Source organism: Streptomyces bicolor (assembly GCF_000719285.1).
Classification (GTDB): Bacteria; Actinomycetota; Actinomycetes; order Streptomycetales; family Streptomycetaceae; genus Streptomyces; species Streptomyces bicolor.
The window spans coordinates 114,387-170,794 of record NZ_JOFS01000012.1 but is presented as its reverse complement, the minus strand read 5'-3'; the positions used below and the strand labels follow the sequence as shown (position 1 = coordinate 170,794).

Annotated in this window: 56 protein-coding genes and 2 riboswitches (2 of these 58 cut by a window edge); of the genes, 31 read left to right on the top strand and 25 right to left on the bottom strand. The window is 71.2% G+C overall.

The genetic code is table 11. From position 1 onward, the window contains the following. From qcrB to IF78_RS0118725, 3 genes are all read left to right on the top strand, one after another. Positions 1-859: the 3' portion of a cytochrome bc1 complex cytochrome b subunit gene (gene qcrB / locus IF78_RS0118740; RefSeq protein WP_031483283.1), read on the top strand. The gene continues 779 nt to the left of window position 1, outside the view; 859 of the gene's 1,638 nt are visible here — the last part of the coding sequence; the start codon falls outside the window, past its left edge; it ends in the stop codon at positions 857-859. A 157-nt stretch (positions 860-1,016) separates the two neighbouring features. Continuing rightward, complete coding sequence (trpD, locus tag IF78_RS0118735) at positions 1,017-2,081, top strand: anthranilate phosphoribosyltransferase (RefSeq protein ID WP_031483284.1); 1,065 nt, start codon at positions 1,017-1,019, stop codon at positions 2,079-2,081. A gap of 100 nt (positions 2,082-2,181) precedes the next feature. Then, a riboswitch (SAM riboswitch) is annotated at positions 2,182-2,298 on the top strand. Between the two features lie 173 nt (positions 2,299-2,471). Beyond that, a complete protein-coding gene (locus tag IF78_RS0118725) occupies positions 2,472-3,839 on the top strand; it encodes an aminotransferase class V-fold PLP-dependent enzyme (protein ID WP_031483285.1) in 1,368 nt (455 codons plus the stop codon). Here the strand turns inward: IF78_RS0118725 and IF78_RS0118720 are convergent. From IF78_RS0118720 to IF78_RS0118690, 7 genes are all read right to left on the bottom strand, one after another. Beyond that, positions 3,794-4,987, bottom strand: coding sequence for a glycerate kinase (locus IF78_RS0118720; RefSeq protein ID WP_031483286.1), 1,194 nt, complete (start codon positions 4,985-4,987; stop codon positions 3,794-3,796). The genes IF78_RS0118725 and IF78_RS0118720 overlap by 46 nt on opposite strands. Positions 4,988-4,995: 8 nt before the next feature. Beyond that, positions 4,996-6,411 carry an SLC13 family permease gene (locus tag IF78_RS0118715; protein WP_031483287.1) on the bottom strand — a complete coding sequence of 472 codons (1,416 nt, stop codon included), beginning with the start codon at positions 6,409-6,411 and terminating at the stop codon, positions 4,996-4,998. 77 nt (positions 6,412-6,488) lie between these two features. After that, on the bottom strand, positions 6,489-7,151 hold the full coding sequence (locus tag IF78_RS0118710; RefSeq protein ID WP_031483288.1) for a response regulator transcription factor: 663 nt from the start codon (positions 7,149-7,151) through the stop codon (positions 6,489-6,491). After that, a complete protein-coding gene (locus tag IF78_RS0118705; RefSeq protein WP_031483289.1) occupies positions 7,148-8,512 on the bottom strand; it encodes a sensor histidine kinase in 1,365 nt (454 codons plus the stop codon). Before IF78_RS0118705 ends, IF78_RS0118710 begins: the two co-directional genes overlap by 4 nt. A 231-nt stretch (positions 8,513-8,743) precedes the next feature. Then, on the bottom strand, positions 8,744-9,037 hold the full coding sequence (locus tag IF78_RS0118700; RefSeq protein ID WP_031483290.1) for a hypothetical protein: 294 nt from the start codon (positions 9,035-9,037) through the stop codon (positions 8,744-8,746). A 74-nt stretch (positions 9,038-9,111) separates the two neighbouring features. Further along, on the bottom strand, positions 9,112-9,393 hold the full coding sequence (locus IF78_RS0118695; protein ID WP_031483291.1) for an Lrp/AsnC family transcriptional regulator: 282 nt from the start codon (positions 9,391-9,393) through the stop codon (positions 9,112-9,114). Then, positions 9,390-10,148, bottom strand: a complete 759-nt coding sequence (locus tag IF78_RS0118690; protein ID WP_031483292.1) for a rhomboid family intramembrane serine protease — start codon at positions 10,146-10,148, stop codon at positions 9,390-9,392. Before IF78_RS0118690 ends, IF78_RS0118695 begins: the two co-directional genes overlap by 4 nt. 166 nt (positions 10,149-10,314) lie before the next feature. Between IF78_RS0118690 and IF78_RS0118685 the strand changes: the two genes are divergently transcribed. The 6 genes from IF78_RS0118685 to IF78_RS49145 all read left to right on the top strand — a co-directional run bounded on the left by IF78_RS0118685 (position 10,315) and on the right by IF78_RS49145 (position 16,139). After that, complete coding sequence (locus IF78_RS0118685) at positions 10,315-10,554, top strand: hypothetical protein (RefSeq protein WP_031483293.1); 240 nt, start codon at positions 10,315-10,317, stop codon at positions 10,552-10,554. A gap of 39 nt (positions 10,555-10,593) precedes the next feature. Continuing rightward, complete coding sequence (locus tag IF78_RS0118680; RefSeq protein WP_031483294.1) at positions 10,594-11,937, top strand: NYN domain-containing protein; 1,344 nt, start codon at positions 10,594-10,596, stop codon at positions 11,935-11,937. A 211-nt stretch (positions 11,938-12,148) separates the two neighbouring features. Continuing rightward, positions 12,149-13,183, top strand: a complete 1,035-nt coding sequence (locus IF78_RS0118675; protein ID WP_031483295.1) for a C40 family peptidase — start codon at positions 12,149-12,151, stop codon at positions 13,181-13,183. Between the two features lie 240 nt (positions 13,184-13,423). Then, the gene (locus IF78_RS0118670; protein ID WP_031483296.1) at positions 13,424-14,437 is read left to right on the top strand and encodes a C40 family peptidase; all 1,014 of its coding nucleotides are present in this window, start codon (positions 13,424-13,426) and stop codon (positions 14,435-14,437) included. A gap of 241 nt (positions 14,438-14,678) precedes the next feature. After that, positions 14,679-15,875, top strand: coding sequence for a hypothetical protein (locus IF78_RS0118665; protein ID WP_031483297.1), 1,197 nt, complete (start codon positions 14,679-14,681; stop codon positions 15,873-15,875). A 12-nt stretch (positions 15,876-15,887) separates the two neighbouring features. Continuing rightward, positions 15,888-16,139, top strand: coding sequence for a hypothetical protein (locus IF78_RS49145; protein ID WP_031483298.1), 252 nt, complete (start codon positions 15,888-15,890; stop codon positions 16,137-16,139). Here the strand turns inward: IF78_RS49145 and IF78_RS0118655 are convergent. Beyond that, entirely contained in the window at positions 16,100-17,335 is a 1,236-nt protein-coding gene (locus IF78_RS0118655) for a glycosyltransferase family 87 protein (RefSeq protein ID WP_031483299.1), read from the bottom strand. The genes IF78_RS49145 and IF78_RS0118655 overlap by 40 nt on opposite strands. 120 nt (positions 17,336-17,455) lie before the next feature. Between IF78_RS0118655 and IF78_RS0118650 the strand changes: the two genes are divergently transcribed. After that, positions 17,456-18,598 carry a glycosyltransferase family 4 protein gene (locus tag IF78_RS0118650; RefSeq protein ID WP_031483300.1) on the top strand — a complete coding sequence of 381 codons (1,143 nt, stop codon included), beginning with the start codon at positions 17,456-17,458 and terminating at the stop codon, positions 18,596-18,598. Positions 18,599-18,764: 166 nt separating this feature from the next. Next, on the top strand, positions 18,765-20,387 hold the full coding sequence (locus IF78_RS0118645) for a GMC oxidoreductase (protein ID WP_167348320.1): 1,623 nt from the start codon (positions 18,765-18,767) through the stop codon (positions 20,385-20,387). A gap of 22 nt (positions 20,388-20,409) precedes the next feature. Here IF78_RS0118645 and IF78_RS0118640 read toward each other — a convergent pair whose 3' ends face one another. Further along, positions 20,410-22,206 (bottom strand): AMP-dependent synthetase/ligase, encoded by a 1,797-nt coding sequence (locus tag IF78_RS0118640; RefSeq protein ID WP_031483302.1) that lies wholly within the window; start codon positions 22,204-22,206, stop codon positions 20,410-20,412. Between the two features lie 307 nt (positions 22,207-22,513). Between IF78_RS0118640 and IF78_RS0118635 the strand changes: the two genes are divergently transcribed. The 6 genes from IF78_RS0118635 to IF78_RS0118610 all read left to right on the top strand — a co-directional run bounded on the left by IF78_RS0118635 (position 22,514) and on the right by IF78_RS0118610 (position 27,845). Next, positions 22,514-23,311: a metallophosphoesterase family protein gene (locus IF78_RS0118635; protein WP_078662495.1), complete on the top strand. Its 798-nt coding sequence runs from the start codon at positions 22,514-22,516 to the stop codon at positions 23,309-23,311. Between the two features lie 167 nt (positions 23,312-23,478). Then, the gene (locus IF78_RS0118630) at positions 23,479-23,919 is read left to right on the top strand and encodes an SRPBCC family protein (RefSeq protein WP_031483304.1); all 441 of its coding nucleotides are present in this window, start codon (positions 23,479-23,481) and stop codon (positions 23,917-23,919) included. A gap of 184 nt (positions 23,920-24,103) precedes the next feature. After that, complete coding sequence (locus IF78_RS0118625; RefSeq protein WP_031483305.1) at positions 24,104-25,279, top strand: ArsA family ATPase; 1,176 nt, start codon at positions 24,104-24,106, stop codon at positions 25,277-25,279. 57 nt (positions 25,280-25,336) lie between these two features. Beyond that, complete coding sequence (locus IF78_RS0118620) at positions 25,337-25,846, top strand: DUF5304 domain-containing protein (protein WP_031483306.1); 510 nt, start codon at positions 25,337-25,339, stop codon at positions 25,844-25,846. A 128-nt stretch (positions 25,847-25,974) separates the two neighbouring features. Next, positions 25,975-26,928: an ROK family glucokinase gene (locus IF78_RS0118615; RefSeq protein WP_031483307.1), complete on the top strand. Its 954-nt coding sequence runs from the start codon at positions 25,975-25,977 to the stop codon at positions 26,926-26,928. 158 nt (positions 26,929-27,086) lie between these two features. Continuing rightward, entirely contained in the window at positions 27,087-27,845 is a 759-nt protein-coding gene (locus tag IF78_RS0118610) for an endonuclease/exonuclease/phosphatase family protein (RefSeq protein WP_031483308.1), read from the top strand. Here the strand turns inward: IF78_RS0118610 and IF78_RS0118605 are convergent. Then, on the bottom strand, positions 27,842-28,471 hold the full coding sequence (locus IF78_RS0118605) for a hypothetical protein (RefSeq protein ID WP_031483309.1): 630 nt from the start codon (positions 28,469-28,471) through the stop codon (positions 27,842-27,844). The two genes, IF78_RS0118610 and IF78_RS0118605, sit on opposite strands and share 4 nt — an antisense overlap. Beyond that, a complete protein-coding gene (locus IF78_RS0118600) occupies positions 28,464-29,243 on the bottom strand; it encodes an alpha/beta hydrolase (protein WP_031483310.1) in 780 nt (259 codons plus the stop codon). The genes IF78_RS0118605 and IF78_RS0118600 overlap by 8 nt, the downstream gene beginning before the upstream one ends. Positions 29,244-29,429: 186 nt before the next feature. On the opposite strand from IF78_RS0118600, the gene IF78_RS0118595 reads away from it, so the two are divergent. The 4 genes from IF78_RS0118595 to IF78_RS0118580 all read left to right on the top strand — a co-directional run bounded on the left by IF78_RS0118595 (position 29,430) and on the right by IF78_RS0118580 (position 33,299). Then, the gene (locus tag IF78_RS0118595) at positions 29,430-30,149 is read left to right on the top strand and encodes a lysophospholipid acyltransferase family protein (RefSeq protein WP_031483311.1); all 720 of its coding nucleotides are present in this window, start codon (positions 29,430-29,432) and stop codon (positions 30,147-30,149) included. A 44-nt stretch (positions 30,150-30,193) separates the two neighbouring features. After that, positions 30,194-31,423, top strand: a complete 1,230-nt coding sequence (macS, locus tag IF78_RS0118590) for a MacS family sensor histidine kinase (RefSeq protein WP_369122749.1) — start codon at positions 30,194-30,196, stop codon at positions 31,421-31,423. After that, on the top strand, positions 31,420-32,121 hold the full coding sequence (locus tag IF78_RS0118585; protein WP_031483313.1) for a response regulator: 702 nt from the start codon (positions 31,420-31,422) through the stop codon (positions 32,119-32,121). The genes macS and IF78_RS0118585 overlap by 4 nt, the downstream gene beginning before the upstream one ends. A 149-nt stretch (positions 32,122-32,270) precedes the next feature. Beyond that, complete coding sequence (locus tag IF78_RS0118580; protein WP_031483314.1) at positions 32,271-33,299, top strand: 6-phosphofructokinase; 1,029 nt, start codon at positions 32,271-32,273, stop codon at positions 33,297-33,299. A gap of 51 nt (positions 33,300-33,350) precedes the next feature. On the opposite strand, the gene IF78_RS0118575 is transcribed toward IF78_RS0118580, so the two are convergent. Beyond that, entirely contained in the window at positions 33,351-35,207 is a 1,857-nt protein-coding gene (locus tag IF78_RS0118575; protein ID WP_031483315.1) for an anthranilate synthase family protein, read from the bottom strand. 115 nt (positions 35,208-35,322) lie between these two features. Further along, positions 35,323-35,379: a trp operon leader peptide gene (locus IF78_RS50885; RefSeq protein ID WP_071528813.1), complete on the bottom strand. Its 57-nt coding sequence runs from the start codon at positions 35,377-35,379 to the stop codon at positions 35,323-35,325. A gap of 95 nt (positions 35,380-35,474) precedes the next feature. Between IF78_RS50885 and IF78_RS0118570 the strand changes: the two genes are divergently transcribed. Together IF78_RS0118570 and IF78_RS0118565 are read left to right on the top strand one after the other, a co-directional pair. Beyond that, positions 35,475-36,827, top strand: coding sequence for a class II 3-deoxy-7-phosphoheptulonate synthase (locus IF78_RS0118570; protein ID WP_031483316.1), 1,353 nt, complete (start codon positions 35,475-35,477; stop codon positions 36,825-36,827). Positions 36,828-36,946: 119 nt separating this feature from the next. Then, positions 36,947-37,216, top strand: coding sequence for a (2Fe-2S)-binding protein (locus tag IF78_RS0118565; protein ID WP_107049967.1), 270 nt, complete (start codon positions 36,947-36,949; stop codon positions 37,214-37,216). Positions 37,217-37,224: 8 nt separating this feature from the next. Here IF78_RS0118565 and bfr read toward each other — a convergent pair whose 3' ends face one another. Next, entirely contained in the window at positions 37,225-37,701 is a 477-nt protein-coding gene (gene bfr, locus IF78_RS0118560; RefSeq protein ID WP_031483318.1) for a bacterioferritin, read from the bottom strand. A 176-nt stretch (positions 37,702-37,877) separates the two neighbouring features. Between bfr and IF78_RS0118555 the strand changes: the two genes are divergently transcribed. Further along, a complete protein-coding gene (locus tag IF78_RS0118555) occupies positions 37,878-38,510 on the top strand; it encodes a sulfite oxidase-like oxidoreductase (protein ID WP_031483319.1) in 633 nt (210 codons plus the stop codon). 21 nt (positions 38,511-38,531) lie between these two features. Here IF78_RS0118555 and IF78_RS0118550 read toward each other — a convergent pair whose 3' ends face one another. The 6 genes from IF78_RS0118550 to thiO form a co-directional block, all read right to left on the bottom strand. After that, positions 38,532-39,017, bottom strand: a complete 486-nt coding sequence (locus IF78_RS0118550; protein ID WP_031483320.1) for a DUF4396 domain-containing protein — start codon at positions 39,015-39,017, stop codon at positions 38,532-38,534. A gap of 76 nt (positions 39,018-39,093) precedes the next feature. After that, the gene (locus IF78_RS0118545; protein ID WP_031483321.1) at positions 39,094-39,987 is read right to left on the bottom strand and encodes a deoxyribonuclease IV; all 894 of its coding nucleotides are present in this window, start codon (positions 39,985-39,987) and stop codon (positions 39,094-39,096) included. A 76-nt stretch (positions 39,988-40,063) separates the two neighbouring features. Further along, positions 40,064-42,007, bottom strand: coding sequence for a Stk1 family PASTA domain-containing Ser/Thr kinase (pknB, locus tag IF78_RS0118540; protein WP_031483322.1), 1,944 nt, complete (start codon positions 42,005-42,007; stop codon positions 40,064-40,066). 110 nt (positions 42,008-42,117) lie between these two features. Further along, a complete protein-coding gene (locus IF78_RS0118535) occupies positions 42,118-42,912 on the bottom strand; it encodes a thiazole synthase (RefSeq protein ID WP_031483323.1) in 795 nt (264 codons plus the stop codon). Between the two features lie 3 nt (positions 42,913-42,915). Beyond that, positions 42,916-43,128, bottom strand: a complete 213-nt coding sequence (gene thiS / locus IF78_RS0118530) for a sulfur carrier protein ThiS (RefSeq protein WP_031483324.1) — start codon at positions 43,126-43,128, stop codon at positions 42,916-42,918. Next, entirely contained in the window at positions 43,125-44,291 is a 1,167-nt protein-coding gene (thiO, locus tag IF78_RS0118525) for a glycine oxidase ThiO (protein ID WP_031483325.1), read from the bottom strand. Before thiO ends, thiS begins: the two co-directional genes overlap by 4 nt. After that, a riboswitch (TPP riboswitch) is annotated at positions 44,289-44,400 on the bottom strand. (Overlaps the previous gene by 3 nt.) A 52-nt stretch (positions 44,401-44,452) precedes the next feature. On the opposite strand from thiO, the gene IF78_RS0118520 reads away from it, so the two are divergent. The 6 genes from IF78_RS0118520 (at position 44,453) to IF78_RS0118495 (ending at position 49,713) form a co-directional block, all read left to right on the top strand. Further along, on the top strand, positions 44,453-44,803 hold the full coding sequence (locus IF78_RS0118520) for an avidin-fold protein (protein ID WP_031483326.1): 351 nt from the start codon (positions 44,453-44,455) through the stop codon (positions 44,801-44,803). Between the two features lie 32 nt (positions 44,804-44,835). Beyond that, positions 44,836-46,065 carry an NAD(P)/FAD-dependent oxidoreductase gene (locus IF78_RS0118515; RefSeq protein ID WP_031483327.1) on the top strand — a complete coding sequence of 410 codons (1,230 nt, stop codon included), beginning with the start codon at positions 44,836-44,838 and terminating at the stop codon, positions 46,063-46,065. Between the two features lie 77 nt (positions 46,066-46,142). Beyond that, a complete protein-coding gene (locus tag IF78_RS0118510) occupies positions 46,143-46,508 on the top strand; it encodes an Rv2175c family DNA-binding protein (RefSeq protein WP_031483328.1) in 366 nt (121 codons plus the stop codon). A 353-nt stretch (positions 46,509-46,861) separates the two neighbouring features. Next, the gene (gene thiE / locus IF78_RS0118505) at positions 46,862-47,524 is read left to right on the top strand and encodes a thiamine phosphate synthase (protein ID WP_031483329.1); all 663 of its coding nucleotides are present in this window, start codon (positions 46,862-46,864) and stop codon (positions 47,522-47,524) included. A 224-nt stretch (positions 47,525-47,748) separates the two neighbouring features. Beyond that, positions 47,749-48,672 (top strand): methylenetetrahydrofolate reductase [NAD(P)H], encoded by a 924-nt coding sequence (gene metF / locus IF78_RS0118500; RefSeq protein WP_031483330.1) that lies wholly within the window; start codon positions 47,749-47,751, stop codon positions 48,670-48,672. Between the two features lie 57 nt (positions 48,673-48,729). Next, complete coding sequence (locus IF78_RS0118495) at positions 48,730-49,713, top strand: SCO2102 family sporulation regulator (RefSeq protein WP_031483331.1); 984 nt, start codon at positions 48,730-48,732, stop codon at positions 49,711-49,713. A gap of 41 nt (positions 49,714-49,754) precedes the next feature. On the opposite strand, the gene IF78_RS0118490 is transcribed toward IF78_RS0118495, so the two are convergent. The 5 genes from IF78_RS0118490 to IF78_RS0118470 form a co-directional block, all read right to left on the bottom strand. Then, a complete protein-coding gene (locus IF78_RS0118490) occupies positions 49,755-51,257 on the bottom strand; it encodes a phytoene desaturase family protein (RefSeq protein WP_031483332.1) in 1,503 nt (500 codons plus the stop codon). A gap of 55 nt (positions 51,258-51,312) precedes the next feature. Next, positions 51,313-51,927, bottom strand: a complete 615-nt coding sequence (locus IF78_RS0118485; RefSeq protein WP_031483333.1) for a DUF4126 domain-containing protein — start codon at positions 51,925-51,927, stop codon at positions 51,313-51,315. Positions 51,928-52,331: 404 nt separating this feature from the next. Then, the gene (locus IF78_RS0118480) at positions 52,332-52,961 is read right to left on the bottom strand and encodes a TetR/AcrR family transcriptional regulator (protein ID WP_031483334.1); all 630 of its coding nucleotides are present in this window, start codon (positions 52,959-52,961) and stop codon (positions 52,332-52,334) included. 23 nt (positions 52,962-52,984) lie between these two features. Beyond that, positions 52,985-55,069 (bottom strand): YhgE/Pip family protein, encoded by a 2,085-nt coding sequence (locus IF78_RS0118475; RefSeq protein WP_031483335.1) that lies wholly within the window; start codon positions 55,067-55,069, stop codon positions 52,985-52,987. Continuing rightward, positions 55,041-55,907, bottom strand: a complete 867-nt coding sequence (locus tag IF78_RS0118470) for an ATP-binding cassette domain-containing protein (RefSeq protein ID WP_031483336.1) — start codon at positions 55,905-55,907, stop codon at positions 55,041-55,043. Before IF78_RS0118470 ends, IF78_RS0118475 begins: the two co-directional genes overlap by 29 nt. 168 nt (positions 55,908-56,075) lie before the next feature. Here IF78_RS0118470 and IF78_RS0118465 point away from each other — a divergent pair, with 168 nt between their 5' ends. Further along, on the top strand, positions 56,076-56,408 hold the 5' portion of the coding sequence (locus IF78_RS0118465) for an SAV_6107 family HEPN domain-containing protein (RefSeq protein ID WP_031483337.1). The gene runs 240 nt beyond the window's last position; 333 of the gene's 573 nt are visible here — the first part of the coding sequence; the start codon lies at positions 56,076-56,078; its stop codon lies beyond the right edge, outside the window.

Here is a 56,408-nt window from a genome sequence, read left to right as displayed (position 1 = left end):
GCTGCTGCCGGTCTACATGGCCAAGGCCGGAGGCTTCTTCTTCCTGGTCTTCGGTGTCATCGCCGCGCTCGCCGGCATCGCGTCCGTCAACCCGATCTGGGCCATGGGCCCGTACCGGCCCGACCATGTGTCGACGGGTGCCCAGCCGGACTGGTACATGGGCTTCGCCGAGGGTCTGGTCCGTGCCATGCCCGGCTGGGAGATCAACTTCTGGGGCCACACGCTCGTTCTGGGCGTCTTCGTCCCGCTGGTGCTCTTCGGCCTCTTCCTCGGGGTGATCGCCCTCTACCCGTTCATCGAGTCCTGGGTCACGGGCGACAAGCGTGAGCACCACCTGCTCGACCGGCCGCGCAACGCCCCGACCCGTACGGCCTTCGGTGTCGCCTGGGTCACCGGCTACATGATCATGCTGATCGGTGGTGGCAACGACATCATCGCCACCCACTTCCACCTGTCGATCAACGCGGTCACCTGGTTCGTCCGGATCGGGTTCTTCGCCGGACCGGTCCTCGCGTTCGTCATCACCAAGCGCATCTGCCTCGGCCTGCAGCGCCGGGACAAGGACAAGGTGCTGCACGGCCGCGAGTCGGGCATCATCAAGCGCCTGCCGCACGGTGAGTTCATCGAGGTCCACGAGCCGCTCAGCCAGGACGCGCTGCACACGCTCACCGCGCACGAGCAGTACAAGCCGGCCGAGATCGGCCCGACGGTCGACGAGAACGGTGTCGAGCGCAAGGTGAAGGGCTCCGAGAAGCTGCGCGCCAAGCTCAGCAAGTCGTACTTCGGCGAGGAGGGCCAGATCCCCAAGCCGACGGTCGAGGAGTACAAGGAGATCACGAGCGGCCACGGCCACCACTGATCGCCGACCTCGCCAGGGCTGCTGAGCCACGCCACGGTTGAAGGGTCCCGTCCGGTGTTCGGACGGGGCCCTTCTTCGTGCCCGCGGGCTGGATAGGGTGGACCCGTTGAGACTCGCGTCCCGTAGTGCGGGACACCAGGTGACCCAGGAGCGGCTTATGAGCGCTGTGACCCCCGCTGGAGGCGACACCGCGGCGGGCCGTTCCTGGCCCGAGGTGCTGAGTGCCCTGCTCGCCGGACAGGACCTGAGCGCCGGTGACACGGCCTGGGCGATGGACCGCTTCATGAGCGGCGAGGCCTCGGACGCCCAGATCGCCGGCTTCATGGTGGCGCTGCGGGCCAAGGGCGAGACGGTCGAGGAGATCAACGGTCTCGTCGAGGCGATGTACGCCCACGCGCAGCCGCTGGACATTCCCGGACCGGCCGTCGACATCGTCGGCACGGGTGGTGACCGGGCCAAGACGGTCAACATCTCCACGATGTCCGCCATCGTGATCGCGGGCGCCGGTGCGAAGGTCGTCAAGCACGGCAACCGGGCCTCGTCCTCGGCGAGCGGCTCCTCGGACGTGCTGGAGAAGCTCGGCATCAACCTCGACCTGTCGCCACAGGGCGTGGCGCGGGTGGTGGACGAGGCCGGGATCACCTTCTGCTTCGCGGCCAAGTTCCACCCCTCGATGCGGTTCGTCGGTGGCGTCCGGCGGGACTTGGGGATTCCGACCTCGTTCAACCTGCTCGGCCCGCTGACCAACCCGGCTCGCGTCACCTCCTCGGCCGTCGGCTGCTTCGACACCCGGATGGCGGGGCTCATCGCCGGCGTACTGGCCGAGCGCGGCTCGTCCGCGCTGGTGTTCCGCGGCGACGACGGTCTCGACGAACTGACGACGACGGCCACTTCGCGGGTGTGGGTCGTCCGCGACGGCAAGGTGACCGAGGAGAGCTTCGACCCGCGCGACGTCGGCATCGACCTGGTGCCGGTGGAGGCGCTGCGGGGCGCGGACGCCTCGTACAACGCGGAGGTCGCGCGACGGCTGCTGGAGGGCGAGACGGGGCCCGTACGGGACGCCGTACTGCTCAACTCGGCGGCGGCGCTGGCGGCGTTGGAGCCGACGGACGCTCCGCTGACCGAGCAGATCCGGCTCGGCATGGCGAGGGCGGCCGAGTCGATCGACTCGGGGGCGGCGAAGCGGACGCTGGATCTGTGGGTGGCCGCCAGCAACGCCTAGGGCCTGATCCGCCGGAGGGGCCCTAGCCCACACCGATGTCGTCCCGCGATCCGGACACGGGTTGCGGGACGACGATCAGTTCACGTAGCTTTCCGTACCAGGTCATGAGTGACAGTCATGAGGCCCCGGCCGACTGTCCGGCAACCCTCCGTCCGTGGCGGGGTGCCCCGGGTGAAGACCAGGCCGTAGGCAGCGAGGTCTGCGGCAAGCGCGGGCCCCTCTCGAAACCAGGGGTCCTGGTCGTTCGAGGGAGTCTTCCGTGAGCAAGCGAATGCGATAGGGCCGCAGAGCCCCGCCTCCGCATCCCCTTTCACACTCACCACGCTCGAGCCGCCCTGTTTTCCCTGCGCTCGCGCGGTGAATTCCACCTGCCTTCACGGGAGTTCCGCCATGTCCGTCTCCACCGCTGCCGCCGACCAGTCCGTTTGCTCCCCCCTGCCCGTTCTGGGCCGGGATGTCACCGTCCCGCTCGTCACCGGCGGCGAGGTCACCTACGCCGCGCTCGACTACGCCGCCAGCGCACCGGCGTTGCAGCGCGTCTGGGACGACGTCGCCGCCTACGCCCCGTACTACGGCAGCGTCCACCGCGGTGCCGGCTACCTCTCGCAGCTCTCCACCGACCTGTTCGAGAACGCCCGCCGGACGGTCGCCGAGTTCCTCGACTGCCGCCCCGACGACCAGCTGGTCTTCACCCGCTCCACCACCGACTCGCTCAACCTCCTCGCCGCCGCCCTCCCGGCCGACTGCCAGGTCTTCGTCTTCGAGACCGAGCACCACGCCTCCCTGCTGCCCTGGCGCGACGCCCACGTCACCTACCTCAACGCACCCCGCACCCCCCGCCAGGCCGTCGAGACCCTGGAGCGCGCCCTCGCCGACCGCGACCCTTACGGCCCGGCACTGGTGTGCGTCACCGGCGCGTCGAACGTCACGGGCGAGCTGTGGCCCGTACGGGAACTCGCGGCCGCCGCCCATGCGCACGGCGCCCGCATCGTGCTCGACGCCGCCCAGCTCGTCCCGCACCACCCGGTCAGCGTTCGTGACCTCGACGTCGACTGGGTCGCCTTCTCCGGCCACAAGCTGTACGCCCCGTTCGGCTCCGGCGTCCTGGCCGGCCGCGCCGACTGGCTGCGCGAGGCGGCGCCGTACCTCGCGGGCGGCGGGGCCAGCCGTAAGGTGACGAGGCGTGAGGACGGCGGGGTCGATGTCGAGTGGCACGAGAGTGCCGCGCGGCACGAGGCCGGGTCGCCCAATGTCATCGGCGCCTACTCCATCGCCTCCGCCTGCAAGGCCCTCACCGAGGCCGGGTTCGACAACCTGGTCGCCCGCGAGCAGTACCTGATCGAGAAGGTGCGGGAGGGGCTCGCGGAGGTCCCGGCGGTCCGCGTCCTCTCCCTCTTCGGGGACGACGCCCCGCGCGTCGGTGTCATCTCCTTCGTGGTGGAGGGCTGGAACAGCTCCCACTTCGCCGCCGCCCTGTCCGCCGAGTACGGCATCGGTGTGCGGGACGGGCTGTTCTGCGCCCACCCGCTCGTGCGGACCCTGCTCGGCAGCGACCCGCAGGCGCAGGGCGAGTGCGGTGCCCCGGAAGCCGCGCCCGGCGAGAAGTCCCTCAACGCCATCCGCGTGAGCTTCGGGGCCGGTACCCCTGACGAGCATGTCGAGCGGTTCGTGGGCGCCGTACGGGAGCTGGTCCAGGACGGGGCGCGGTGGAACTACCGCACGGAGGACGGGCGTTGCGTTCCGGACACCTCCGCGTGAGCCGGTAGCCGGGCGCCCAGCAGGATCATCCGCAGGGCGCGTTCGGTGGCGTCCGTGAGGAGTTCGGAGGCCCGGACCAGGGCCTCCGCCAGGGCCATCGGCGCCGGCAGGATCCCGCTGAACGCGTCCACGCCCGGCACTTCGTGGGCGCCCTCGCCCAGCGTGCCCGCCAGCGCGAGCACCGGACGGCCGTACAGCTTGGCCCGGCGGGCCACCTCGGCCGGCACCTTGCCGCGGGGCGTCTGGTGGTCCAGGGCGCCCTCGGCGGTGACGACCAGGTCGGCGCGGGCGAGACGGGCGTCCAGGTCGAGGTGGTCGAGCAGCACGTCGAAGCGGGGGAGGAGACGGGCGCCCAGTGCGGCGAGGCCCGCGCCCAGGCCGCCGGACGCGCCGGTGCCGGGGCCGCCGTACAGGTCCGTGTCCACGACCCCCAGGTCACGGGTGAGGACTCGCGCCCAATTCTCCAGCCCCGCCGACAGGTCCTCCACCTGCGCGGGCGTCGCGCCCTTCTGCGGGCCGAAGACCCGGGCCACGCCGCGCTCGCCGCACAGCACGTTGTACGGGTTGCAGGCGACGAGCAGCTCGACGTCCCGCAGCCTCGGGTCAAGGCCGGTCGGGTCGATCCGGGCCAGGCGCGTCAACTCACGTCCGCCCGGCGGGAGTTCGAAGCCGTCCGCGTCCAGCAGGCGGGCACCGAGCGCCTGAAGCGCGCCGGCGCCCCCGTCGGACGTACCCGAATCGCCGCAGCCGATCAGGACGCGCCGTACCCCCGTGTCGAGCGCGGCGCGGACGAGTTCGCCGACGCCGTACGTCGTCGTGGCGCCCGGGTCGCGCAGGGCGCGGGGGACGAGGGACAGCCCGGCGACCGCGGCCATCTCCACGACCGCGGTGTGCTGGGAGCCGAGCAGCGCGAAGTGAGTGCCGAGCCGTTCGCCGACCGGGCCCGTGGCGGGAAGTGCGACGAGCCGTCCGCCGGTCGCGGCGGCCAGTGCGGCGGCCGTGCCCTCGCCGCCGTCGACGAGGGGGATCAGGTCGAGCACGGCGTCCGGCAGCACCCGCCGCACCCCGTCGGCAATGGCTTCGGCGGCGGCTTGGGCGGACAGCGACTCCTTGAAGCCACTGGGGGCTACGACGACTCGGGTCAGCATCAGATCTCCTAGCGCGTGACAGGTACGCCGAGCAGCGGCCACACCGCGACGGCGAACAGCAGGACGAGGGCGGCCGTCAGCGGGGCCAGGACGGCGGACAGGCGCAGCAGGTCGCGCGGGGTGTAGGTGGGGGTGCCGGGGAGGTCGGAGAAGAGTGTGACCGGCTTGGCGGAGGCGGGGAGGGTGTGGCAGAAGCCGGCCGCGGCAGTGGAGGCCAGCGCGGCGGCGACCGGGTTGACGCCGGCGCCGACGGCCGCCGCGACCACCAAGGGGACCAGGACCGACGAGCGGGCCGAGCGGGACTGCAGGACCAGGTGGGCCGCCGTGCTGACCGCGACGACCACGGTCAGGAACAGCAGTGGGCTGGTGCCCGCGGGGAGTCCGTCGACCAGCCATTTCGCGGCCCCGGAGTCGGCGAGCGCGACGCCCATCGCCATCGTCGCCGCCATGAACAGCAGCAGCGACCAGGGAACCGTCTTCAGGGCGTCCTTCAAATGCACGGTGCCGAGGGCCGGCGAGGCCGCCACCACCGCGCCGATCAGCGCCACGACCGCGGGCGGCACCCGGTGCAGCGGCTCGCTGCACCACAGCACGACGACCGTGCCGAGCAGCAGCGCGCACCGCTTCTCCGCCTGCGACCAGGGGCCGGTGACCGGGTGGTCGCAGTTCTCCTGGATCTGTTCAGGGGTGATGCGCACGGGGCCCTTGCGGTCCGCGCGCCGGGTGCTGGTCAGGAGTACGGTCTCGGCGGCGAGGTGGGAGGACGCCACGGCCAGCGGCAGGCCCAGCAGCAGCCATTCCGTGAAGCCGATCCGGTCACCGGTCGCCTGCCACAGCACCGACACGGTGATCAGATGCGCGCCCGCCCCGATCAGCGTCGCCACCGCCGACAGCAGGATCACGGCCGGGAACAGCAGCGCCAGCATCACGACCAGCCGCCGCCGGTCGGCCAGCGCCTTGGCCAGCGCGAGGAACACCGGCAGCGCGAGGGCGGCCCGCCCCGAGGTGGCCGGCACCGCGAACGCCGTGACGACCAGGGCGGCCGTGGTCAGGTGCACGAGCTGCCGAACCGTGCGTGCCCCGCCGACCAGGAACGCCGCCGCCCGCCCCGCGAGCCCGGTCCGGGTCACCGCGGCCGCCAGTACGAAGGCGCAGATCAGCAGCCACACCGTGGAGTCGCCGAGAGTGCCGAAGAGCGTGTCGCTGCTGATCACGCCGGTCACCGTGAGCGCGAGTCCGGCGCCCAGCGCGATGTAGGTGTCGTCGACCGGGGTGGCGACCCAGGCGCAGGTCGCCAGGGCGAAGACGGCGAGGGTGAGGCGGGCCTCGGCGCCGAGGCCCGGGAAGTTGCCGGGCACGGCGAGCAGCGCGCACAGGGAGAGCGCCGCGCACAGGGCCGCGCTCAGTCGGAGGTTCAGGGTCACGTCATCGAGGGTTCACCCGGGCGGTGAGCCTTCGATGAGCCGTACATGAAAGAGACTTCACGCGGCGAGAAGGGGCTTCAGGCGGACAGCCGGTACCCCACGCCGCGTACCGTCTCGACCCGTTCGGCGCCGAGCTTCTTGCGCAGCGCCCGCACGTACACGTCCACGATGTTCGAGCCGGGGTCGAAGTCGTAGCCCCACACGTGCGACAGGATCTGCTCGCGGGACAGTACCTGTCCCGGGTGCCTCAGGAACAGCTCCAGGAGCACGAATTCACGGGCTGTCAGATCCACGGTCCGCTCGTCGGCCCGGGCCCGCCGGGTGCGCAGGTCCAGGGTGAGCGAGCCGGACCGCAGCACCGTCACCTCGGGCACCCGGGCCGCCGTACGCAGCCTCAGGCGCACCCGGGCGAGCAGTTCCTCGAAGCGGAACGGCTTGGTCATCCAGTCGTCGGCGCCGCCCTCCAGACCGGCCACCGTGTCCCGTACGGAGTCCCGCGCGGTCAGCACGATCACCGGGACCGTCACCCGGGCCTCGCGCATCTCGCGCAGCACCGTGAAGCCGTCGCGGCCGGGCAGGCCGATGTCGAGGACGACCAGGTCGAAGCCGCCGGTGACCGCGTACTCGTACGCGGCGTCGCCGTCGCCCACCACAGTTGTGGTGAACCCGTTGGCCCGCAGGCCCTTCTCGACGAAGGAGGCGATGCGCTCCTCGTCCTCGACGATGAGGATCCGGTTCACGTGTGTCCCTCTCCCAGTGCCAGTACGAACGTGGCGCCGCCGCCCTCCGTGTCGCGCAGCCCCACCCGGCCGCCGTGTGCCTCCGCGATCGCCCGGACGATCGACAGGCCGAGCCCGGCGCCGGAGCCGCGGGCGCCGCGGCGGGACGTGCCGCGCCGGAACCGTTCGAAGATCACGTCGGCGTCCTGCGGCTGGACACCGCACCCGGAGTCGGCGACGTACAGCTCGATGCCCGGCCCGTCGGCACGGGAGCCGATCCGTACGGTCTGCCCGGGCCCGGTGTGCTGCACGGCGTTCTGGGCGAGCTGGACCATCGCCTGGGTGATCCGCTGCGGGTCCAGCTCGGCCTCGACGTCGGCCACCTCGGCGAGCTGCCAGTTGCGTTCGCCGAGGGTGCGGGCCTTGACGTAGACGTCGGCGGTGAGCTCGGCGAGCTGGACCGGCTCCGGGGTGAGGAAGTCGGGGCGCTCGGCCTTGGCGAGCAGCAGCAGGTCCTCGACGATGCGGCTCATCCGGTCCAGCTCGTCGGTGACCAGCCGTATCGTCTCCTCGCGCTCGGCCGGGTCGTCGCCCATCAGCTCCAGATGGCCGCGCACGATGGTGATCGGGGTGCGCAGCTCGTGGCCCGCGTCGTCGACGAACTCCCGCTGGGCGGCGAAGGCGCGCTCCAGCCGGTCGAGCATCGCGTTGAAGGTCTCCGCGAGCGCGGCGATGTCGTCGCGTCCGTGCACGGGGATACGACGGGTGAGGTCCTGCTCGGTCAGCTGCGCCGCCGCGGTGCGCACCAGCCGCACGGGCTTCAGGATCCGCCCCGCGACCGCCCAGCCGATGCCGGTCATCATCAGCAGGGCGACGCCGGAGATGGCGAGCAGGATGCGGAACTCCTCGTTCACGGCGGCCTGTTCGCGCCCGGGGTGGAAGGCGACGACGAACGCGGCCTCCGTTTGGCCGCCGGCCCGTGCCACGGTGACCTTGGCCCAGCGGATCTCGCCGGACGCGCGGTGCAGCGTGCCGGTGGAGTCCGGGGAGTCGAAGATGCGGCGGCGGGCGTCGGCGTCCTCGTGCAGGGGCAGGGCGACGTGGATGTCGCGCTGCTGGCGGAGCTGCGCCGGGGTCTGGCCCGGCCGGCCCACCAGACCGATCAGCTCCTCGTCCGGGTCGGCGTACTGCCGTTCCAGGAACTCGTGCAGCAGCCGGGACGGGTCCGTGAACGGGCGGCCGGTCTCGGGATCGACGCCCCGCTCCTCGAAGTTGGCGAACTCGCCGGCCTCCTGGGCGAGCAGCCCGTTCACCCGGTGGTCGACGTCCCGCAACAGGATCGAGCGCGTGGTCGCCGCCACCGACGCGAGCCCGACGGCCATCACGAGCAGCAGCCAGAGCAGGATGCGGACCCGGGCGGAGATCCGCCGGCCCCCGGGACCGCGTGGCGTCTCCCGGGTCATGCCGGCGCCGTGGGGTCTGGCACGTGCATCCGGCTCCGTCCTCCGCGTCGCGGCCGCACGGTCTCCCCCGCAGGGGTGCTCCCGTCGCCGCGGCTCGGCCCGTCCACGGGGCACGGTTCCCGGCAGCCGTCCTGATCTCGGTGGCACTCGCTAGCCGTCGTCCCCGAGCTCACCGCGGTCGTCGTCCGGGGTCTCCCGGTCGGGGGCGTCGTCATCGTCGTCACTCGCGGAGCTGTCGGTCACCGGGGGCCTGGAGACGACCTCGTCGCTCGGCGTCGGTGTGGGCCGGGTCGGCGTCGGCGTGGGGGAGCCGCTGTCCAGCTCCACCTTGGGCGGGACCTTCGGCGACTCCGGCTGGTCGGTGAGGGCGAAGCTGGTCGCGGCGATGCCGAGCGGAATCGCCACGACGGCGGCCAGGGCCGCGATCCGGTGCGAGAAGACCATACGGCCGATCCTGCCCGGGCTCCCGGCGGTGCGGATGAGCCCAGGATGAAGAACCCTTCATCCTGGAGCGCGGCTCAGCTGTCCAGGCCGATGGCGAAGGCGGCCTCGATGTCGTGCTGGGAGTAGGTACGGAACGCGACGTGCGTGTCCGTGGCCTCGACGCCGGGGATCTTGCTGATCCGGCCGGGGATGACCTCGGCGAGATCCTCGTGCTGCTTCACCCGCACCATGGCGATCAGGTCGTACGTCCCGGTGACCGAGAAGACCTCGGTCACGCTCTCCAGCGAAGCGATCCGCTCCGCGATCTCGGGGATCCGGTCCACGCTGGTCTTGATGAGGACGATCGCGGTGATCACGGTTGGTTCTCTCCCTCGGGGGCCGGAGCTGGGGTGGGCTTCACTCTAGTAGGCCGTCCGAAGCGGGCCCACGCGAAGCCGAAGCCCAGCCCGAAGCCCACCAGGTGCGCCAGATACGCCACCCCCGGCCCCTGATCCGCCCGCCCCGCCGCCACCCACTGCAGGGCCACCCAGAACGGCAGGACCACCCAGGCCGGGAAGCGCAGCGGCAGGAAGAGCAGGAACGGCAGCAGGCTTGTCACGCGTGCCCCGGGGAAGAGGAACAGGAACGCGCCGAGGACGGCCGAGATCGCCCCGGACGCGCCGACCAGGGACTGGGTGGAGTCGTCGTTGGCGGCGGCGTAGCCCAGCAGGGCCAGATAGCCGCAGCCCAGATAGAAGAGCGTGAACTGGACGCGGCCCATCCGTTCCTCGGTCATCACGCCGAAGACGTAGAGGAAGAGCATGTTGCCGAGCAGGTGCACCCAGCTGCCGTGCACGAAGAGGGCCGTGGCAGGCGTGAGGGCGGCCCGGGGCGCCCCCTCGAACAGCTCGGCGGGGACCACGCCCCAGCGGTGGAAATAGGCCCGCTGCGCGGCGAGCAGCCCCTCGCCGGAGCCGTACGCCGGATTGAGCCCAGCCGCCGGGCCGGTCAGGAAGAGCAGACAGCACAGCGCGATCAGCCCGTACGTCACCGGCGCCGGCGACCGCGGGACGGATCGGCCCGCCCTGCCGAGCCGAGTCCCGAAATGCACCACGCTCCAGTTGCCGATCATGAACACAGAGCATGACGTAACCGGACGCACGCGCACAGACCGCCTCGCCGCCCGAGACGGACAGGCGGCGGGTACCCGCCAGGCCGTAGGGTTACGAGCCACACGCACCGGGGAGCCCGGGGCGTCGCGGACAATAGAAGGCCTAGAAGGAAAGAGCACAGTCACGATGACGGTTCCCCTGCCCACCGCCACGACGCGCTGGCGCTGCACCCTCTGCGGCAACCTCACGCGTTTCGACGTGACGCGCTCGTCCAGGGTCGTGGAGTACGTCCACCTCGATCTGGCCGGTGAGCCCAAGGTCGAGGAGCGTGAGGTGCTCAGTGAGACGATCGAGTCCGTGCGCTGCCGCTGGTGCAACGCCGTGGACAAGGTGGAACTCGTGGACAGGCCGGGCGCCGGCTCCTGAGGGGAGCAGGCCCCGCACAGGCAATTGGGGTGTTGACGGATGGTGGAGACACAAGGCGGGGGGCCGGGCGACGGCGCCGCTGAGGTGCTCGACCGTCCGCTGCCCGACGGTGTGCGGCGCAAGGTCGTCCAGATCGTGTCCGACGGCTTCGGCGGGCTGACCGTCGGCGAACTGCCCGCGCAACTGCGGCAGTACGCCCGGTTCGCACCGAACCGCCGGGCCAAGTTCGCCGGCAACGCGATGGCTGCCGCGCTGGAGACCGATCCGCTGTTCCGGCAGCGCATCGGGGAGAAGTTCAGAGAGGCCCAGCCGGAGCTCTCCGGCGCTCTCGACTCCGGCTCGGCGCCTGCGGCCGCGGACCCGCTCGACGTGGCGGCCGCGGCCTATGTTCTGCGGCCCACCGGCTGGGTCAAGCTGGTCACCGCGGCCGGCGAGGAGGCCCAGCGGGCCGACGCCGAGCGCGCCGACGACGAGAACCGCGCCGAGCTGGAGCGGCTGCGCGAGGAGCTCGGCCATGCCCGGGAGCACACCCGGGCCGAGACCGAGCGGCTGCGCACCGAGTTGGACGCGGCGAAGAAGGAAGCCGAATCGCTGCACCGAAAGCTGCGCTCCGCCCTCAGTGACGTCAAGCGCGGCGAGGCCGCCCTGCGCAAGGCGCATGGCGAGATCGAGGCCGTGCGCGCCGAGGGGCAGGCCCAGATCTCCGCGGCCGAGAGTGAGACCCGGCGGCTCAAGGCGCGGCTCGGGGAGGCCGAGGCGGCCCTGGAGGCCACGCGCAGAGCGGCACGCGAGGGGCGCAGCGTCGAGGACATGCGCGTACGGCTGCTCCTCGACACCCTTTTGGACGCGGCCCAAGGGCTGCGCCGCGAGCTGGCGTTGCCGCCGGTCTCCGTGCGGCCCGCCGAGACCGTGGACGCGGTCGAACCGGGACGAATGACCCCGAAGGACATCGCCGCACGGGCGTTGTCCGAGAACGACCCCGCGATCCTCGACCAGCTCCTCGCCCTGCCCCAGGCGCACTTGGTCGTCGACGGCTACAACGTCACCAAGACCGGCTATCCCCAGATGCCGCTGGAGAAGCAGCGCCTGCGGCTGCTCGGCCAGCTCTCGCAGCTCGCCGCCCAGACCGGCGCCGAGGTGACCTGCGTCTTCGACGGGGCCGAACTGGCCGCGCCGGTGCTGCTGGCGCCGCCGCGCGGCGTGCGGGTGCTGTTCTCGAAACCCGGCGTGACCGCCGACGAACTGATCCGCCAACTGGTGCGCGCCGAGCCGCCGGGCCGTCCGGTCATCGTCGCCTCGACCGACCGCGAGGTGGCCGACGGGGTGGCCCGGGCCGGAGCGCGGCCGGTGGCTTCTGCGGTGCTTCTCAAGCGACTGTCCTGATAACGCCAACGTACAGGCGCAATGCCCGAATTGGCGTCAATCCCGCGCGACTCAGCGTCAAGCCTGCGTCACCTGATGTGAGTTGTGTGTAAAGAATGACCAGTGTGACGAGAATTTTCGTGTGAGGATTTGATCTGATCACAACTGGGTCACTAGGGTCTGGCCTCGAACCTCCGAGCGGGTGATCACTCACAAGAAGGGTTTCACCTCAGTGGCGTCCCACCGTCGACCCAAGCAGCCGAGCCGAGCACGGGTGACCGTGCTGACCACCGCAGCCGCTGCTGCCGTGGCCATCAGTTCTCAGGCGGCCAACGCTGCCCCCAGCGAGAAGCCGAGCAAAGACGAGGTCAAGGCCAAGGTCGACAAGCTCTACGAGCAGGCGGAGCACGCCACCGAGGAGTACAACGGGGCCAAGGAGAAGCAGGGGAAGCTCCAGAAGGAGATCTCCACCATCCAGGACAACGTCGCCCGCGGCCAGGAAGAGCTCAACGAGCTGCGCGACGCGATGGGCCTCGCGGCCGCCGCCCAGTACCGCACCGGCAGCATCGACTCCTCCCTCCAACTGTTCCTCTCCTCGGACCCGGACGACTACCTGGACAAGGCGTCCACCGCCGACCAGCTCAGCGCCCAGCAGGTCGACTCACTGAAGAAGATCCAGCAGAAGCAGCGCGAGCTGTCCCAGCAGCGCGCCGAGGCCGCCGACAAGCTCAAGGACCTCTCCGCCACTCGCACCGAGCTGGGCAAGAAGAAGAAGGAAGTCCAGGCCAAGCTCGCCGAGGCGCAGAAGCTGCTCAACACCCTGACGGCCGCGGAGAAGGCCGCCATGGCCGCCGAGGAGGAGCGCGCCAGCCGTTCCTCCGCCGAGCGCGTGGACCTCGGCAACGCCGCCACCGGCTCCGGCCGCGCGATGGCCGCCTTCCAGGCCGCCCAGAGCAAGATCGGCTCGCCCTACGTCTACGGCGCCTCCGGTCCGTCCTCCTTCGACTGCTCGGGCCTGACCTCCTGGGCCTTCGCCCAGGCCGGCGTCTCCATCCCGCGCACCTCGCAGGCCCAGGCCAGCTACGGCACGCGCATCTACAGCCAGTCCGAGCTCAAGGTCGGCGACCTGGTGATCTTCTACGGCGACCTGCACCACGTCGGCTTCTACGCGGGCAACGGCCAGATCCTGCACGCCCCGCGCACCGGCACGGTCGTCCGCTACGAGTCGATCAACAACATGCCGTTCCAGTTCGGCGTCCGGATCTGACCCGGCCGTACGTCTCCGTACGCCTCCAAGATCAACACCACGTGCCGCCCGAACGAGCGAATCACGACAGCACTCGCTGACCCCGCGCCCCGCCGATGACCTGCGTCAGAGGCGGGGCGTCACTTTGTGTGCCCACGGCGGTCGTTGGTCGCCGCCCCGACACGGAGCTACTGTCTGCCGCGTTTCCCCCGCTGCCGGGGGAACGGTCCTTGTCCGCGAGCGGAAGGAGAGCGGCTTCCCGTGGGGTCCCATCGCCGTCTTGCAACGTCCGGATTCGACCGGGGCGCCGGTGCGGCGCTCTGCGTCATGTCAGCCGCCGCCACGGCCCTCGGGGTCGTACCGGCGAAGGCCACGCCGCACGACGACACCCGGACCAAGGTGGACCGCCTCTACGAGGAGGCCGAGAAGGCCACCGAGGCCTACAACCAGGCCGACGAGCGCGCCGACAAGCTCCGCGACCAGGTGAGCCGGGCGCAGGACCGGATCGCCCGGCAGCAGGAGAGCATCAACTCCATGCGGGACGCCCTGGGTTCGCTGGCCGGCGCGCAGTACCGGTCCGGCGGTCTCGACCCCTCCCTCGCCCTGCTGCTCTCCGACGACCCGGCCGACTATCTCGACAGAGCCGCCCGGATCGCCCGGATCAGCGCCCACCAGGCCGGCGAGCTGGAGGCCCTCCAGGACGCGATGCGCGCCCTCGCCCAGGAGCGCGCCGAGGCGGCGAAGAAGCTCGTCGAACTGGAGAAGAGCCGCAAGGCCGTCGCCGCCCACAAGCGGACCGTCGAGCGCAAACTCGCCCAGGCCCGCAGGCTCCTCAACACGCTCACGGCGAGCGACCGCGCCGCCTACGGCCGCGCCTCCCGCTCCGGCCGCGACGTCATGCCCGGCCTCGGCGGCGCCGTCCCGCCCTCGGGCCGCGCGGCCGCCGCCCTCGCCGCCGCCCACTCCGCCCTGGGCAAGCCGTACGTCTGGGGCGCCAACGGCCCCTCCGGCTTCGACTGTTCGGGCCTGATCCAGTGGTCGTACGCCCAGGCCGGCGTCGCCATGCCGCGCACCTCGCAGGGCCAGCGGTACGCCGGCCGGCAGGTGCCGCTCTCCGAGGCCCAGCCCGGCGACGTCGTCACCTACCGCTCCGACGCCAGCCATGTCGGGATGTACGTCGGCAACGGCCAGGTGATCCACGCGCCCTACCCCGGCGCACCGGTGCGCTACGACCCGGTCGGCATGATGCCGGGCGCGACGGTCACCAGGGTCTGACGCGGGCCGACTCCCGCCGGGGTACGGCCGGGGCACCGCGGGTCGCCGAGCTGAACGGCCCGGCGCGCGGGCATCGGTGCGTGCCGTGCTGAATGGCTGGCGCGGCCTGAGAGCCTGTGACACAGGCTCTGAGGGAGCGCACCCGGGTCCGGAGGGCTTCACCGCCGGGCGGGACGCCGTCCTGCCGTAGGTCTGAACGCGGGTCTGACTTCGCGCGCCTTCCCCGCCGTACGATCGTGAAGTGGCTGGTCGAAGGCGGGCGTCGGGAACGTGGGTCGTCGCGGCGCTCTGTCTGCTGCTCGTCTCCCTCGTGGGGTGCGGCGGGCGGCCCGCCACCGACAGCGCGCGGGCCGAGGTGCAGAGCGTCCTGGACGCGCGGGCGGCGGCGATACTCGACCGCGACCAGGCGGCGTTCCTGCGCACGGGCGACGAGGGCTGGTTCCGCAACCTGCGGGCGCTGCCCCTCGCCGACTGGTCGTACCGCCTGACCAGCCTGCACCGCACCGGCGACACCGCGACCGCCGAGGCCGAGCTGCGCTATCGCGTCCGGGGCTACGACCGGTCCCCCGTCAGCGCCGGCCGCACGATCGACCTGAGCCTGGACGCCGGGGGCGGCTGGTACGTCGAGGCCGAGCGGCCCGCGAAGGGCTCCGCCGAGCAGCTGTGGGACCAGGGCCGGGTGAGCGTCGTACGGGGTGAGCACAGCCTGGTCATGGGCGTCGGGCAGTCCGAGGCCGCGCTGCGGCGGTACGCGGAGCTGGCGGACGACGCGGTGCCCGCCGTATCGCAGGCGTGGGGCACCGAATGGTCCCGGCAAGTCGTGGTCCTCGTACCGAAGTCGCTGACCGGCATGGCGGGCCTCCTCGGCTCGCCGGCCTCCTCCTACCGCGGGATCGCCGCGGTCACCACCGGCGAGACCGGCGCCCCGGCGGACGCGCCCGCGGACCGGATCATCGTCAACCCCGACGCGTACGGGGTGCTCGGCGCCACCGGCAAACAGGTCGTCCTCACCCACGAGGCCACGCACGTCGCCACCCGCGCCCACACCACCGCCGCCACCCCCCTGTGGCTCTCCGAGGGCTACGCCGACTGGGTCGGCTATCTCGGCAGCGGCCGCTCCCCGTCCCAGGCGGCGCCCGAGCTGTGGCATGCGGTGACCGAGGGCCGGGTGCCGGAGGCGCTCCCCGCCGACGCGGACTTCGGCTTCACCGGCGACTCGGGCAGGCTGGCGCGGGCCTATGAGGGCGGGTGGATGGCCTGCCGGATGATCGCGGAGCGCTGGGGCGAGGTCAGACTCGTCGAGTTCTACCGGGCCGTGAGCGCGCACGAGGGGCGGGCAGGGGCGGTCGAGGGTGCGCTGAAGGACGTACTCGGGACGTCGCTGGAGGAGTTCACGGAGGAGTGGCGGGACTATCTACGGGCTCGGCTCGGCGGCTGATCCAGCTTCGCGATGGCCTCCGTCAGCCATGCCCGCTCCGCCTCGCCGGTCGCCCGTGCCACCCGCAGCATCCCCTGCCGGAACAGGTCCTCGGCCTCCTCGGCCCGGCTGCCGCTCGCGTTCGGGCTGTCCGGCCTCGGCCTGCCCGGCGTGTGCCTGGCGCTGGCGCTCGCCATGGGGGTGCAGTGCGCGGCGGTGCTGGTGCCGCTGCGGCGGGGCCGGCGTCAGGAGGGCAGGGACGTTTCCTTGGCGCGGGTCGCCTGAGCCGGTACGGGGAGCGGGGCGGCCCGGGTGACCGTCGAGCGCCAGAGTTCGCGGGCCGCGAGGAGGGTGGCGAGGACCAGCAGGCCGTTGCGGAGGAACAGGAGGGTGACGCCGAGGGCGTCGCTGGCGACGACGTGCGAGAACCAGGCCGGGAACTCCAGGACCGTCACGAAGGACGCCGCGAGGACGAGGGCCACCGGAAGCCTCATCCGGCTGCCGCGGAAGCACAGGCACACGGCCGCGAGGCCGACCAGCCACACCAGGTACTGCGGGCTGATCACCCGGCTCGTCGTCACGAACATCAGCACCGCCACGAAGGCCGCGTCCGCGAGCGTGTGCGCATGGAACCGCCGTGCCCTCAGCCGCCACAGCAGCAGCCAGCCGAAGGCGAGCCCGCTCAGGACCAGGGCGGCCGTGCTGACGACGTCGACCCACGGGCCGAGGAACTCCACCGAGCCGTAGTTGAGCAGCACCTGGCCGTCCCAGCCGTACCGCCGGGCCACATGGAAGACCAGCGAGCCCAGTGACTCCACCTCGGTGCCCCGGTCGCGCTGGAAGGTCAGGAAGGCGAACGCACCGGGCATGGCGAGGGCGAACACCGCCGCGAGGGCGCCCGCGGTGAGCACGGCCCAGCCCCACGCGGCGCGCCTGCGGGCCGCGACCAGCAGCAGCACCGGCCACACCTTCAGCATCGCCCCGAAGGCCGTCAGCGCGCCCATCAGCCGCGGACGCCGGGCGCCGGCGAGCAGCGCGGCCACGGCGACGGCGGTGACCATGACGTCGTAGCGGGCGTACACGGTCGGCCCGAGCAGCGGTACGCCCGCCACCCACACCCAGGCCCCGCGCAGCGTGTGGCCCGGGCGCGGTCCCGTGTACAGCAGGAGCAGCAGCACCGCCAGGTCGGCGGTGAAGGCGAGCACGAAGAACGCCGACGGGTAGTCCAGCCAGAACAGCAGTGCGGGGGAGAGGATCGCGAGGGCCGCGGCGGGCGGGTACTGCCAGGTGACGTCGTCCAGCGGGAACGTTCCGGTGCGCAGCACCTCGTACCAGCCCTGGTAGATCACCGACACGTCGCTGGTGACGTCCGGGCCGGGGAAGACGTACACCTTGAACACGAACAGCAGCAGGATCACCCTGGTCAGGCCCCAGCACACCAGAAGCCACGCCGGCGACCGCCGCGTGCCCGTCGTCTCCACCGGATCCCCTGCCGTTCACTTCCCGCCTTGAGGAGAACATGATGGCGCCTCCGGCTGTGAGCAGGCCATAAGCATGGCCGGGCCCCGGCTGTGAGCAGCGGCTTCGGTAAGGTCGGCGGCGTGCACAAGACCCTGATCGTCACCAACGACTTCCCGCCCCGCCCCGGCGGCATCCAGGCCTTCCTGCACAACATGGCACTGCGCCTCGACCCGGAGCGGCTGGTCGTCTACGCCTCCACCTGGAAGCGGAGCCGAGAGGGCGTCGAGGCCACGGCCGCCTTCGACGCGGAGCAGCCCTTCACGGTCGTACGGGACCGTACGACGATGCTGCTGCCGACGCCCGGGGCGACCCGGCGGGCGGTGGGCCTGCTGCGCGAGCACGGGTGCACGTCGGTGTGGTTCGGCGCGGCGGCACCGCTCGGTCTCATGGCCCCTGCACTGCGCAAGGCGGGCGCCGAGCGTCTCGTGGCCACGACCCACGGCCACGAGGCGGGCTGGGCCCAGCTGCCCGCGGCCCGGCAGCTGCTGGGCCGGATCGGCGAGACGACGGACACGATCACGTACCTGGGCGAGTACACGCGCTCCCGGATCGCCACCGCCCTGACGCCGGACGCGGCCGCGCGGATGGTGCAGCTGCCGCCGGGGGTGGACGAGAAGACCTTCCATCCGGGATCGGGCGGCGACGAGGTGCGGGCACGGCTGGGGCTGACGGACCGGCCGGTGGTGGTGTGCGTGTCCCGCCTGGTGCGGCGCAAGGGGCAGGACACCCTGATCCAGGCGATGCCGCGCATCCTGGCCGCCGAGCCGGACGCCGTGCTGCTGATCGTCGGGGGTGGCCCGTACGAGAAGGAACTGCGGCGGATGGCGTACGAGACCGGTGTCGCCGACTCCGTCCACTTCACCGGGCCCGTGCCCTGGTCCGAGCTGCCCGCCCACTACGGCGCCGGGGACGTCTTCGCGATGCCCTGCCGGACGCGGCGGCGGGGGCTCGATGTGGAGGGCCTCGGCATCGTCTACCTGGAGGCCTCGGCGACGGGCCTGCCGGTCGTGGCCGGCGATTCGGGCGGCGCGCCGGACGCGGTGCTCGACGGTGAGACGGGTTGGGTGGTGCGGGGCGGCTCTCCGGACGAGGCCGCCGACCGGATCGTCACGCTCCTGGGAGACGCCGAGCTGCGCCGGAGGATGGGCGAGCGGGGCAGGGAGTGGGTCGAGGAGAAGTGGCGCTGGGACCTGCTGGCGGAGCACTTGAAAACGCTGCTGTAGTGCAACGCCCTTGTCTTTAGGGGCGCGGGGCTGTATCGATATGCGGCTCCGCCGCGTGGGCGCGATCAACCACAATCAACCCGCAGCCGCCGACAACGAATACTCGGCACCCCACTAGGCGGAACCGCAAAATCCGCAGATGCTGCGCAACATGACATCAAACCTGATGCAGCGTCAGCTGACAAGACGTCAAATCCTGGGCATGGCAGCCCTGCAAGCCGCAGCCGCAGCAGGCTTCACCCGCATAGGCCTCCAGTCGGCCAAGGCGGCGCAGCCAGACGCGGTCGAATCCGCCCCGGCGATAGTCATCGGCTCCGGCTACGGCGGCGCCGTCGCCGCCCTCCGCCTCGGCCAGGCCGGCATCCGCACCCTCGTCCTCGAAATGGGCCGCCTCTGGAACACCCCCGGCCCCGACGGCAAGGTCTTCTGCTCCACCAGCGCCCCCGACCACCGCTCCATGTGGTTCCGCACCCGCACCGAGGCCCCGCTGGCCACCTTCCTCTGGCTGGACGTCGTCAACAAGGGCATCAGCCCGTACCCCGGAGTCCTGGACCGCGTCCGCTACGACCACATCTCCGTGTATGTCGGCCGAGGCGTCGGCGGCGGCTCCCTGGTCAACGGTGGCATGGCGGTCACCCCGCTCCAGTCGTACTTCGCCGAGCAGTTCCCGAGTGTGGACACCGCGGAGATGTACAGCACGTACTTCCCGCGCGCACGCTCCATGCTGGGCGTCAACACCATCGACCCGGCGTGGTTCGAGTCCACGGAGTGGTACCGCTTCACCCGGATCTCCCGCAAGCACGCGGCCAACACCGGCCTGAAGACCACTTTCGTCCCGAACGTCTACGACTTCGGCCACATGCGGCGCGAGGCGGCCGGCACCGCCGCCAAGTCCGCGCTCGCGGGCGAGGTCATCTACGGCAACAACCACGGCAAGCGCACCCTGGACAAGACGTACCTGGCCTCCGCGCTCGGCACCGGGAACGTCACCATCCACACCCTGGAGCGGGTGAGGTCGATCAGCAGGGCCGCCGACGGGACGTACGTCCTGACCGCCGACCGGATCGACGACACCGGCACGGTCGTCGGGACCAAGGAGTACGGCTGTACCTACCTCTTCCTCGGCGGCGGCAGCATCGGCACCACCGAACTCCTCGTCCGCGCACGGGAGTCGGGCACGCTTCCCGCCCTCGACGCGAGCGTCGGCACCGGGTGGGGCACCAACGGCAACGTGATGCTCGGACGGGCCAACCACCTGTGGGACACGGTCGGGGAGAACCAGTCGACCATGCCGGTGATGGGCATCGACGACTGGGGCAACGCCGCCAACCCGGTCTTCGCCGAGATCGCGCCTTTACCGACCGGACTGGAGCACTGGGTCAGCCTCTACCTGGCGATCACCAAGAATCCGTCGCGGGCGTCGTTCTCGTACGACAGCGGTACGGGAGCCGTGAAACTCGGCTGGAGTGCCGCCCAGAGCGCGGTGTCGGTGGGCATGGCCAAGAAGCTGTTCGACCGGATCAACTCGGCGAACTCCACGATCTACCGGTACGACCTGTTCGGCTCGAACAGCAAGGTCTTCGCGGACGACTTCACGTACCACCCGCTGGGCGGCTGCGTGCTGGGCAAGGCCACCGACAACTACGGGAGGGTCAAGGGGTATTCGAAGCTCTACGTCACCGACGGCTCGCTCGTGCCCGGGTCGATCGGCGTGAACCCGTTCGTGACGATCACCGCGCTCGCCGAACGCACGATGGCGCGGGTCCTCGTGGAGGACACCGCGCCATGAGCCACATGAGCCGACCGGTCGGCTATTTGGCGTAGATCGCCTCGATCTCGTCCGCGAAGTCCTTCGCCACGACGTTGCGCTTGAGCTTCAGCGACGGCGTCAGATGGCCCGAGTCCTCCGTGAACTGGGAGGAGAGAATGCGGAACTTCCGCACCGATTCCGCCTTCGACACCGCGGCGTTGCCGTCGTCGATCGCGGCCTGGATCGCCGCGTTCAGGTCCGCGTCCCCGGCCAGCGACGCCGCGGTGGAGCCCGCCGGCTTGCCGTGCTCGGCGGCCCAGCGGCCCAGGAACTCCTCGTCGACGGTGACCAGCGCGCCCACGAACGGCCGCCCGTCACCGACCACCATGCACTCCGCGACCAGCGCGTGCGCCCGGATCCGGTCCTCGATCACGGCCGGGGCGACGTTCTTGCCGCCCGCGGTGACGATGATCTCCTTCTTGCGGCCGGTGATCCTGAGGTAGCCGTCCTCGTCGAGGGTGCCGATGTCACCGGTGTGGAACCAGCCGTCGGCCAGCGCCTCCTCGGTCGCGCCCGGGTTGTTCCAGTACTCCTTGAACAGGTGCTCGCCGTGCAGCAGCACCTCGCCGTCGTCCGCGATACGGACCACCGAGCCCGGCAGGGGCTGGCCGACCGTGCCGATCTTCTGGCGGTCCCAGGGGTTGAAGGCGGTGGCGGCACAGGACTCGGTCAGGCCGTAGCCCTCCAGGACCGTGAAGCCGATGCCGCGGAAGAAGTGCCCGAGGCGCTCGCCCAGCGGGGCACCACCGGAGATGGCGTACTCGCCCTTGCCGCCGAGCACCGCGCGCAGCTTGCTGTAGACCAGCTTGTCGAAGACCTTGTGCTTGATCTTCAGGCCGACGGACGGGCCCGACGCGGTGTCCAGGGCCTTGCTGTAGGCGATCGCGGTGTCCGCCGCCTTGTCGAAGATCTTGCCCTTGCCGTCGGCCTGGGCCTTGGCGCGCGCCGAGTTGTAGACCTTCTCGAAGACACGCGGTACGCCCAGGATCAGCGTCGGACGGAACGCGGCCAGCTCGTCGGTGAGGTTGCTGATGTCCGGGACGGTGCCCAGCTTGATCGGCGCCATCATGGGCGCGACCTGCACCAGGCGGCCGAAGACATGCGCGAGCGGCAGGAACAGCAGGACCGAGCACTCGCCGGTGCGGAAGAGGGGCCGCAGCCGCTCCACGACGTTCCCGCACTCCGCGAAGAAGCTGCGGTGGGTGAGGACGCACCCCTTGGGGCGCCCGGTGGTGCCCGAGGTGTACACGATGGTCGCCGGGTCGTCGGCCTTCGCCTGCGAGCTGCGCTCCTCGACGGTCGCGTCGCTGATGTCCTGGCCCAGCCGGCCCAGCTCCTCGACCCCGCCGGCCTCGATCTGCCAGACGTGCTTGAGCGCGGGCAGCTGGTCGCGCACCGACTCGACCGCGGCCGTGTGGTTGTCCAGCTCCGTGATCACGGCGGTCGCGCCCGAGTCACTGAGGATCCACTGGACCTGCTCCGGCGAGCTGGTCTCGTACACCGGCACGGTGACCGCGCCCGCCGACCAGATCGCGAAGTCGAGCAGGGTCCACTCGTAGCGCGTACGGGACATCAGGCCGACCCGGTCGCCCGGCTGCACCCCGGCGGCGATGAGTCCCTTCGCGGCCGCGCGCACCTCGGCGAGGAAGGCGGTGGCCGTCACGTCCTGCCAGGCACCGCCCACCTTGCGTGCGATGACGGCGACGTCCGGGTGCTGCGCGGCGTTTCTGCGGACGATGTCGGTCAGATTGCCGTCCGCAGGGACCTCGTACAAAGCCGGAAGGCTGAACTCGCGCAAGACTGCTGCTCCTCATAGGGCGCCGGCGCCACGACGTTGTGTGATGCGACGGTGCGGTCCAAGGCTCGGGCAGGTGCTCGGGAATTCACATGTTGAAATCCAGAGCACGACTGGACCGACCGGACGTTACCCGCCGGTATGGCTTCTTCGACAGGGGTCCCGGCGAGATGTTTGCTGCGTCACACGGATCGGTGTTTGTGCTTGTGTTCCTGCGCGCACAGTAGTCGAGCCATCTGACGACTGGCCAGTAACCATCGGTCCCCCCGCCACTGTTCACGTCTGCCGCACACGCCTACCCTTGATCGTCATGGCACCGACACCGACGGGAAACCGCAGGACGCGCGTCCACGTGGTCAGCGACGTACACGGCAACGCCCGAGACCTGGCCCGGGCCGGTGACGGCGCCGACGCCCTGATCTGCCTGGGCGACCTGGTGCTGTTCCTGGACTACGCCGACCACTCGCGCGGCATCTTCCCCGACCTGTTCGGCGTCGAGAACGCCGACCGCATCGTGGAGCTGCGCACCGCCCGGCGCTTCGAGGAGGCGCGCGCGTTCGGGGCGGCGCTGTGGGCCGGGATCGGCTCGGACCGGCGGGCGGTGATCGAGAAGGCGGTGCGCAAGCAGTACGCCGAGATGTTCGCGGCGTTCCCGACACCGACGTACGCCACCTACGGCAATGTCGACATGCCGCCCCTGTGGCCGGAGTACGCCGGGCCGGGCACCACGGTGCTGGACGGGGAGCGGGTGGAGATCGGCGGGTGGGTCTTCGGCTTCGTCGGCGGCGGCCTGCGCACTCCGATGCGCACCCCCTACGAGATCAGCGACGAGGAGTACGCCGCGAAGATCGAGGCCGTGGGCGAGGTGGACGTGCTGTGCACGCACATTCCGCCGGAGGTCCCGGAGTTGGTGTACGACACGGTGGCGCGGCGTTTCGAGCGGGGGAGCCGGGCGCTGCTGGACGCGATTCGCCGCACACGCCCGCGCTACTCACTCTTCGGACATGTCCACCAGCCGCTGGCGCGCAGGATGCGGATCGGGGCGACGGAGTGTGTGAACGTGGGGCATTTCGCCGGGTCGGGGAAGCCGTGGGCACTGGAGTGGTGAGCGAACGGGGGCCCGGAACGGTGCGTGAATTCGGGTCCGGTGGGCGTTTTCGCGACGATGGCGCAGGTGGGGGTGAAGTCGGCTGGTCGGGCGCGCGGTAGCCTTCACGCTGCACACGCGTGCGCACCACGACTTCATAGCGGCCCGCATCTGGAGGAGCCACGGCGATGGCGGAACACACCAGCTCGAGCATCACGATCGAGGCGGCACCGGCCGACGTCATGGGGGTGATCTCCGACTTCGCCCGCTACCCGGACTGGACCGGTGAGGTGAAGGAGGCGGAGGTCCTCAAGACCGACGACCAGGGCCGCGCCGAGCAGGTCCGCCTCGTCATGGACGCCGGCGCGATCAAGGACGACCAGGTGCTGGGGTACACCTGGACCGGTGAGTACGAGGTGTCCTGGACGCTGGTGAAGTCCCAGATGCTGCGGTCGCTCGACGGCTCGTACATCCTGAAGCCGGCGGGGGCGGGTTCGACCGAGGTCACGTACCAGCTGACGGTGGATGTGAAGATCCCGATGCTGGGGATGATCAAGCGGAAGGCCGAGAAGGTCATCATCGACCGTGCGTTGGCGGGTCTGAAGAAGCGGGTGGAATCGGGCAAGTAGGGGTCGCGCCGTAGGTGCCTGTGCTTTGCTGGCTCAGCTGCGGGCATTCGTGCCGCCTAGGGCGGCACGGGTGGGCGCAGGCGGCACCCCGTAGCGCCGGGCTGCGCGACCCACCCCCGCCCAGCCCCCACGCCGGGTACTGCGCAACACGGCCGAAGGGCAACGTCCGTTACGGTTCACCCCCATGCGCACCATCCTGATCACGGGCCCCGGCGGCAGCGGCCGTACCACCATCGCCGCTGCCACCGCGCTCTCGGCGGCAGCCAGCGGCACCAGAACCCTGGTCCTCAGCGCCGACCGCACCGACACCCTCGGCGCGGCCCTCGGCGCGAGCACAGGCCCGGCCCCCGCCCAGGTCGCCGAGAACCTCACCGCCTGGCGTCCCGACGCCGCCACCGGCTTCCGGGACGACCTCGCCGCCTTCCAGGACCGCGCCGCCTCCGCCCTCGACCTCCTCGGCGCCTCCCGCCTCGACCCGGAAGAGGTCACCCCCCTCCCCGGCGCCGAGGAACTCGCGCTGCTCCGTGCTCTCCGGGACGCCGCGCTCGCCGAGGCCCATGACCTCCTCGTCGTGGACCTTCCGGCCACCCCGCACGCCCTCGCCCTGCTCTCCCTCCCCGAGGAACTGCGCCGCTACCTGCGCCGGCTGCTCCCGTCCGAGCGGCAGGCGGCCCGTGCCCTGCGGCCCGTCCTGGGGCGGCTGGCCGGCGTGCCGATGCCCGCGGAGTGGCTGTACGAGACAGCGGCCCGCTGGGACGTCGAGCTCGCGGCGGCGCAGGCCGTCGTGGCCGACCGCGACACCGTCGTACGGCTGGTCGCCGAGCCGGGCCCGGGCGGCGCCGACGCCGTGCGCGCCGCCACCCTCGCCCTCGCCCTGCGCGGCCTGCGCCCCGACCTGCTGATCGCCAACCGCGTCCTGCCGGAGACGGCGGCGACGCCCGGCAGCTGGCTGGCCGGACCCGTCGCCCAGCAGCGCAAGGTCCTGGAGGAATGGCGGGAGGACTACGACGTCCATGGCGTCGCGCACCTCGGACGCGACCCTCGCGGCGCCGACGATCTCGACGCGCTCTCCGTCCCCATCGTCAACGACAGCTCGTCCACGGTCGAGTGGCCCGTCACCGACCGGCTCGCCGACGACGGCGTCCTGGTCTGGGCCATCCCGCTGCCGGGTGCCGTGCGCGACGAGCTCGACCTCATCCGTCGCGGCGACGAACTCGTCGTCACCGCCGGACAGTTCCGGCGTATCGTGCCCCTGCCGTCCGCCCTGCGCCGATGCGGGGTCGACGGGGCCGCGCTGCGGGACGGCGAGCTGCGGATCCGGTTCGCGCCGGACCCGGATCTCTGGCCGCGGACACGGTGAAGCAGGTACGGCCGTTCGGGTAACGTCGTAGAGACGAACCGTAGTCAGGAGTCCGTCATGAGCGAAGAGCTCCCCACGTCCGACGCCGGTAAGGATGAGGCCGTCGACGAGGTGCGGGCGAGCGACGCCGACGCCTGGGCGACGGCGTGCGCCGAGGACCTCGCCGCGGAGAAGGCCCGCCGCCGCGCCGAGCACGGCCCGCCGCCGGGCTCGGCCGCCGAGGAGCTGCGCAAGCTCGTCGACGCCGTCGCGGACAAGCTGTCCACCCTCCAGTCCCCGCTGCTCGGCGCGGTCGCCGGGCCGGCCGCCCAGCAGGTGGTCAAGCAGGTCGTGGAGCAGGCCAAGGCCGCCGTCGAGCCCGTCATAGAGCGCAACCCGGACGTCTTCGACCACCTGGCCGCCGCCGGCAACGAACTCCTCGCCGCCTACCGCTCCGCGGTCCAGGCCCAGGAACGGCGCTGGACGAGCGGTACGAACGACACCAACGCACTGGACGAGCTCGACGACGACCGCCGGGACCGGGGCGACGAGGACGGTCCCGGCAGCCAGCGCATCGACCTGGACTGACCTCGACCTGGTCCGACGGAGGACGCCTCCCTCCCGCAGCCCCGTCCGCCGGACGGACGACGGGACCCCGACGGCAGGGCCTCGGGTACGGTTGGCCGTAGCGGGGCTCGACCGAAACTGAGGGATTCATGGGACTCACCATCGGCGTCGACATCGGCGGTACCAAGATCGCGGCCGGTGTGGTCGACGAGGAAGGCAACATCCTCTCGACCCACAAGGTGCCGACCCCGGGCACGCCCGAGGGGATCGTGGACGCCATCGCCTCCGCCGTCGAGGGAGCGCGCGCCGGGCACGAGATCGTCGGCGTGGGTATCGGTGCGGCCGGTTACGTCAACCGCCAGCGCTCGGAGGTCTACTTCGCCCCCAACATCGACTGGCGCAACGAGCCGCTGAAGGAGAAGGTCGAGACCCGCGTCGGCCTCCCGGTCGTCGTCGAGAACGACGCCAACGCGGCCGCCTGGGGCGAGTACAAGTTCGGCGCGGGCAAGGGCCACCGCAACGTCATCTGCATCACCCTCGGCACCGGCCTCGGCGGCGGCATCATCATCGGCAACAAGCTGCGCCGCGGCCACTACGGCGTCGCCGCCGAGTTCGGCCACATCCGCATGGTGCCGGACGGCCTGCTGTGCGGCTGCGGCTCGCAGGGCTGCTGGGAGCAGTACGCCTCCGGGCGCGCCCTCGTCAGATACGCCAAGCAGCGCGCCAACGCCACCCCCGAGAACGCCGAGATCCTGCTCGGCATGGGTGACGGCACCCCCGACGGCATCGAGGGCAAGCACATCTCCATGGCCGCCCGCCAGGGCGACCCGGTCGCCGTCGACTCCTACCGCGAACTCGCCCGCTGGGCCGGCGCCGGCCTTGCCGACCTCGCCTCCCTGTTCGACCCGTCCGCCTTCATCGTCGGCGGCGGCCTCTCGGACGAGGGCGAACTGGTCCTCGACCCCATCCGCAAGTCCTACAAGCGCTGGCTCGTGGGCGGCAACTGGCGCCCGGTCGCCGACGTGATCGCGGCCCAGCTGGGCAACAAGGCGGGCCTGGTGGGTGCGGCGGACCTGGCCCGCGAGCCCGACCCGATCATGTAAGCCCCTCGCTTCTCGAGACACGGCCGCTGCCACGCCTTCAGGGGCGCGGGGAACTGCGCGATCAGCCACGATGAACCGGCAGTCGCACACGAACCTCGCGCCCCGAGCCATTGGGCGCTTGGCTGCCCCCCATCCCGGCCCCGGCGTACATTGACGGCATGGCAACGTCCCGCCCGGCGCTTCCAAGTTCCCGCACAGACCCCGACGGTTCAGCCCTCATCCGAGTCCTCAGCTACAACATCCGCTCGATGCGCGACGACACACACGCCCTCGCCCGCGTCATCAGCGCCTGCAATCCCGACCTGGTTCTCCTGCAGGAAGCCCCCCGCTTCTTCCGCTGGCGCAAGAAACTCGCCCGCCTGGCCCGCGCATCGAACCTCGTGATCCTCACGGGCGGCGCCACAGCCTCGGGACCAGCGATTCTGTGCAACCTCAGGGCCACCGTCGAGCGCACGGAGGACGTACTCCTCCCCCTCACCCCCGGCCTCCACCGCCGAGGCTTCGCCACCGCAGTGGTCCGCTTCGGCGGCGCTCGCCTCGGCGTACTGAGCTGCCACCTCTCGCTGGAGAAGAACGAGCGCTACGAGCAGGGCGGCATGCTGCTGGACCGCCTCGCCGGGCTCGGCACCCCGCACGCCGTCGCGGGCGGCGACCTGAACGAGCGCCCCGGCGGACGCACCTTCCGCCGCATCGCGGACGGCCTCCAGGACTGCTGGGCCACCGCCCCCTGGGGCAGCGAGTACACCTCGACCCCGACCGACCCCCACCAGCGCATCGACGCGATCTTCGCCACCAAGGGCATCGAGGTACTCGGCTGCGGGGTGCCCGTGAACCAGCTCGGCATCACCGACGCGGACCTGAGGGCGGCCACGGACCACCTCCCGCTCCTGGCCGCCCTCAAAATCCCGGCGTCCTAGACGACCGCACCCCGCCCCGGGTCGTCGTCGTCCTCGTCGTCCGTCTTCATCCGCATGACCAGCGTGGCGAACCCGCCCAGGAACCCGCCGATGCCCAGCGTGGCCAGCCACCACGTCATGTCCCAGCTGAGCAGGACGGCGAGCAGCAGCAGGACCGGCCCGCCGATCACCGCGAGCCAGGCGAACTTCGCCGTCGCGTCGGCGGCGGGCAGCGGCGGCGGCTCCGGCGGTACGAAGTGGCCCTCGTCGTCGGCGCCGAAGTCGTCCTCGGACGGCTCCGGCACGCTGTAGTCGCGCGGTCCGACGCCGACACCGACGCCCGGCGCGAAGGAGACGGAGCTGCCCAGCGGCCGGGCCGGTTCGTCCTCCTTGGACTCCCCGCCGTTGTCGCCCGGCTCGTCCCTGCCCTTCGTGCCCTCGGGCTCGTCGTCGGTGTCGGACTCCAGCAGCGCCAGGTCCTCCACCGACTTGAACGGCTTCGAGCCCGGCGGGTCCGCCGGCTCGTCGCCGTACCCGGCGACGATCGCGGCCCAGGCGGCGTCCTCGTCGAACGGGACGTGCTGCTCTTCCGGCTCGCGATCCTCGCGGTCCCCGCGCCTCTCGCGGTCGGAGTCGTGCTCAGCCACGTGCGGTCGTCCCTTCCTTGCCCACGCCGGTTGCGAGCCGGTCCATGAAGCCGAGGCTCTCCTCGAAGATCCGGTCCGCGTCATGGTCCAACGTCGCCACGTGATAGCTCTGTTCCAGCACGATCTCCGTTACGTCCGTCGACGACACCCTGCTCAGGATCCGGGCCGAGTCCGCAGCGGGCACGACGTGGTCCTCCCTGCTGCGCAGGAGCAGCAGCGGCTGGGTGACCTGCGGCAGCTCACCGTCGGTCAGACGGAAGAAGGTCCGCAGGGAGTGGGACGCGTGCAGCGGCACCCGGCCGTAGCCGATCTCGACGGCGCCCTCCTTGGCGATGTCACCGGTGATCCCCTTCGTCGTACGGACGACGTGGCGGGACACCGGAAGGGTGTACGCGGACAGCCCGTGCACCCTGTTCGCCGGGTTGACGACGACCACGCCGGCCACGTCCTCACCGTGCTTCGCGGCGAGCCGCAGCGCGAGGGCGCCGCCCATGGACAGGCCGGCCACGAAGATCCGCTCGCAGCGGTCGCGCAGGTTCCGCAGGGCGCGGTCCACCTCGGCGTACCAGTCCTGCCAGCCGGTGAGCGCCATGTCCTCCCAGCGCGTGCCGTGCCCCGGCAGCAGCGGCAGCGAGACCGTGAGCTCGCGCTCGGCGAGGTACTCCGCCCAGGGGCGCAGCGACTGGGGGGAACCCGTGAAGCCGTGACAGAGGAGGACCCCGACCTCCCCGCCCTCGTGGCGGTATGGCTCGGCTCCAGGAAGGACCGGCACCTTACGGTCTCCTGTTCGTGAGAGGGACGACATGGACCAGAGCGGATACAGCAGTCGATACAGCCAGGTGTGCTTCACCGTACGCGACCGCACTGACACCGACCAGGGCCGTCGGACTCTTTGACAGTGCTCCGGGTTAAGGTCTGATCTACAGATACAGGAGGCACTCGGTTGTTGTACGGCGCGATGAAGGTGACCATCGGGGGACCGCTGAAGGTCGCCTTCAGGCCCTGGGTGGAAGGCCTGGAGAACATTCCCGCCGAGGGCCCCGCGATCCTCGCGAGCAACCACCTGTCCTTCTCGGACTCGTTCTTCCTGCCCGCGGTCCTCGACCGCAAGGTGACCTTCATCGCGAAGGCCGAGTACTTCACCACCCCGGGCGTCAAGGGCAGGCTGACGGCCGCGTTCTTCAAGGGCGTCGGCCAGCTGCCCGTGGACCGCTCCGGGGCGCGCGGTGCGGGCGAGGCGGCGATCAAGAGCGGCATAGAGGTCCTGGAGCGCGGCGAGCTGTTCGGGATCTACCCGGAGGGCACGCGCTCGCCCGACGGCCGCCTCTACCGGGGCAAGCCCGGCGGCCTCGCGCGCGTGGCGCTCGCCACCGGAGCGCCGGTCATCCCGGTCGCCATGATCGACACGGAGAAGATCCAGCCGCCCGGCAAGATCATGCCGAAGCTGATGCGCCCGGGCATCCGGATCGGCAAGCCCCTGGACTTCAGCCGGTACCAGGGCATGGAGCACGACCGGTTCGTGCTCCGCGCGGTGACCGACGAGGTCATGTACGAGATCATGAGGCTCTCCGGCCAGGAGTACGTCGACATGTACGCGACCGCCGCCAAGCGGCAGATCGCGGATGCGGCGAAGGCCGAGAAGGAACAGGCGCGCAAGAAGAAGGAACAGCCCGAATAGAGTCGGCCGCAGCTGAGCCGAGGGGGGCCGAGGGGTGGGGGCAAGTGGCGGCACGTGAGCGGGTCATGAGGATGTCCGTCGAGCAGCCGCTGTGGCGTGCGCTCACCGGCTACCGGGTGCTGACCATGGTGTACGCCATCGGGCTGTTCATCAGCGCCTACGACGAGGTCGCCCGCCCCTGGGTGGCCATCGCCTACTTCGCCGTACTGGCCGTGTGGACGCTGGCCACCCTGCCCAGGGTCGCGAACGCCGCGAGCTGCACCAAGCGCTTCCTCGTCGTGGACCTCACCATCGCCCTGGCCGGCATCCTGCTCACCCGGCTCGCCGAGACGCCCGCGCGGATCGACGCCGGGGCCCCGACCCTGCCGTCGATATGGACCGCGGGCGCCGTGCTCGCGTTCGCCATCAAGGGCGGCTGGCGCTGGGCCGCCTTCGCCTCGACGCTGGTCGCCGCCGCCAACCTGGTCCACCGCTCCGGCGTGCCGACCCGCGACACCGTCCACATGGTGCTGCTCGTGTGGATCGCCTCCATCGCCATCGGGTACGTCGTCGAGGTCGCCCGCGCCTCCGAGCGCACCCTCGCCCGCGCCCTGGAGATCGAGGCGGCCACGCGTGAGCGGGAGCGGCTCGCCCGGGACATCCACGACAGCGTGCTCCAGGTGCTGGCGATGGTGCAGCGGCGCGGCGCCGTCATCGGCGGCGAGGCGGCCGAGCTCGGCCGGATGGCCGGCGAGCAGGAGGTGGCGCTGCGCACGCTGGTCTCGGGCGGGCTGCTGCCCGTCTCGCGGGTGTCCGAGGACGCCGCGGACGGGGCGGTCGTACGGACCGTGCACGTGCCTGACGACACCGACGGTCCCGTCGATCTGCGTGCCCTGCTCGCCCCGTACGCGAGCGCCAGGGTGAGCCTCGCCGAGCCCGGCGCGCCCGTGCCGCTGATCCCGCTCGCGGCGCGGGAGCTGGCCGCTGCCGTCGGGGCCGCCCTGGACAACGTCCGCAAGCACGCGGGGGAGCACGCGCGCGCGTGGATCCTCGTCGAGGACGAGCCCGACTCGGTGATCGTCACCGTGCGGGACGACGGACCCGGCATCCCCGATGGCCGGCTCGCGCAGGCCGAGGGCGAGGGGCGGCTCGGAGTCGCTTTGTCGATCCGGGGGCGGCTGCGGGACCTCGGCGGCAGCGCCGAGCTGATCTCGGTGCCGGGGCAGGGCACCGAAGTGGAACTGAAGGTACCGAAGGACACCAGCGCTTCACGGGGGAAGGCGGAGCAGCGATGACGGACACCGTGCGCGGACGAGACGGACAGCAGGGCGCGATCAGGGTCATGGTGGTCGACGACCACCCCATGTGGCGCGACGCGGTCGCCCGCGACCTCTCGGAGTCCGGCTTCGACGTGGTCGCCACCGCGGGCGACGGCGACCAGGCCGTACGCCGCGCCAAGGCCGCCACCCCCGACGTCCTGGTGCTCGACCTCAACCTGCCGGCCAAGCCCGGCGTCCAGGTCTGCAAGGAGCTGGTCGGTCACAACCCGGCCCTGCGCGTCCTCGTCCTGTCCGCGAGCGGTGAGCACGCCGACGTGCTGGAGGCCGTGAAGTCCGGCGCGACCGGCTATCTGCTGAAGTCGGCGTCCACGGAGGAGCTGCTGGACGCGGTGCGCCGTACCGCCGTCGGCGACCCGGTGTTCACGCCGGGCCTGGCCGGACTGGTCCTCGGCGAGTACCGCCGCCTTGCCTCCGAGCCCGCGCCCGCCGCCCTCGACGCCGACCAGCCGGGGGCCCCGCAGCTCACCGAGCGCGAGACCGAGGTGCTGCGGCTCGTCGCCAAGGGCCTGAGCTACAAGCAGATCGCCGAACGCCTGGTCATCTCCCACCGCACGGTCCAGAACCACGTCCAGAACACCCTGGGCAAGCTGCAGTTGCACAACAGGGTGGAGCTGGTGCGGTACGCGATCGAGCGGGGGCTCGACGACGCATGATCGGCCGATCCGCTGACCCGATGAATCAGCCCGTGCGTAAACCAACCGCCTGACGCTTCACCGGAATTGCCCTTCCCGCCCATCCCTGTGTGACCCGGATCACCATTAGCGTGGCCCTCACCAGGCAACCGCGGCGAAGGGACATTTCCATGCGGGTCGGAGTACTGACCGGAGGCGGCGACTGCCCCGGTCTCAACGCCGTCATCCGGGCCGTCGTCCGCAAGGGCGTGCAGGAGTACGGCTACGACTTCGTCGGCTTCCGGGACGGCTGGCGAGGTCCGCTCGAGAACGACACCGTCCGTCTCGACATCCCCGCCGTGCGCGGCATCCTGCCCCGCGGCGGCACCATTCTCGGCTCCTCGCGCACCAACCCCCTCAAGCAGGAGGACGGCATCCGCCGGATCAAGGAGAACCTCGCCAAGCAGGAGGTCGAGGCGCTCATCGCCATCGGCGGCGAGGACACCCTCGGCGTCGCCACCGCCCTGTCCGACGAGTACGGCGTGCCCTGCGTCGGCGTACCCAAGACGATCGACAACGACCTGTCCGCCACCGACTACACCTTCGGCTTCGACACCGCCGTCGGCATCGCGACGGAGGCCATCGACCGGCTGCACACCACCGCCGAGTCCCATATGCGCGTCCTGGTCGTCGAGGTGATGGGCCGTCACGCCGGCTGGATCGCCATCCACTCCGGCCTGGCCGGCGGCGCCAACGTCATCCTCATCCCCGAGCAGCGCTTCGACGTCGACAAGGTGTGCGCCTGGGTGACCTCCCGCTTCAAGGCCTCGTACGCCCCGATCGTCGTCGTCGCCGAGGGCGCGATGCCGAAGGACGGCGACATGGTCCTCAAGGACGAGTCGCTGGACTCCTTCGGCCACGTCCGGCTGTCCGGCGTCGGCGAGTGGCTGGCCAAGGAGATCGAGAGGCGGACGGGCAAGGAGGCCCGTACGACGGTCCTCGGTCATGTCCAGCGCGGCGGCACGCCCAGCGCCTTCGACCGCTGGCTCGCCACCCGCTTCGGGCTGCACGCCATCGAGGCCGTCCGCGACGGCGACTTCGGCAAGATGGTCGCCCTGCGCGGCACGGACATCGTCCGCGTCCCGATCGCGGACGCCACGGCCAAGCTGAAGACGGTGGATCCGAAGCTGTACGAGGAGGTCGGGGTCTTCTTCGGCTGACCGCGGGCCGTGGACAGGAGCGGAAGTCCGGGGGCGGCAGCCCCCGGACGACTAAACGGTCGTGTTCCGCAGCTGACCGACCAACTCCCGTACGATGACCGCCCCGTTCAGCGTCAGGATCGACTCCGGGTGGAACTGCACCCCCGCGAACCCGGGTCCTCGCACGGCATGCACCTCCCCGTTGCCGGCCCGGCTGACCTCGATGCCGTGCGCGGCCAGCTCTTCGGCCACCCCGTCCTCGCAGCGCGCCACGAAGCTGTTGTAGAAGCCGACGGTCTCGGCCCGCCCGAACAGGTCGATCGCCGTCTGGGCGCCCTGGTAGGGCACTTCCTTCCGTACGATCTCCAGCCCCAGTTCGGCCGCGATCAGCTCGTGCCCGAGGCAGACGCCCAGCACACCGTGCCGGTGGTTCCGGATGACCTCGGCCGTGAGGTCCCGCAGGAACCGCATCTTCGGGTCGGTGAGGTCGGACGGATCACCCGGCCCGGGGCCCAGCACGACCGGGCCCGCGTGCCCGAGCACCACCTCCCGCAGCCCGGCCTCGTCATAGCGCCGGACGGTCACATTCAGTCCGCTCGACCGCAGCACATGGGCCAGCATCGCCGTGAAGGTGTCCTCGCCGTCGACGACCAGGGCATGGCCCTCCAGGGACTCGGACTGCTCCTGCATCCGCAGCCAGAACGGTGCCAGCGACGCCCGGCGCCCGTCGAGGGCGGCACGCACGCGTGGGTCGTCGGCGAGATCCACGCGCGCGTGCTCCTCACGCGGCCGGGACGGACGTACGCCCAACGCAGCCAGTACCCCCGCCGCCTTCGCGTGGGTCTCCGCGACCTCGCTCCGCGGATCCGACCCGCGCACGAGCGTGGCGCCGACCGGCACCCGCAGCCCGCCGTCGGCGTCGATGTCGGCGGTGCGGATGAGGATGGGGGAGTCGAGGGTCTGGGCCCCGCCGGAATCCCGGCCGATGAGCGCCAGCGCGCCCGCGTAGTACCCGCGCCCGCCGACCTCGTGCCGCTCGATGACCCGGCAGGCGTTCTGCACCGGCGAGCCGGTGACGGTGGCCGCGAACATGGTCTCGCGCAGCACCTCCCGCACATCCAGCGAGGACTTCCCGCGCAGCTCGTACTCGGTGTGCGCGAGGTGCGCCATCTCCTTGAGCCGGGGCCCGACGACCACCCCGCCCATGTCACCGACGGTGCACATCATCTTGAGTTCCTCGTCGACGACCATCGACAGCTCCTCGATCTCCTTGCCGTCGGCGAGGAAGCCGAGCAGGTGCTCGGGGGTGGGCCCCTCGGCGGGGTAGCGGTACGTCCCGCTGATCGGGTTCATGACGACGGTGCCGCCGGACATCCGGACGTGCACCTCGGGGCTGGCCCCGACCAGCGTCCGCTCCCCGGTGTGCACCACGAACGTCCAGTACGCGCCCCGCTCACCCTCCAGCAACCGCCGGAACAGCGCGAGGGCGTCGGCGCGTGCGAACCCCGGGATCGCACCCTCGTACGTCCGCCGGATCACGAAGTTCGCGCCCTCGCCCCGCCCGATCTCGTCCCGCAGCACCCGCCCGACGATCTCCGCGTACTCCTCGTCGGCCACGTCGAAGCCTCCGCCCTCGACGCGCACGGCATGCGCAGGGAGCTGGTCGAGAGCATCGGCGAGCGGGATGTCGTACGACTCCTCGGGCGTCAGCACCGACAGGGGCGTGCCGTCGTCGCGGACGTCGAAGCCGCGCTCGCGGATCTGCCGGAAGGGGACGAGCACCAGGCCCTCGTCGGGAAGGTCGGCGAGGCGGTCGTAGGTACTGACCGGGCCGATCACGACCTCCACGGTCTCGTGATCGTGGCCCGGGGTGCGGCGGCGCAGCAGGGCGAACGGACGGGGGTCGTCCAGCAAGCCGAGCAGGTTCATGGGTCCGAGCTCCTTCTCAGTGGTACCCAGCGGTACTCAGTCGGAGAGGAACGGACCCCGGAAACACCGAAGGCCGCCCCTCGGGCGGCCTTCGCGAAGTCTTGCGTACGCGCAGTCAGTGGGCCGCCGGATGAGCGGTCCACCACCAGTTCTGGGTCGAGTGCGCGAACATGCCAGGCACCCTACCCGATGTCCGAGGCATGTACCCCGTGTCTCAATTGCTGGGCATGGGGCAGGACGCCCGACACGACCCCGTAATGTTGAGGCGTGACCGTGAACGCTAAGACCAGCGCGAGTGCTGGCAACACCTGGCGAGACCTGCCCGCGGCGCAGCAGCCCGAGTACCCCGACCCCGAGGCTCTGCGCGCAGTCGTTGCGGAGCTGGAGTCGTATCCGCCGCTCGTCTTCGCGGGCGAGTGCGACCAGCTGCGCGCCCGGATGGCGGCCGTCGCCAAGGGAGAGGCGTTCCTCCTCCAGGGCGGCGACTGCGCCGAGGCCTTCGACGCGGTGTCCGCCGACCAGATCCGCAACAAGCTCAAGACCCTCCTCCAGATGGGCGCCGTGCTGACGTACGCCGCCTCGGTGCCGGTCGTGAAGGTCGGCCGGATCGCCGGCCAGTACTCCAAGCCGCGCTCCAAGCCGACCGAGACCCGCGACGGCGTGACCCTGCCGACCTACCGCGGCGACTCCGTCAACGGCTTCGACTTCACCGAGGCCGCCCGCGTCCCGGACCCCGAGCGCCTGAAGCGGATGTACAACGCGTCCGCCTCCACGCTCAACCTGGTGCGCGCCTTCACCACCGGCGGCTACGCCGACCTGCGCCAGGTGCACGCCTGGAACCAGGACTTCGTGAAGTCGTCCCCCTCCGGTCAGCGCTACGAGCAGCTCGCGCGTGAGATCGACAACGCGCTGAACTTCATGCACGCCTGCGGGGCCGACCCGGAGGAGTTCAAGACCGTCGAGTTCTACTCCTCGCACGAGGCGCTGCTGCTCGACTACGAGTCCGCGCTGACCAGGGTCGACTCCCGCACCGGGCGGCTGTACGACGTCTCGGCGCACATGGTGTGGATCGGTGAGCGCACCCGGCAGCTGGACCACGCGCACATCGAGTTCGCGTCCAGGATCCGCAACCCGATCGGCATCAAGCTCGGCCCGACGACGACGGCCGAGGAGGCGCTGCAGTACATCGACCGCCTGGACCCGGAGCGTGAGCCGGGCCGGCTGACCTTCATCGTCCGCATGGGCGCCGACAAGATCCGGGACAAGCTCCCCGAGCTGGTCGAGAAGGTCACCGCCTCCGGCGCGACCGTGGCCTGGGTGACCGACCCGATGCACGGCAACACCTTCGAGGCGGCCTCCGGTCACAAGACCCGCCGCTTCGACGACGTGCTCGACGAGGTCAAGGGCTTCTTCGAGGTCCACAAGGGCCTCGGCACCCACCCGGGCGGCATCCACGTCGAGCTCACCGGTGACGACGTCACCGAGTGCGTCGGCGGCGGCGACGAGATCTTCGTCGACGACCTGCACCAGCGCTACGAGACGGCCTGCGACCCGCGGCTCAACCGCAGCCAGTCGCTTGACCTGGCGTTCCTCGTCGCGGAGATGTACAGGGACCAGTAACCGGTTCGGTTGTTACCGGCATGTGGATGGGGCGCGGATCACATACGATCCGCGCCCCGCTCCACTTTTACGGCTCCCGGGTGACGGGTAAGGTTAGGTTAGCCTCACCGATCAAGGGGATGGCACATCGATCCCGCCGGGAGGTGAACCGCGTGTACGTCTGCAGTTGCTTCGGCATCACCGAGCAGCAGGTCAAGAAGCACGCGGCGGACGGCGCCTGCACCCCCCGCCAGATAGCCTCGGCCTGCAAGGCCGGCACGGACTGCGGATCGTGTGTACGCCGTATTCAGGCGCTCCTGGGCAGGGGTGCGTGCCCGCGCCGCGAGCTCGCCGACCGGGGCAGGCCGGTGCTCGCCGAGCTGGAGCCCGAGCTGGACGAAGTGGCCTAGGGCAGGTCCTAGCTCGGCTGCTCGATCTGCTGCGCGATGTAGAGCGCCTCACCGAGCTTGTCGATGAGCTCCAGCTGCGTGTCCAGGTAGTCGATGTGGTGCTCCTCGTCCTCGAGGATCGACTCGAAGAGATTCGCGGATGTGATGTCGCCCTTGGTGCGCATGACCTCGATGCCACGCTTGAGGCGGTCGATCGCCTCGACCTCGACCTGCCGGTCGGCCTGGAACATCTCGGTCACCGTCTGGCCGACGCGCACGTGGAACAGCCGCTGGTAGTTGGGCAGGCCGTCCAGCATGAGAATGCGCTCGGTGAGCTTGTCCGCGTGCTTCATCTCGTCGATGGATTCTTCACGCGTGTACTTGGCGAGCTTGGTCCAGCCTTTGTTGTCCTGGATCCGGTAGTGCAGCCAGTACTGGTTGATCGCGGTGAGCTCGCCGGTCAGCTGCTCGTTCAGGAATTCGAGGACCTCGGGGTCGCCCTGCATCGCAGAGGCTCCTTCCAAGCGGGGGGAACTGGCAGGATGCGCCGCATGATTCCACCGGCCGCGAAGATCGTCCAGTAAGTCTTCACTTAGTAAGTAAGGGCATGCTTAGTCCAGTTTGTGCTGAATTGAGGGGGGTGGGGTCAGGTGCACTGCTTCGGGTCTGTCAGGATGGAGTCATGGGTCAGCCGGTGGAGAGCGAAAGTGGGGCAGCAGCACACTCCGAGCTTCCGCCGGGGCAGCGAGTGCAGCGCGGCTGGCCGGTCACGCACTACGGCCCGGTTCCGAAGTTCCGTCCCGAACGCTGGGAGTTCAGGGTGTTCGGGGCCACCGCCGACGGCGAGAAGCACTGCTGGACCCATGAGGAGTTCACGGCCCTGCCGTACACCACCGTCGTAGCCGATCTGCACTGCGTCACGAAGTTCAGCATGCTCGGCGCGGAGTGGGGCGGCATCCCGGCCCGGACGATCCTGGAGATCGCCCCGCCCGCCCCGGCCGTCACCCACGTGATGGTGTGGGCGGAGTACGGCTTCAGCTCCAACCTCCGCCTCGCCGACTTCGCCTCCGAGCGCACGATCTTCGCCACCCACAAGGACGGCGAACTGCTCACGGCGGAGCACGGCTTCCCCCTCCGTCTGGTCGTCCCCCATCTGTACGCCTGGAAGGGGCCCAAGTGGGTCCGGGGCGTGGAGTACATGACCGCGGACCGCCGTGGCTTCTGGGAGGAGCGCGGCTACCACAACATCGGCGACCCGTGGCGGGAGCAGCGCTACTCGTACCAGGAGGAGCCCGGGGACGGGCCCGAGCTCTGACTCCCGGTCCTGTGCCTGCCCTCAGTGGTACTGGTGCACCACCGCATGCCCCTTGCCGCGGCCGATCATCCACTTGTTGACGGGTGTCGTCAGCACGAAGGCGACGGCGAGCGCGATCGCCAGCACCCACCAGAACAGCGGGTCGGCGAGCTCGGCGTCCATGGCGCCCGGCCAGAGCACGATCACGCCGTTGTCGACCAGCTCCATCACGGCGATGGACAGGGTGTCGGCGGCCAGCGCCACCTTGAGCGCGGCGCGCAGGCCGACGCCCGCCTTCAGTACGCCCCACAGGGTGAGCGCGTACCCGAAGAAGAAGGCGAGAGTGATCGCCAGGACCAGCGTCGGTACGGTGCTCCAGCCGAGCGCGGTGCCGATCACCATGCCCAGCACCTCGCCGATGGCGCAGCCGGTGAGGCAGTGCAAGGTGGCCCGCACGGCCATCGCCCAGGTGCCGGCGGCGGCCGCCTCGTGGTGGTGAGCGTGGGACGCTTGCGCTTCGTGCTGCATGACTGCCCCCAATGCCAGGTTACGGTTCCTGTACCCAGCAAGAACCGTATACCCCCCAGGGGTATTCCCCAGCCGGCTACGCGTCCCGAAGTTTTTTCAGCCGCTCCACGTCCGCCGCGTGCCCTTCCTTCCCGCCGGGCGTCTCGATGATCAGCGGCACGCCCTCGGTGGCCGGGTGCGTCATCAGGGCCCGGAAGGGGTCCTCGCCGATGTGACCCGCGCCGATGTTCTCGTGCCGGTCCTTGTGGGCGCCGACGACGTCCTTGGAGTCATTGGCGTGGATCAGCTTCAGTCGCCCCTCGCCGACGGTGTCCACCAGCAGGTCGAGTGTCTGGTGCATGCCGGACGGGCCGGTCAGGTCATGCCCGGCGGCGAAGATGTGGCAGGTGTCGAGGCACACGCCGAGCTTCGGATGGGCGTCCAGCGCCTCGAAGTACGGCCCGAAGTCCCAGGTCCGTGAGCAGAGCGAGGAGCCCTGCCCGGCGGTGGACTCCAGCAGCAGGTACGGGTCGTCGTCATGGGTCAGCTCGTCGAGCAGCGGCAGCATGTGCTCCCGCACCTGCTTCAGCGCCACCGACCGCTCTCTGCCGCCGGTCGCGCTGCCCGTGTGCACGACCACGCCGAGCGCCCCGATCTCCCGGCCGCGCCGCAGCGAGTGCCGCAGCGACTCCACCGACTTCTCGACGGTCGCCTCGGTGTGCGAGCCGAAGTTGATGAGATACGGAGCGTGCACATACGCCGGGATCGACTCGGCCTGGCACACCGAGCGGAACTCCTCGTCCTGCCGCGGGTTCCCGGCGGGCGTGGCCCAGCCGCGGGGGTTGGCGACGAAGACCTGGACCGTCTCGGCCTTGAGATCGTGGGCGTAGGTGAGCCCGACCGAGCTGAGACCGCCGGCCACGGGGACGTGGCCGCCGACGGGGTTGCGGGAGGGGCCCGGGAGGGCGGGGCCGGACTGCTGACTTCTCACCCGTTCAGGGTGTCATGCGGCCCGGTCCGCCCGGTCACCGGCCGGTGACGGCCTTCCGCGAGGGCCGTGGCCTTCCTCACCGGATGGTGATCGTGATCGTCGACCCCTTGGGTGCCGTGTTCCCGGCCTTCACGGACTGCTTCCTGACCGTGTCGCCGAACAGCCCGAGCAGGCCCCGGTCCTCGTCGACCTGGAAGCCGGCGGCCTCCAGCTCGGCCTTGGCGTCGTCGACGCTGTCGCCGACCACGTCCGGGACCTCGATCATCTCCGGGCCCTTGGACAGCGTCAGCGTCACCGTGTCGCCCTCGGCGGCCTGGCCGCCGTCCGCCGGAGACTGCTGGGCGACCTGGCCCGCGTCGAACTCGGAGTTGACCCGCGCGGGGGCGACCTTCACCTTCAGGCCGGCCTCCGCCAGCTCGGCCCTGGCGTCGGCCAGGCTCTCGCCCGTGACGTCCGGGACGTCCACCGGGCTGCCCTTGCTGACGACGAGCGCGACCGCGGAGCCGGATCGGACCTTGGTGCCGGTCCCGGGGTCCGAGGAGATCACGGAGCCCCTGGTGACGTCGTCGTTGAACTCCCGGGTCACCATGCCCGGTTGGAGCCCGCTCTCCTTCAGCTCGGTCCTCGCCTTGGCCAGCGGGTAGCCCTGCAGGTCGGGCACCTTGACGGTCTCCGGTCCCGCCGAGATGACCAGGCTCACGGAGTCGTTGTTGCGGATGCGGTCGCCCGGCTCGGGGTTCGAGCTGATGACCGTGCCCCGCTCGACGGTGTCGCTGTAGGAGCGCTCGACCTTGCCGAGCTCGAGCCCGGCGTCCTCCAGCCGCTCCTTGGCCTGCGCCTCGGTCTTGGAGAGCAGTGGCGGGACCTCGGTGAACTGGCCGGAGTTGATGTACCAGACGCCGACACCGAGGCCGAGGGCCAGCAGGACGGCGGCGACGATGACGAGCGGGCCGCGCGGAGCACGGGACGTCCGGGATCCGCGCCGGGGCGGCGGGGGCGGAGGCGTCGCCAGCCGGCTCGTCCGGTTGAAGACGGCCTCGCGATCCGGCTCGTCCTCGTTCACGGGCAGCGGCCGCTGGATGTTGAGCGCGCGCGGGATCACGCTCGTCCGGTCGTCCGCGTTGCTGTGCTCCGCCGAGAGCGCCTGCGGCGGGACAGCGTCCAGCTGGTCCGCGCTCAGGGCGGCGCGGGTCTCGCGGGCCTGCGCGAGCAGCGCGACGGCGTCGTACGGGCGGATGTCCGGGGTGCGCGCGGTGGCCGATGCGACCAGCTCGTCGAGCTCGTACGCCAGTCCCGGCACGATCGCCGAGGGCGGCGGGACGTCCTCGTGCAGGTGCTTGTAGAGCACCACGGCGGGGGAGTCCCCGTCGTGCGGCTTGTCGCCGGTGAGCATCTCGTACAGGACGACACCGCACGCGTACACGTCGACGCGGGCGTCGGCGGCGCCGGGCTGCTCGATCTGCTCGGGCGCGAGATAGGAGACGGTGCCGAGCACGGCACCGGTGGTGCTGGTCACGGTGTCCACGGACCGCACGAGCCCGAAGTCGGCGACCTTGACCCGCCCGTCATCCCCTATCAGCACGTTCTCCGGCTTCATGTCCCGGTGCACGAACCCCGCGCGGTGCGCGGCACCGAGCGCGGCGAGGACCGGCTCCAGGATGTCCAGGGCGGCCCGGGGCTGCAGCGCGCCCCGCTCGCGCAGCACGTCACGCAGGGTGCACCCGGCCACGTACTCCATGGCGAGATAGACGTACGACCCGTCGGTGCCCTGGTCGAAGACCTGCACGACATTGGGGTGCGCCAGCCGGGCGACGGACTTCGCCTCGCGGATGAACCGCTCGACGAACACCCCGTCGACCGCGAGTGCGGGATGCATCACCTTGAGCGCGAGGACGCGGTCGAGGCGGGTGTCCACGGCCCGGTAGACCGTGGCCATCCCGCCGACCGCGATCCGCGCGTCCACGCGATACCGGCCGTCGAGCACCTGCCCGACCAGAGGGTCCTGAAGGGTCGTATCCACGCAGGCGAGTCTACGAGCCGCCACCGACACACCCGCCGTTCCGGCCAAGATCGGGGCGGTACTGCAGCCGACCTGTGACGCAAACCACGCCACCGGGACCGCAACGCCGTTCAGAACGCGGGACGCTCCGGATCCAACACGGCCAAGCCCTCCGCGGGAGACGACGCCTCCGCGAAGTGCCGCCGCGGAATCCGCCCCGCCCGGTACGCCAACCGCCCCGCCTCCACCGCATGCCGCATCGCATCGGCCATCAACACCGGCTCCTGCGCCCGCGTCACCGCCGAGGCGAGCATCACACCCGCGCACCCCAGCTCCATCGCGAGCGCCGCGTCCGACGCCGTACCGGCCCCCGCGTCCAGAATCACCGGCACGCGCGCGTGCTCCACGATCAGCTGGAAGTTGTGCGGATTGCGAATCCCGAGACCCGACCCGATCGGCGACCCCAGCGGCATGATCGCCGCACAGCCGACGTCCTCCAGCTTCCGCGCCAGCACCGGGTCGTCATTGGTGTACGGCAGCACGGTGAACCCGTCGTCCACCAGCGTCTCCGCCGCGTCCAGCAGCTCGATCGGATCCGGCAGCAGCGTCCGCTCGTCGGCGATGACCTCGAGCTTGATCAGCTCCGTACCGAGCGCCTCGCGCGCGAGGCGGGCCGTCAGCACGGCCTCTCCGGCTGTGAAGCACCCCGCCGTGTTCGGCAGCACCCGGATCCCGAGCTTCTCCAGCACGGACAGCACGGAGCCGTGCACCGACGGGTTCACCCGCCGCATCGCGACGGTCGTCAGCTCCGTCCCGGACGCCACCAGCGCCCGCTCCAGCACCTCCAGGCTGGGCGCCCCGCCCGTGCCCATGATCAGGCGGGACGTGAAGGACGTACCGCCGATGACAAAGGGATCGTCGGCCATGGTTCAGCCTCCTTGGACGGCGGTGAGGACCTCGACGCGATCTCCCTCGGAGAGGGGCGTCGACGCCCACTGCGCGCGCGGGACGACGGTTTCGTTGAGGGCGGCGGCCACTCCGGAGGGCGCCGCGGTGAGGGACTTCACGAGCGTGTCGAGAGCCGTGCCCGGCTCGATCCGCCGACGCTCGCCGTTGACCGAGACGGTGACTGGGACGCTCATGCGGGCTGCTCCGTGAGTGCGGCGGGGCTGAAGCGCTTCGGCGTGAACGGCCGGGCTTCGTCCGGCAGTTCACCGGTGGTCAGGACGTGTGCCATGGCGTCTCCGGTGACCGGGGTGAGCAGCACGCCGTTGCGATAGTGCCCGGTGGCCAGCAGCAGCCCCTCCAGCTCGGTCGGGCCGAGCAGCGGCGCGTTGTCGGGGGAGCCGGGGCGCAGCCCGGCCCGCGTCTCGGTGAGCGGCAGTTCCGTGATGCCGGGCACCAGCTCGTGCGCGTCGCGCAGCAGCTCGTACACCCCGCCCGCGGTCACCGTCGTGTCCCAGCCCAGCTCCTCGCTCGTCGCCCCGACGACCAGTTCCCCGCTCTCCCGAGGCACCAGATACACCTGGCTGCCGCGCACCACGGCCCGCACGGTCCGGCTCAGGAAGGGCGCGTACCGCTTCGGCACGGTCAGCCGCAGCACCTGCCCCTTCACGGGGCGTACGGGAGGCAGCAGGTGGGCGGGGACCCCAGGAAGCCGACCGCTGAGGCTGCCGGCTGCGAGGACCACCTGGTCCGCGCCCAGCGCGGTGCCGTCCGCCGCGGTGACACCGGCCGCCCGGTCCCGTACGACGTCGAGGCGCTCGGCCCAGGCCCGGTGGAAGACGACACCGGCCCGCTCGCACGCGGCCACCAGTGCCGCGGCCAGCCGCCGCGGGTCGATCTGGTGATCGCCGTCGACACGCAGCCCCCCGCGCACTCCCGGCGCGAGCATCGGCTCCAGGCGCCGGCACTCCCGCCCCGACAGCCACTCCGAGTCCAGCCCCGACTGGCGCTGCAAGGTGTGCAGTTCGCGCAGATGGGCTCGGTCGTCGGAGTCCAGCGCGACGGCCAGCGTGCCGCACCGGCGGTAGCCGAGGTCGTGGCCGGTCAGGTCGGTGAGCTCGGCCGCGAAGTCCGGGTACCGGCGGGCCGAGGCGAGGTTCAGGCCCAGCAGGGTCTGTTCGCCGTAGTGCAGTTCCGTGACGGCGGCCAGCATCCCGGCGGCCACCTGGGCGGCGCCGCCGCCGGGCTCGGGGTCCACGACAGCAGTGGTGAACCCGCGCTGCGCGGCCCGCCACGCCGTGACCAGGCCGATGATCCCGCCCCCGATGACAAGGACGTCTGACGTTCGCGTACGCGACATGGGCGTCCAGCCCCTCCCTTCGCCGGCATGACCCGGATCAGGTTCGTACGGTCGGAGGCCGCCAGCCTCCCTCTCAGCCCGGTGCGTCCGGGCTCCCGCGAGTGCTTTACGTTGGCCACCCTAGCCCGCCGCCGTATGTCTCAGTAAGGGAGCCTCCGCTCGTGGCACGCTCGCTCGACGGTCTCGTCCTCGCCCCCGTCGCGGATCAAGCCCAAGGTCAGGTGGGTACGCGCACCCGGTTCACGTACCACGAGAAGGACGGCGAGATCTGGGCCGAGTACGCGGGCGGCGACGTCGTACGCGGGTATCTGGTGGGTACCAGGGATGGTGACCGGCTGGAGTTCCGGTACGTGCAGCTCAAGCGGGACGGGACGACCTCGTCGGGGCACTGTGTGTCGACGGTGGTCGAGTTGCCCGACGGGCGGGTGCGCCTGGAGGAGAGCTGGGAGTGGGAGTCGCAGACGGGCAGCGGCACCAGCGTTGTGGAGCAGGTCACTGAGCACGACTCCTGACTGACAAATTGTCAGTTGTCTATGGTGATCAGGTGAGCGAGCAGACGACGCAGTCGCAGCGGAAGGTGGTCGTCGCAGGCGCCGGCATGGCCGGTGTGCAGACGGCGGTCGCCCTTCGGGAACAGGGCTTCACGGGCCCGGTCACACTGATCGGTGCCGAGCCCCACCAGCCGTACGACCGGCCGCCCCTGTCCAAGGCCGTGCTGCTCGGCAAGGCCGAGGGCTCCGCCTTCGACGTCGACTTCGAGGCGCTCGGCATCGAGCTTCGGCTGGGGCGCGAGGTGCTGGGCGTACGCCCCGCCGACCATGAGCTGGACACCGAGGCCGGGCCCGTCCCCTACGACGTCCTCGTGCTCGCCACCGGTGCCGAACCGATCCGCCTGCCGGGCGCCGAGGGCGTGCCCGGCGTCCATCTGCTGCGGACCCTCGACGACGCCGAACGGCTGCGGCCGGTGCTCGCCCGTCAGCACGACATCGTGGTCGTCGGCGCGGGCTGGATCGGCGCCGAGTTCGCCACGGCCGCGCGCGAGGCGGGCTGCGCCGTGACGGTCGTGGAGGCCGCCGACCGGCCGCTCGCGGGAGCGCTGCCCGCGGAGGTGGCGGCGCCGATGACCGCCTGGTACGCGGACAGCGGGGCGGTGCTGCGTACGCACGCGCGCGTGCAGCGCGTCGAGCCCGGCGCGGTGATCCTCGACGACGGCTCGCGGCTGCCCGCCGGCGCCGTGGTCGTCGGCATCGGGGCGCGGCCCGCCACGGCCTGGCTGGCCGGCTCGGGCATCCAGCTCGGCACGCACGGCGAGGTCGTGGCCGACGACCACCTGCGCACCTCCGTGCCGGATGTCTACGCGGTCGGCGACTGCGCGTCCTTCCCTTCGGGAAGGTATGGCGAGCGCCTGCTGGTCCACCACTGGGACAACGCCCTCCAGGGCCCGCGCACGGTCGCGGCCAACATCCTCGGCGAGGCCACCGGTGAGCCTCTCGCGGTCTACGACCCCGTGCCGTACTTCTGGTCCGAGCAGTTCGGCCGCTTCGTCCAGTACGCCGGCCACCACGCCGCCGCCGACACCACCCTGTGGCGCGGCGACCCCTCGGGCCCGGCATGGACGGTCTGCTGGCTCAAGGACGACCGCCTGGTCGCCCTGCTGGCGGTGGGCCGGCCGAGGGATCTGGCGCAGGGGCGGCGGCTGATCGAGGCGGGCACGCCGATGAACCCGGAGCTGCTGGCGGACCCGGCACGGCCGATGAAGACGGCGGTGGCGTAGCGCGTCGGGGCGATGGCTCTTCCCGGGCGGACCGGCCTGACTTCCGACTGTCAGTGGCAGATGGCAGGCTAGTTTCCGTGACCGAGATTGACGCAAAGATCGATGCTCTCGTCCCCGCCTGGCTCACCCTCCCCGACATCGCAGAGATGCTCGACGTCGAGGTGACACGCGTCCGGCAGCTGGTCAAGGAGGGCCAGCTCATCGCCGTACGCCGTGGTGAGAACCGCGCACTGCACGTCCCTGCCGCCTTCATCGACGGGGACAAGGTCGTCAAGGGCCTGTCCGGGACCCTGACGCTCCTGCGGGACGACGGCTTCACGGACGAAGAGATGCTGGAGTGGCTCTTCACCCCCGACGAGAGCCTGCCAGGTACGCCCGCGCAGGCCCTCAGCGAGAATCGCGGCACGGAGGTGAAGCGCCGCGCCCAGGCGCTCGCCGTCTGATCTGAACACCCGGATCCGAAGATCGTTCGGCGTATGGGCCGGACCCGCTCCCACGGGCCACGGTCGCGGTTGACCGCGGCTGTGGCCCGTGGCCCGGGGGTCACTACACCTAGCGCCTTCGCGGATCATGGATCTGCTCGGCTCAGGCCCGTACTCCATCGATATATCGATACAACGGCACCGCCACCGGTGCCGGGCCCCCGGCCGCCCATGAGGCATCGGTTCCGGCCCCGCCCGGGCGCGGGTCCCGCCAGGGCACCCGGCCCTGCCCCGCGCCCGTATCCGGCTACCGTGCCCCCGTCCGGCACCAGCCCGAAGCCCACCGCCCGGCAACCGACCACAGAGGGAACCGCATGTCCGACACCGCCACCGCGGCCACCGCCCGCAGCCAGCTCGCCGACGCCCGGCTCTACCTCTGCACCGGCGCCCGAAAGGAGCAGGGCGACCTCGCGGAGTTCCTGGACGCGGTGCTGGCTGGTGGCGTCGACATCGTGCAGTTGCGGGACAAGGGCATGGAGGCGGCAGAGGAACTGGAGCACCTTCAGGTCTTCGCCGAGGCCTGCGCCCGGCACGGCAAGCTTCTCGCGGTCAACGACCGCGCCGACGTGGCCCATGCCGCCGGCGCCGACGTCCTGCACCTCGGCCAGGGCGACCTTCCGGTCCCCGCCGCCCGGGCGATCCTCGGCGACGACATCCTGATCGGCCGCTCCACGCACGCCGAGTCCGAGGCCGACGCGGCCGCCGTCCAGGAGGGTGTGGACTACTTCTGCACCGGCCCCTGCTGGCCCACCCCCACCAAGCCCGGTCGCCACGCCCCCGGCCTCGAACTGGTCCGCCACACCGCAGCCCTCGGCACCGACCGTCCCTGGTTCGCCATCGGCGGCATCGACCTCACCAACCTCGACCAGGTGCTGGAGGCCGGCGCCCGCCGTGTCGTCGTCGTAAGGGCGATCACGGAGGCGGCCGATCCGGGCGCGGCGGCGGCGGAGTTCGCGAAGCGGCTGCGGCAGGTGTAGGGCAGCTCGGATGTCCGTCTGGTCCGGCTGTCCGGCGTCGCGTCCGGCCGTTCTTCGGTCCCCGAGCCGTGGTGTCTCAGTCAGTGGTCAGCGGGACCGCGTTCCTGTGGACGTGGGGCCGCGTTCGGCCTTTATTTGTCCAAGGGATGGACAGCAGGCCGACAAATCGGGCAAATGTCCGGTGTTCGGTTGGGGGACCGAGGCCCCCTGGCTAACCTGCGAGTATGGCCCTAGGCACCGCATCCATCAGGTCGGACCACGCTCGTACCGTGCGCGAGATGCTCGCGACCGGCAAGACGACGTATTCCTTCGAGTTCTACGCCCCCAAGACCCCGAAGGGCGAGCGGAACCTGTGGAACGCGCTGCGCCGGGTCGAGGCCGTCGGGCCCGACTTCGTCTCCGTGACCTACGGCGCGGGCGGTTCCACCCGCGCGGGCACGGTCAAGGCGACCGAGGCGATCGCCTCGGACACCACGCTCACCCCGATCGCCCACCTCACCGCCGTCGACCACTCGGTGGCCGACCTGCGCAACATCATCGGCCAGTACGCCGACGCCGGTATCCGCAACATGCTGGCCCTGCGCGGCGACCCGCCGGGCGACCCGCTGGGCGAGTGGGTGCGGCACCCGCAGGGCCTCAGCTACGCCGCCGAACTCGTCGAACTGATCAAGGCGTCAGGCGATTTCTGCGTGGGCGTCGCGGCCTTCCCCGCGATGCACCCGCGCTCCGCGGACTGGGATGCCGACGTCCGGCACTTCGTCGACAAGTGCCGGGCCGGCGCGGACTACGCGATCACGCAGATGTTCTTCGAACCGGAGGACTACCTACGGCTGCGCGACCGCGTTTCGGCCGCCGGCTGTGACACCCCGATCATCCCGGAGATCATGCCGATCGCCAGCGTAAAGACGCTGGAGCGGATCCCGTCCCTCACCAACGCCGCCTTCCCGGCCGCCCTGAAAGAGCGGATCCTCACAGCAAAGGACGATCCGACCGCTGTACGCTCGATCGGGATCGAGTTCGCCACGGAGTTCTGCGCGCGGCTACTGGCCGAGGGAGTGCCAGGACTGCACTTCATCACGCTCAACAACTCCACGGCGACTCTGGAAATCTACGAGAACCTGGGCCTGCACCACCCACCGCAGGCCTAGACCGGCCGTCCTGACATACGTCACACTGCGTAGGCGGCCAATGGGAGAGGGGCGTACATGGGCTGGACGGTCCTCTACATCGCGTTCGGCGTCGTCGCGCTGTGGCTGCTGGGCGAGGTGCTGCTGCAGTACAAGGCACGCCTGCGCTGGCGACTGCTCGCCTTCGTCGGGTTCCTCGGCGTCGTGGTCGGGGTGCTGATCCCGTCCGTCATCGTCATCGGTCTGGGCGCCGCCGCGTTCGCGGTCGGCCAGACCTACGTCACGCTGTCGTTCCGCCGCGGCTTCTCGGCCGGCTGGGCGGTCTCCGCGCCCGCCCTGGGCCCCCTGGCCACCAAGCGCCGTCGCGGCGAACCGGAGCGCCAGGAGCCGACCCTGGAGGTCTCCGACCTCGAGGCGACCGATAGCGGCTTCGCGGGCGGCGACGGTCCGTACGGTCCCGACGGCGCCAACTACGGCCAGGACAGCGTCGGTTACGGCCACGACGACTACGACCGCGACGACGTCTTCACGCCCTCCCGCCCGGCCCGGCCCACGGACGCGGAGACGACCTCCGTCTACGAGCCGCAGCCCCTGCCGGAGGACACCGGCTCGTACGGCATATACAACGACTCCGCCTACGCCGCCGCCAACCAGAACTACACGGCCGCGGGCCAGCCCCAGGACCAGTACGCGACGGCCGACCAGAGCTATGCGTACGACGGCTACTCCGGCTACGACCAGCAGCAGTACGGCTACGACGCGACCGGCCAGCAGCAGTACGCCGCCTACTCCGACCCGTACGTCGGAACCCAGACCTACGACGGCACCTCGTACGACGCCTACGGCCAGCAGCAGTACGGCCAGCAGGGCTACGCCCAGGACCAGTACGCCACCGGCACCTACGGCGAGACCCCGTCCGGCGGCGTCTGGGTCCCGCAGCAGCGCACCGACGAGACCTACGGCGGCGAGCTCCCGCCGGAGCAGCAGTACCCGTACCAGGGCAACGGCCAGCAGCAGGGGCAGGGCCAGGGGAACGGGTACGACGAGCAGTACCGCTTCTGACAGCCCGCCCAGCGCCTGTCCCGCGGCGCCCTACGCGGGCTTCACTGTGAGCCCCGGAACTCCGGCCCCTCCACGATCAGCCCGGCCACCAGCGCGCCCGACATTCCGGCGTGGGGGAGCCCGCCGCCGGGGTGGGACCAGCCGCCGGCCGTGAACAGGCCCGACATGGCGGTGCTGTTGGACGGGTGCAGGAGACGCCCGGCGGCGGCAGCCAGTGCCGGTGCCGGAACCGCTCCGCCTTCCACACCGGTCACCTCCGCGATGTCCGCCGGGGTGAGCACCTCGTGCCAGAGAAGCCGGTCGCGCAGATCGGGCACGGCACGCTCGGCGACCGCCATGAGGTGCGCGGCTTGCTCATCGTAGATCTCCGCCCGCTCCCGGTCGGGCCGTGCCCGCACCGTCGACGTGAGGGTGATCGCCTCATGGCCGGCGTCCGGAACCAGCGCCGGGTCGTCGGGCCGCAGGACCGTGACCGTGGCTCGTATGGCCATGCCGGCGCCGAACAGGGCGTCCAGCTCGCTCTCGCGGTCCTCCGCGTGCACCACCGTTCGGTGCGCGGTGCCCTCCGGTCGGCCGCCGCGCAGCGCCAGCAGCACCGTCAGACGGCTCGCCGCCCCGCGCTGGGGCTCGACCTCGCCCCCGCCGCGCACCACAGTGCCCCGGACGAGGCGGTCCAGCACGCCGGGGGCCACCCCGGAGACCACGAAGTCGGCCTCCGCGACCGTCCCGTCGGCCAGCTCCACGCCCGCCACCCGGCCGTCCTTCTCCACGACACCGGTGACCTCCGCACCGAAGTGGAAATCGACCTTCCGGGCCACGCACCGCTCATACACGGCCCGCGCCAACTCCCGTATGCCGCCCCGCACATACCAGGTTCCGAAGGCGTGCTCCAGGTAGGGCAGCACCGCCGCGCTCGCCGGGGTGACGCGCGGATCCAGGCCGTAAGCGAGCGCGTGGCTCTCCAGCAGGGCGATGAGCCGGGGATCGCGCAGCTCCCAGGCGCCGACCTCGGCGAGCGTGGTCGCCCGGCGGGTACGCAGGAGTCGCTTGTGGGGGACCGCAGGATAGGGCTCGCGCTCGGCCAGCACCTGCCAGTTCGGCCACAGGGGCTCCTCCAGCAGCGGCCTGCGCGTCCGGTCCCAGGCCTCGCGGGCGCGGACCAGGAAGTCGCCCCAGCGGTCGCCGGTCCCGGCGCCGAGTGCCTCGTCCAGGGCGGCCACCACACCCGCGCGCGAGGCGTTCGGCAGGGACACCTCGGTGCCGTCCGCGAAGACATGCCGCGCGGACGGGTCGACCTGCACCAGCTCGACGCACGCCTCCAGCGGCTCCTTGCCGGTCTTGATGAACAGATCGCGGTACACGGCGGGAAGCGGGAGCAGCCCCGGACCCGTGTCGAAGCCGAAGCCGTCGCGCTCGAAGCGGCGCACGGCTCCGCCGTACGTCTCCGTGCGCTCGTACACCGCCACCCGGTGGCCCGCGACGGCCAGCCGGGCAGCGGCCGCCATCGCGCCCATCCCGGCGCCGATCACCACAATCCTTGCCATGTCAGGGACTTTATCGGCCGCCACTGACAACGGCCCGCGGGGCTGGGGCGGGAGCTCAGCCCGGCCGCCGCCCCACCGGCTGTGCGAGTCGTTTCTCCTCGCGTCGCCGGTCCCTGCGCCGCAGGAAGCGACGGATCCGCGAGGCGAGGAAGAGAAGCAGGAACAGCCCGGCGAGCAACAGGCCGCCCGCGACGACGGACGCCGCCACCGGGTGGAAGATCGCGAAGGTGATGATCGCGGCGACCCCGAGGTCCTCGGCGAGGCTCACCACGATGTTGCTGAACGGCTCGGGGGAGGTGTTGACCGCCATCCGCGTCCCGGCCTTGACCAGGTGGCTCACCAGCGCCGTGGAGCCGCCGACCGCGCCCGCCGCCAGCTCCGGCAACGAGCCGCTCTGCCCGGCGAGCAGCGCCGCGACGACCGCGCCCGCGATCGGCCGGATCACGGTGTGCACCGCGTCCCAGGCCGAGTCCACGTACGGGATCTTGTCGGCGACGGCCTCGCAGAGGAACAGCACGCCGGCGGCTATCAGGACATCGGGCCGTTGCAGCGCCTCGGGCACGTCGTCGCTCATGCCCGTGGCGCCGAAGACGCCGAGCAGCAGCACCACGGCGTACGCGTTGACGCCGCTGGCCCAGCCGCTCGTGAAGACCAAAGGGAGTATCGACACGGACGCGATCGTAACCAGTCGGCAACGGAGGGCCCTGGGGGTGAGTGCGCAGGTCTGAGTAGGCGTACCTAGTCGGTGAGATGAGTACGCGCGCGGATGGGGCCCGGCCTGCGTGAACGAGAGAGTGGAGGCACGGAGAAGGGGATCGGCTCCGGCACCGGCGACACGGGGCGCCGGAACGGAGCGGCCCCGGATCCGCTCCTTCCGCCGGCCAGGCGTCGGCGGGAGCGAGACCGGGGGACCCGGGGGAACGACCGAACGGGGGTCCGACGGGGGACACGGGGGAAACGGGGGAGTACGGGGGAAGGGAAACGGGGGAGCAGGAGAAGGCGCCGGTTCGAGAGTGGCCCGCGGGGGACGCGGCCACCCTGGACCGGCGCTTTCGCATGTGCGCGCCGGCCGCCTCAGCCCCGCCCGCTCACCCGGCCCTGCAGCAGCCGGGACAGCGCCGCGTGCACATCGTCCAGGGAGCGCTCCGGTTGGAAGGACTTCCAGTCCAGAGCGGCCACCAGGACCATGCCGACCAGCGCCGCGGCGGTCAGCGGGACGTCGATCTCCTCGCTGAACTCGCCCTTGTCCACGCCCTCGCGCAGCACACCCTCGACGACCGCCACGGCCTGCTGCCGGACCACCATCAGCGTCGACTGCCAGGCCCGGTTCGTACGCCACAGCTCGGCGACGTACAGCTGGGTGAAGGACGGGTAGCGGTCGATGAAGACCAGCCCCGCGCGGATCATCGCGTCCAGGGCGTCCACCTTGCTGCCGCCGTCCCGGGCGGTCTGCTCGGCCGCCTCCCGCAGGGAGGCGGTGAGGAGCCCGACTCCGTGCCGCAGCAGTTCCTCGAAGAGGACGGACTTGCTCGCGAAGTTGTAGTAGACCGTGCCCTTCGCCACCCCGGCCCGTTCGGCGATCTCGTCCACCGTCGTGGCGGAGAAGCCCTGTTCGGCGATGAGTGTGACGGCTGCCTCGTAGAGCTTCTGCCGGGTGGCCTCGCGGCGCGTGCTGCCGCCCGACGGGGCGCTGCTGCTTTCCATGGCACCGATTGTCCCGCGCGCGGTCACAGGCTCAGCTCCGGGTGCAGCCGGTCGAGCGTCCACACCTGGCGGCGACGGGCCGACAGCGCGGTCAGCGCGAGCGCGCCCGCGGTGAAGGCGACGAGCACCACGCACGCGTGCCACACCGGTTCCAGACCGCCGCCCGAGATGAGCCTCCTGAGCGCCTCCACGACGTAGCTCATCGGCAGGAAGGGATGGAGCGCGTTGAAGAAGCCCGGGCTGGTCTGCACGGGGTAGGTGCCGCCCGCCGACGTCAACTGCAGCATGAGCAGGGCCAGGACGAGGATCCGGCCCGCCGCCCCGAAGCGCGCGTTCAGCCACTGCACGATCGCCGCGAAGCACGCCGTCACCAGGAACAGGAAGCCCACCGTCCCGGCCGCCCGCGCCATCTCCAGCCCGATCGCCCAGTGCAGCACCGACATCAGGGCCACCGTCTGCAGCACCCCGATCGCCACCACGGGCAGCCAGCCGGCCAGCGCGATCCGCCACGCCGAGGCGCCCGCGGCGAGCGCGCGCCGGTTCATCGGCGAGATCAGCATGTACGCCACCATCGCGCCCACCCACAGGGAGAGTGGGATGAAGTACGGCGCGAACCCGGTGCCGTAGTTGGGCGCCTTGTGCAGGTCCCGGGAGGCGAGCTGGACCGGGTCGGCCATGACCTCGGTGCGCTGGTCGCGGTCGTTCTTGTCGTAGTCGGGGATCTGCTTCGCACCGTCGTGCAGTCCGTCCGAGAGCTTCCCGGAACCGTCGACGAGCTTGTACATGCCGCCGTTGAGGTCGTACGCACCCGTCTTCAACCGGCCCACCCCGGAATCCAGTTCGACCGCACCGCTCTGGGCCGAGCCGATCCCCGAGTGCAGCTTGACGGCTCCCTCGGCGACCTTGGCGGCGCCTTCGTTCAGCTGGTTGATCCTGCTGACCGCGTCGTCGAGGTCCTCGGAGAGGCGCGGTGCGCGCTCGGCCAGCCCCTGGGCCTGCTTCTGGAGGGTGGCGAGGTTCTTGTCGAGCTGCTTCAGGTCGCCGTCGTGGTCGGCGATCAGCCGGTTGAGGTCGTCGGCGATGGTCGCCACGTCCGCCGCCGACTGCTTCGCCTTCTTCAGATCGGAGCAGGCCGGGTCGGGAACCACGGCGTCCTCGCAGCGCGCGCCGTAGATGACGGCCAGCGCGTCGGCAGCCGTGTGCGCGCCCCTGGCGGCGGCCGGAGCCCGCTCCACGAGGTCGTCGAGGTTGTTCCGGATCGCTCCCGACGAGTCGGCGACCAGGCGGGCGGTGTCCGCGATGGTCTCCTCGTTGTCCGCCAGGAACGGGCCGATCTTCTGGTCGATGCCGTTGACCCTGTCGGCCAGCGTCTGGGTGCCCTCCGCGACCCGCCTGGAGCCGTCCGCCAGTTCGCCCGCGCCCTTGTCGAGCCGCTGCAGACCCGTGGTCAGCTCGCCGCTGCCCTCCTTGGCGTCCTTCAGCCCGTCCGCGAGGTCCTTGGAGCCCTTCTCCGCCTTGTCGATGCCGCCTTCGAGCTGGTCGGCGCCGTTGGCGGCCTGCACCGTCGCGCCGTGGATGTCGGAGAACGACACGAAGATCCGGTCCAGGAACGACCGCGACGCCTTGGTGGACGCCGCCTCGCGCACCTCGCTGAAGACCGTTCGCGAGATCTGCCCGACGATGTAGTTGTTCGCGTCGTTCGTACGGACCTGAAGGGCGCCCGTCTCCGGCGAGTCGCCCGCGCTGGACGCGATCCGCTCACTGAAGTCGGCCGGCATGGTCAGCGACAGGTAGTAGGTGCCGTTCTCGACACCCTTCTCGGCCTCGGCGGCACTCACCTCGTGCCAGTCGAAGACGTCGCTCTCGCGCAGACCTTCGGTGATGTCGTCGCCGGCCGTGAGCTTCTTCCCCTCGACGGCCGCCCCCTTGTCGTCGTTCACGAGGGCCACGGGGATGCGGTCGAGACGTCCGTACGGGTCCCAGAACGACCACAGGTACAGGGCGCCGTACAGCAGGGGCAGCACCAGCAGCGCGACCAGGGCGGCACGCGGCAGCTTCCCCCGCCCGAAGCGCCGGAGCTCAAGCGCGGCCAGCCTCGGCGAGCGCATCGGCGGCCTCCTTTCCGTCGGTTTCCTGGGACGCCTGGGTTTCCTGGGATGTGGGTTTCTGGGTTTCCTGAGATTCCTGGGAGGCGGACGGCTGGTCGGTTCGCTCGGACGTGGGTGCCTCGTCGGTCTCCTGGGGCCCGGTCGCCTGCGTGGACACCTTGAGCGTGCCGTCGGGGGACTCGCTGCACACCGCCACGACCGTGGTCCCGGCCTCGGTGATCGACCTCAACAGCGCCCAGACCTCGGCCCGTTCGGCGTCCGAGAGCTTGAGGTCGGTGTCGTCGACGCCGAGCAGACGGGGCCGCCCGATCAGGGCCAGCGCGATGGACAGCCGCAGCGCCTCCATACGCTCCAGATCGCGTACGGCCGTACGGGCGCCCTTGGGCAGGGAGGCCGGCTCGAGGCCCGCGGCCACGAGCGCGGCGTCGATCCGCAGACGCTCCTCGCTCCTTCGCTCGGCGCGAGGCCGCAGCAGCCCGCGCAACGAGTCGCCGAACCGCCGCTGCAGCAGCGCCCGTTCGTGGAGGTGCTCGGCGACGGTCAGGGCCGGTTCCAGGTCGGTCACGCCCGGGACATGGGCCACGGCGCTGACACGCCGTACCGCCGCCATGCGCTTGGGCAGCACGGTCCCGGCCACGTCGGCGGTTCCCTCGGTGGCCTTCATGCGCCCGGTGAGCGCGAGCAGCAGGCATGTACGGCCGCTGCCGGACGGACCTTCGATCGTGATCAGCGAGCCGGGCCCGGCCTCGAAGGAGACTCCACGGAACGCCCATCCGCGGGGTCCTTCGAGGCCGAGGCCCCGGGCCGTGACGCCGGCACCGGTCACGGTTCCCCCCATCCCTGCCCCCTCATTTTTTGAACTGACTGGTCAGTGCAAAAGTTAGCCCGAACTCTCGATCGAAGCAAAGGCGCAGGTCAGAACGGATTGTCAGTGCCATACCTCACGATGGGCACATACGGCATCCCGTATCGGGCATGCCGTCACACAGACGACAGGAGGTTCGTCATGGCCAACTACCACGCAGCCGCCGCCCGTCGGCGCCGCGCCACCGGCCCTGCCCCCTCACTGACCGGCCCGGCGAGCGACGTGCACCCCGTGCTCCGCCGGGCCACGGCCCCGCCCGCCGCCCTCGACCTGCTCGCCCAGGCCCGTGCCGGACTGGACGAGGCCGCCGTTCTGGAAACGCCGAACGAGCGCTACGCCACGGCCCACCTTGCCGCCCTGCGCACCGCGGCCGCCGTACTCGCCGCGCGAGGACGCCCGGAGACCGCGCCCAGGCGCCGCGCCCGCATCAGGAGCGCCTGGGAAGTGCTCCCCGAGATAGCGCCCGAACTCGCC

Excerpts from the sequence above, each read along its gene's own strand:
- trpD (WP_031483284.1), top strand. The coding sequence starts at position 1,017 with ATGAGCGCTGTGACCCCCGCTGGAGGCGACACCGCGGCGGGCCGTTCC.
- IF78_RS0118725 (WP_031483285.1), top strand. The coding sequence starts at position 2,472 with ATGTCCGTCTCCACCGCTGCCGCCGACCAGTCCGTTTGCTCCCCCCTG.
- IF78_RS0118720 (WP_031483286.1), bottom strand. The coding sequence starts at position 4,987 with ATGCTGACCCGAGTCGTCGTAGCCCCCAGTGGCTTCAAGGAGTCGCTG.
- IF78_RS0118705 (WP_031483289.1), bottom strand. The coding sequence starts at position 8,512 with ATGGCCGTCGGGCTCGCGTCGGTGGCGGCGACCACGCGCTCGATCCTG.
- IF78_RS0118700 (WP_031483290.1), bottom strand. The coding sequence starts at position 9,037 with ATGGTCTTCTCGCACCGGATCGCGGCCCTGGCCGCCGTCGTGGCGATT.
- IF78_RS0118690 (WP_031483292.1), bottom strand. The coding sequence starts at position 10,148 with ATGATCGGCAACTGGAGCGTGGTGCATTTCGGGACTCGGCTCGGCAGG.
- IF78_RS0118685 (WP_031483293.1), top strand. The coding sequence starts at position 10,315 with ATGACGGTTCCCCTGCCCACCGCCACGACGCGCTGGCGCTGCACCCTC.
- IF78_RS0118680 (WP_031483294.1), top strand. The coding sequence starts at position 10,594 with ATGGTGGAGACACAAGGCGGGGGGCCGGGCGACGGCGCCGCTGAGGTG.
- IF78_RS49145 (WP_031483298.1), top strand. The coding sequence starts at position 15,888 with ATGGCCTCCGTCAGCCATGCCCGCTCCGCCTCGCCGGTCGCCCGTGCC.
- IF78_RS0118645 (WP_167348320.1), top strand. The coding sequence starts at position 18,765 with ATGCAGCGTCAGCTGACAAGACGTCAAATCCTGGGCATGGCAGCCCTG.
- IF78_RS0118635 (WP_078662495.1), top strand. The coding sequence starts at position 22,514 with ATGGCACCGACACCGACGGGAAACCGCAGGACGCGCGTCCACGTGGTC.
- IF78_RS0118630 (WP_031483304.1), top strand. The coding sequence starts at position 23,479 with ATGGCGGAACACACCAGCTCGAGCATCACGATCGAGGCGGCACCGGCC.
- IF78_RS0118625 (WP_031483305.1), top strand. The coding sequence starts at position 24,104 with ATGCGCACCATCCTGATCACGGGCCCCGGCGGCAGCGGCCGTACCACC.
- IF78_RS0118620 (WP_031483306.1), top strand. The coding sequence starts at position 25,337 with ATGAGCGAAGAGCTCCCCACGTCCGACGCCGGTAAGGATGAGGCCGTC.
- IF78_RS0118615 (WP_031483307.1), top strand. The coding sequence starts at position 25,975 with ATGGGACTCACCATCGGCGTCGACATCGGCGGTACCAAGATCGCGGCC.
- IF78_RS0118610 (WP_031483308.1), top strand. The coding sequence starts at position 27,087 with ATGGCAACGTCCCGCCCGGCGCTTCCAAGTTCCCGCACAGACCCCGAC.
- IF78_RS0118595 (WP_031483311.1), top strand. The coding sequence starts at position 29,430 with ATGAAGGTGACCATCGGGGGACCGCTGAAGGTCGCCTTCAGGCCCTGG.
- IF78_RS0118585 (WP_031483313.1), top strand. The coding sequence starts at position 31,420 with ATGACGGACACCGTGCGCGGACGAGACGGACAGCAGGGCGCGATCAGG.
- IF78_RS0118580 (WP_031483314.1), top strand. The coding sequence starts at position 32,271 with ATGCGGGTCGGAGTACTGACCGGAGGCGGCGACTGCCCCGGTCTCAAC.
- IF78_RS0118575 (WP_031483315.1), bottom strand. The coding sequence starts at position 35,207 with ATGAACCTGCTCGGCTTGCTGGACGACCCCCGTCCGTTCGCCCTGCTG.
- IF78_RS0118565 (WP_107049967.1), top strand. The coding sequence starts at position 36,947 with ATGGCACATCGATCCCGCCGGGAGGTGAACCGCGTGTACGTCTGCAGT.
- bfr (WP_031483318.1), bottom strand. The coding sequence starts at position 37,701 with ATGCAGGGCGACCCCGAGGTCCTCGAATTCCTGAACGAGCAGCTGACC.
- IF78_RS0118555 (WP_031483319.1), top strand. The coding sequence starts at position 37,878 with ATGGGTCAGCCGGTGGAGAGCGAAAGTGGGGCAGCAGCACACTCCGAG.
- IF78_RS0118550 (WP_031483320.1), bottom strand. The coding sequence starts at position 39,017 with ATGCAGCACGAAGCGCAAGCGTCCCACGCTCACCACCACGAGGCGGCC.
- IF78_RS0118535 (WP_031483323.1), bottom strand. The coding sequence starts at position 42,912 with ATGGCCGACGATCCCTTTGTCATCGGCGGTACGTCCTTCACGTCCCGC.
- thiS (WP_031483324.1), bottom strand. The coding sequence starts at position 43,128 with ATGAGCGTCCCAGTCACCGTCTCGGTCAACGGCGAGCGTCGGCGGATC.
- thiO (WP_031483325.1), bottom strand. The coding sequence starts at position 44,291 with ATGTCGCGTACGCGAACGTCAGACGTCCTTGTCATCGGGGGCGGGATC.
- thiE (WP_031483329.1), top strand. The coding sequence starts at position 46,862 with ATGTCCGACACCGCCACCGCGGCCACCGCCCGCAGCCAGCTCGCCGAC.
- metF (WP_031483330.1), top strand. The coding sequence starts at position 47,749 with ATGGCCCTAGGCACCGCATCCATCAGGTCGGACCACGCTCGTACCGTG.
- IF78_RS0118495 (WP_031483331.1), top strand. The coding sequence starts at position 48,730 with ATGGGCTGGACGGTCCTCTACATCGCGTTCGGCGTCGTCGCGCTGTGG.
- IF78_RS0118490 (WP_031483332.1), bottom strand. The coding sequence starts at position 51,257 with ATGGCAAGGATTGTGGTGATCGGCGCCGGGATGGGCGCGATGGCGGCC.
- IF78_RS0118480 (WP_031483334.1), bottom strand. The coding sequence starts at position 52,961 with ATGGAAAGCAGCAGCGCCCCGTCGGGCGGCAGCACGCGCCGCGAGGCC.
- IF78_RS0118475 (WP_031483335.1), bottom strand. The coding sequence starts at position 55,069 with ATGCGCTCGCCGAGGCTGGCCGCGCTTGAGCTCCGGCGCTTCGGGCGG.
- IF78_RS0118470 (WP_031483336.1), bottom strand. The coding sequence starts at position 55,907 with ATGGGGGGAACCGTGACCGGTGCCGGCGTCACGGCCCGGGGCCTCGGC.